The 57,134-nt window shown below is 70.9% G+C and carries 49 protein-coding genes, 1 tRNA gene and 1 pseudogene (1 of these 51 only partly in view); 26 read left to right on the forward strand and 25 right to left on the reverse strand.

The genetic code is table 11. The features are described 5' to 3' along the window. A protein-coding gene (locus ACFYW8_RS32185; RefSeq protein WP_389085318.1) for an NlpC/P60 family protein crosses the window boundary here: on the reverse strand, positions 1-38 show its start. It extends 1,726 nt beyond the left edge of the window; 38 of the gene's 1,764 nt are visible here — the first part of the coding sequence; its start codon is at positions 36-38; its stop codon lies beyond the left edge, outside the window. Between the two features lie 516 nt (positions 39-554). Here ACFYW8_RS32185 and ACFYW8_RS32190 point away from each other — a divergent pair. After that, positions 555-1,043 carry a DUF485 domain-containing protein gene (locus ACFYW8_RS32190; protein ID WP_389085323.1) on the forward strand — a complete coding sequence of 163 codons (489 nt, stop codon included), beginning with the start codon at positions 555-557 and terminating at the stop codon, positions 1,041-1,043. Then, positions 1,040-2,683, forward strand: coding sequence for a cation acetate symporter (locus ACFYW8_RS32195; protein WP_365876513.1), 1,644 nt, complete (start codon positions 1,040-1,042; stop codon positions 2,681-2,683). Before ACFYW8_RS32190 ends, ACFYW8_RS32195 begins: the two co-directional genes overlap by 4 nt. Positions 2,684-2,699: 16 nt before the next feature. Here the strand turns inward: ACFYW8_RS32195 and ACFYW8_RS32200 are convergent, their stop codons facing one another. From ACFYW8_RS32200 to ACFYW8_RS32210, 3 genes are all read right to left on the reverse strand, one after another. Next, complete coding sequence (locus ACFYW8_RS32200; protein WP_389085332.1) at positions 2,700-3,587, reverse strand: cellulose-binding protein; 888 nt, start codon at positions 3,585-3,587, stop codon at positions 2,700-2,702. Between the two features lie 384 nt (positions 3,588-3,971). After that, positions 3,972-6,860: an SUKH-4 family immunity protein gene (locus ACFYW8_RS32205; protein ID WP_389085337.1), complete on the reverse strand. Its 2,889-nt coding sequence runs from the start codon at positions 6,858-6,860 to the stop codon at positions 3,972-3,974. A gap of 7 nt (positions 6,861-6,867) precedes the next feature. Further along, entirely contained in the window at positions 6,868-7,902 is a 1,035-nt protein-coding gene (locus tag ACFYW8_RS32210; protein ID WP_389085342.1) for an SMI1/KNR4 family protein, read from the reverse strand. Positions 7,903-8,131: 229 nt separating this feature from the next. Between ACFYW8_RS32210 and ACFYW8_RS32215 the strand changes: the two genes are divergently transcribed. Both ACFYW8_RS32215 and ACFYW8_RS32220 read left to right on the forward strand, forming a co-directional pair. After that, a complete protein-coding gene (locus tag ACFYW8_RS32215; RefSeq protein WP_365876521.1) occupies positions 8,132-8,635 on the forward strand; it encodes a YwqJ-related putative deaminase in 504 nt (167 codons plus the stop codon). 78 nt (positions 8,636-8,713) lie between these two features. Continuing rightward, the gene (locus ACFYW8_RS32220; protein ID WP_389085350.1) at positions 8,714-9,244 is read left to right on the forward strand and encodes an SUKH-3 domain-containing protein; all 531 of its coding nucleotides are present in this window, start codon (positions 8,714-8,716) and stop codon (positions 9,242-9,244) included. Between the two features lie 355 nt (positions 9,245-9,599). Here the strand turns inward: ACFYW8_RS32220 and ACFYW8_RS32225 are convergent, their stop codons facing one another. Further along, a complete protein-coding gene (locus ACFYW8_RS32225) occupies positions 9,600-10,910 on the reverse strand; it encodes a histidine kinase (protein ID WP_365876525.1) in 1,311 nt (436 codons plus the stop codon). A gap of 167 nt (positions 10,911-11,077) precedes the next feature. Between ACFYW8_RS32225 and ACFYW8_RS32230 the strand changes: the two genes are divergently transcribed. The 7 genes from ACFYW8_RS32230 to ACFYW8_RS32260 all read left to right on the forward strand — a co-directional run bounded on the left by ACFYW8_RS32230 (position 11,078) and on the right by ACFYW8_RS32260 (position 16,842). Then, a complete protein-coding gene (locus tag ACFYW8_RS32230) occupies positions 11,078-11,953 on the forward strand; it encodes a hypothetical protein (protein WP_389085357.1) in 876 nt (291 codons plus the stop codon). An 11-nt stretch (positions 11,954-11,964) separates the two neighbouring features. Further along, positions 11,965-12,035 (forward strand) — tRNA-Gln (locus tag ACFYW8_RS32235). Between the two features lie 116 nt (positions 12,036-12,151). Next, entirely contained in the window at positions 12,152-13,600 is a 1,449-nt protein-coding gene (gene glmU / locus ACFYW8_RS32240; RefSeq protein WP_365876529.1) for a bifunctional UDP-N-acetylglucosamine diphosphorylase/glucosamine-1-phosphate N-acetyltransferase GlmU, read from the forward strand. 125 nt (positions 13,601-13,725) lie between these two features. Continuing rightward, a complete protein-coding gene (locus tag ACFYW8_RS32245; protein WP_389085365.1) occupies positions 13,726-14,700 on the forward strand; it encodes a ribose-phosphate diphosphokinase in 975 nt (324 codons plus the stop codon). 183 nt (positions 14,701-14,883) lie between these two features. Further along, a complete protein-coding gene (locus tag ACFYW8_RS32250; protein ID WP_389085371.1) occupies positions 14,884-15,468 on the forward strand; it encodes a 50S ribosomal protein L25/general stress protein Ctc in 585 nt (194 codons plus the stop codon). A 73-nt stretch (positions 15,469-15,541) separates the two neighbouring features. Then, positions 15,542-16,153 (forward strand): aminoacyl-tRNA hydrolase, encoded by a 612-nt coding sequence (gene pth, locus ACFYW8_RS32255; RefSeq protein ID WP_365876535.1) that lies wholly within the window; start codon positions 15,542-15,544, stop codon positions 16,151-16,153. 191 nt (positions 16,154-16,344) lie between these two features. Then, a complete protein-coding gene (locus ACFYW8_RS32260; RefSeq protein ID WP_365876537.1) occupies positions 16,345-16,842 on the forward strand; it encodes a hypothetical protein in 498 nt (165 codons plus the stop codon). 129 nt (positions 16,843-16,971) lie between these two features. On the opposite strand, the gene ppc is transcribed toward ACFYW8_RS32260, so the two are convergent. Further along, positions 16,972-19,704: a phosphoenolpyruvate carboxylase gene (gene ppc, locus ACFYW8_RS32265; RefSeq protein WP_389085380.1), complete on the reverse strand. Its 2,733-nt coding sequence runs from the start codon at positions 19,702-19,704 to the stop codon at positions 16,972-16,974. A gap of 352 nt (positions 19,705-20,056) precedes the next feature. Between ppc and ACFYW8_RS32270 the strand changes: the two genes are divergently transcribed. Then, complete coding sequence (locus ACFYW8_RS32270; RefSeq protein WP_365876541.1) at positions 20,057-21,070, forward strand: fatty acid desaturase; 1,014 nt, start codon at positions 20,057-20,059, stop codon at positions 21,068-21,070. Further along, positions 21,067-21,747: a TetR/AcrR family transcriptional regulator gene (locus ACFYW8_RS32275; protein ID WP_361683917.1), complete on the forward strand. Its 681-nt coding sequence runs from the start codon at positions 21,067-21,069 to the stop codon at positions 21,745-21,747. Before ACFYW8_RS32270 ends, ACFYW8_RS32275 begins: the two co-directional genes overlap by 4 nt. Positions 21,748-21,862: 115 nt before the next feature. Here the strand turns inward: ACFYW8_RS32275 and ACFYW8_RS32280 are convergent, their stop codons facing one another. Together ACFYW8_RS32280 and ACFYW8_RS32285 are read right to left on the reverse strand one after the other, a co-directional pair. Further along, positions 21,863-22,231, reverse strand: coding sequence for a VOC family protein (locus ACFYW8_RS32280; protein ID WP_389085389.1), 369 nt, complete (start codon positions 22,229-22,231; stop codon positions 21,863-21,865). After that, a complete protein-coding gene (locus tag ACFYW8_RS32285; protein ID WP_365876562.1) occupies positions 22,231-23,049 on the reverse strand; it encodes a trans-aconitate 2-methyltransferase in 819 nt (272 codons plus the stop codon). The genes ACFYW8_RS32280 and ACFYW8_RS32285 overlap by 1 nt, the downstream gene beginning before the upstream one ends. Positions 23,050-23,238: 189 nt before the next feature. Here ACFYW8_RS32285 and ACFYW8_RS32290 point away from each other — a divergent pair, with 189 nt between their 5' ends. Continuing rightward, a complete protein-coding gene (locus ACFYW8_RS32290) occupies positions 23,239-23,736 on the forward strand; it encodes a MarR family winged helix-turn-helix transcriptional regulator (protein ID WP_261703948.1) in 498 nt (165 codons plus the stop codon). Here ACFYW8_RS32290 and ACFYW8_RS32295 read toward each other — a convergent pair. After that, positions 23,695-24,462, reverse strand: coding sequence for a LuxR C-terminal-related transcriptional regulator (locus ACFYW8_RS32295; protein ID WP_389085400.1), 768 nt, complete (start codon positions 24,460-24,462; stop codon positions 23,695-23,697). The two genes, ACFYW8_RS32290 and ACFYW8_RS32295, sit on opposite strands and share 42 nt — an antisense overlap. A gap of 255 nt (positions 24,463-24,717) precedes the next feature. Between ACFYW8_RS32295 and ACFYW8_RS32300 the strand changes: the two genes are divergently transcribed. Continuing rightward, positions 24,718-25,170 (forward strand): GNAT family N-acetyltransferase, encoded by a 453-nt coding sequence (locus ACFYW8_RS32300; RefSeq protein WP_389085404.1) that lies wholly within the window; start codon positions 24,718-24,720, stop codon positions 25,168-25,170. A gap of 86 nt (positions 25,171-25,256) precedes the next feature. Here the strand turns inward: ACFYW8_RS32300 and galK are convergent, their stop codons facing one another. Genes galK through galT form a run of 3 tightly spaced genes read right to left on the reverse strand, consistent with a single transcriptional unit; the run spans position 25,257 to position 28,461 of the window. Further along, the gene (gene galK / locus ACFYW8_RS32305) at positions 25,257-26,399 is read right to left on the reverse strand and encodes a galactokinase (protein WP_389085698.1); all 1,143 of its coding nucleotides are present in this window, start codon (positions 26,397-26,399) and stop codon (positions 25,257-25,259) included. An 11-nt stretch (positions 26,400-26,410) separates the two neighbouring features. After that, positions 26,411-27,376, reverse strand: a complete 966-nt coding sequence (galE, locus tag ACFYW8_RS32310) for a UDP-glucose 4-epimerase GalE (RefSeq protein WP_389085408.1) — start codon at positions 27,374-27,376, stop codon at positions 26,411-26,413. Next, a complete protein-coding gene (gene galT, locus ACFYW8_RS32315; protein WP_389085412.1) occupies positions 27,373-28,461 on the reverse strand; it encodes a galactose-1-phosphate uridylyltransferase in 1,089 nt (362 codons plus the stop codon). Before galT ends, galE begins: the two co-directional genes overlap by 4 nt. A 179-nt stretch (positions 28,462-28,640) precedes the next feature. Between galT and ACFYW8_RS32320 the strand changes: the two genes are divergently transcribed. Both ACFYW8_RS32320 and ACFYW8_RS32325 read left to right on the forward strand, forming a co-directional pair. Continuing rightward, positions 28,641-30,347 (forward strand): sodium:solute symporter family protein, encoded by a 1,707-nt coding sequence (locus tag ACFYW8_RS32320; RefSeq protein ID WP_389085417.1) that lies wholly within the window; start codon positions 28,641-28,643, stop codon positions 30,345-30,347. Positions 30,348-30,387: 40 nt separating this feature from the next. Next, complete coding sequence (locus tag ACFYW8_RS32325) at positions 30,388-30,699, forward strand: hypothetical protein (protein WP_365876574.1); 312 nt, start codon at positions 30,388-30,390, stop codon at positions 30,697-30,699. Positions 30,700-30,747: 48 nt separating this feature from the next. Here the strand turns inward: ACFYW8_RS32325 and ACFYW8_RS32330 are convergent. Together ACFYW8_RS32330 and ACFYW8_RS32335 are read right to left on the reverse strand one after the other, a co-directional pair. Further along, a pseudogene (locus ACFYW8_RS32330) lies at positions 30,748-31,628 on the reverse strand (hypothetical protein). 32 nt (positions 31,629-31,660) lie between these two features. Next, positions 31,661-32,062 (reverse strand): ATP-binding protein, encoded by a 402-nt coding sequence (locus ACFYW8_RS32335; protein ID WP_389085426.1) that lies wholly within the window; start codon positions 32,060-32,062, stop codon positions 31,661-31,663. Positions 32,063-32,296: 234 nt separating this feature from the next. Here ACFYW8_RS32335 and ACFYW8_RS32340 point away from each other — a divergent pair, with 234 nt between their 5' ends. The 5 genes from ACFYW8_RS32340 to ACFYW8_RS32360 all read left to right on the forward strand — a co-directional run bounded on the left by ACFYW8_RS32340 (position 32,297) and on the right by ACFYW8_RS32360 (position 37,029). Beyond that, on the forward strand, positions 32,297-33,148 hold the full coding sequence (locus ACFYW8_RS32340) for a helix-turn-helix domain-containing protein (protein WP_389085431.1): 852 nt from the start codon (positions 32,297-32,299) through the stop codon (positions 33,146-33,148). 8 nt (positions 33,149-33,156) lie between these two features. Continuing rightward, positions 33,157-33,360, forward strand: coding sequence for a DUF397 domain-containing protein (locus tag ACFYW8_RS32345; protein ID WP_389085436.1), 204 nt, complete (start codon positions 33,157-33,159; stop codon positions 33,358-33,360). A 123-nt stretch (positions 33,361-33,483) separates the two neighbouring features. Continuing rightward, positions 33,484-34,707, forward strand: coding sequence for a M48 family metallopeptidase (locus tag ACFYW8_RS32350; RefSeq protein ID WP_389085443.1), 1,224 nt, complete (start codon positions 33,484-33,486; stop codon positions 34,705-34,707). Positions 34,708-34,815: 108 nt separating this feature from the next. After that, a complete protein-coding gene (locus tag ACFYW8_RS32355) occupies positions 34,816-36,093 on the forward strand; it encodes an ATP-binding protein (RefSeq protein WP_389085448.1) in 1,278 nt (425 codons plus the stop codon). A gap of 39 nt (positions 36,094-36,132) precedes the next feature. Next, on the forward strand, positions 36,133-37,029 hold the full coding sequence (locus tag ACFYW8_RS32360) for an NAD(P)-dependent oxidoreductase (RefSeq protein WP_389085453.1): 897 nt from the start codon (positions 36,133-36,135) through the stop codon (positions 37,027-37,029). Positions 37,030-37,089: 60 nt separating this feature from the next. On the opposite strand, the gene ACFYW8_RS32365 is transcribed toward ACFYW8_RS32360, so the two are convergent. The 10 genes from ACFYW8_RS32365 to rsmI all read right to left on the reverse strand — a co-directional run bounded on the left by ACFYW8_RS32365 (position 37,090) and on the right by rsmI (position 50,964). After that, positions 37,090-37,791: a LuxR C-terminal-related transcriptional regulator gene (locus ACFYW8_RS32365; RefSeq protein WP_365876589.1), complete on the reverse strand. Its 702-nt coding sequence runs from the start codon at positions 37,789-37,791 to the stop codon at positions 37,090-37,092. Positions 37,792-38,066: 275 nt separating this feature from the next. After that, the gene (locus ACFYW8_RS32370; protein ID WP_389085461.1) at positions 38,067-40,037 is read right to left on the reverse strand and encodes a PQQ-binding-like beta-propeller repeat protein; all 1,971 of its coding nucleotides are present in this window, start codon (positions 40,035-40,037) and stop codon (positions 38,067-38,069) included. A 79-nt stretch (positions 40,038-40,116) separates the two neighbouring features. Next, positions 40,117-42,051 carry a PQQ-binding-like beta-propeller repeat protein gene (locus ACFYW8_RS32375; protein WP_389085465.1) on the reverse strand — a complete coding sequence of 645 codons (1,935 nt, stop codon included), beginning with the start codon at positions 42,049-42,051 and terminating at the stop codon, positions 40,117-40,119. Between the two features lie 434 nt (positions 42,052-42,485). Next, entirely contained in the window at positions 42,486-44,291 is a 1,806-nt protein-coding gene (locus ACFYW8_RS32380; protein WP_365876595.1) for an ABC-F family ATP-binding cassette domain-containing protein, read from the reverse strand. A gap of 302 nt (positions 44,292-44,593) precedes the next feature. Then, positions 44,594-45,493 (reverse strand): 4-(cytidine 5'-diphospho)-2-C-methyl-D-erythritol kinase, encoded by a 900-nt coding sequence (locus tag ACFYW8_RS32385; protein WP_365876597.1) that lies wholly within the window; start codon positions 45,491-45,493, stop codon positions 44,594-44,596. Next, positions 45,490-46,437: a 16S rRNA (adenine(1518)-N(6)/adenine(1519)-N(6))-dimethyltransferase RsmA gene (rsmA, locus tag ACFYW8_RS32390; RefSeq protein WP_389085474.1), complete on the reverse strand. Its 948-nt coding sequence runs from the start codon at positions 46,435-46,437 to the stop codon at positions 45,490-45,492. The genes ACFYW8_RS32385 and rsmA overlap by 4 nt, the downstream gene beginning before the upstream one ends. Before the next feature lie 26 nt (positions 46,438-46,463). Continuing rightward, complete coding sequence (locus tag ACFYW8_RS32395) at positions 46,464-47,873, reverse strand: ubiquitin-like domain-containing protein (protein ID WP_389085704.1); 1,410 nt, start codon at positions 47,871-47,873, stop codon at positions 46,464-46,466. 525 nt (positions 47,874-48,398) lie between these two features. Continuing rightward, positions 48,399-49,319 carry a TatD family hydrolase gene (locus tag ACFYW8_RS32400; protein ID WP_389085479.1) on the reverse strand — a complete coding sequence of 307 codons (921 nt, stop codon included), beginning with the start codon at positions 49,317-49,319 and terminating at the stop codon, positions 48,399-48,401. Positions 49,320-49,401: 82 nt separating this feature from the next. Then, positions 49,402-49,878 carry a hypothetical protein gene (locus ACFYW8_RS32405; RefSeq protein WP_365876603.1) on the reverse strand — a complete coding sequence of 159 codons (477 nt, stop codon included), beginning with the start codon at positions 49,876-49,878 and terminating at the stop codon, positions 49,402-49,404. 228 nt (positions 49,879-50,106) lie between these two features. Then, the gene (rsmI, locus tag ACFYW8_RS32410) at positions 50,107-50,964 is read right to left on the reverse strand and encodes a 16S rRNA (cytidine(1402)-2'-O)-methyltransferase (RefSeq protein WP_261703927.1); all 858 of its coding nucleotides are present in this window, start codon (positions 50,962-50,964) and stop codon (positions 50,107-50,109) included. 96 nt (positions 50,965-51,060) lie between these two features. Between rsmI and ACFYW8_RS32415 the strand changes: the two genes are divergently transcribed. Beyond that, positions 51,061-52,797 carry a dolichyl-phosphate-mannose--protein mannosyltransferase gene (locus ACFYW8_RS32415; protein WP_389085488.1) on the forward strand — a complete coding sequence of 579 codons (1,737 nt, stop codon included), beginning with the start codon at positions 51,061-51,063 and terminating at the stop codon, positions 52,795-52,797. Positions 52,798-53,122: 325 nt separating this feature from the next. On the opposite strand, the gene ACFYW8_RS32420 is transcribed toward ACFYW8_RS32415, so the two are convergent. After that, positions 53,123-53,368 carry a hypothetical protein gene (locus tag ACFYW8_RS32420; RefSeq protein ID WP_389085494.1) on the reverse strand — a complete coding sequence of 82 codons (246 nt, stop codon included), beginning with the start codon at positions 53,366-53,368 and terminating at the stop codon, positions 53,123-53,125. A 10-nt stretch (positions 53,369-53,378) separates the two neighbouring features. On the opposite strand from ACFYW8_RS32420, the gene ACFYW8_RS32425 reads away from it, so the two are divergent. The 3 genes from ACFYW8_RS32425 to ACFYW8_RS32435 all read left to right on the forward strand — a co-directional run bounded on the left by ACFYW8_RS32425 (position 53,379) and on the right by ACFYW8_RS32435 (position 57,118). After that, positions 53,379-53,492 carry an LPXTG cell wall anchor domain-containing protein gene (locus ACFYW8_RS32425; protein ID WP_389085499.1) on the forward strand — a complete coding sequence of 38 codons (114 nt, stop codon included), beginning with the start codon at positions 53,379-53,381 and terminating at the stop codon, positions 53,490-53,492. A 207-nt stretch (positions 53,493-53,699) separates the two neighbouring features. Continuing rightward, positions 53,700-55,337 carry a penicillin-binding transpeptidase domain-containing protein gene (locus ACFYW8_RS32430; RefSeq protein WP_389085503.1) on the forward strand — a complete coding sequence of 546 codons (1,638 nt, stop codon included), beginning with the start codon at positions 53,700-53,702 and terminating at the stop codon, positions 55,335-55,337. A 104-nt stretch (positions 55,338-55,441) separates the two neighbouring features. Further along, a complete protein-coding gene (locus ACFYW8_RS32435) occupies positions 55,442-57,118 on the forward strand; it encodes a penicillin-binding transpeptidase domain-containing protein (protein ID WP_389085508.1) in 1,677 nt (558 codons plus the stop codon). The last annotated feature ends 16 nt before the right edge of the window (positions 57,119-57,134 follow it).

The raw sequence follows: 57,134 nt of genomic DNA on the forward strand, positions 1-57,134 counted from the left end.
AGAACGGCGAGAAGTCTTCTTCGAGAGGTGTGAGGCATGAAAATCATGATCCCGGACAGGCCGAACACATGAACAGCAATGCTCTGATCGGGTTCGGATCCCGATGGAACGGATACGGTCCCCGCCGGAGCCTCCGCCGGGGCGTTTTGCCCTGACGGTCCGCGCCGGCCTCGCCGCGCCCCCGTGTCACGGCTTCCGCAGACGGCGCCATGCCTCGTAGTGCCCCGGCAGCGTCTCCTCGATCGGCCGGTAGGAGATGCCCGGTTTCGGACCACTTCGGCGGACGCGGCCGCGGTAAGCGCATACCGACCGACCAGTTCGGCGAAACGGTCGCGCGCTCCCGCTACCTGCGAGTAGCGTGCGCTGCTCACCCCCCAGCTCCCTGCGGTCCCGCACCGGACCCGAGCCACGCAAGGAGAACCGGGATGCCAGACGCGTTCTCGTCCCCCGAGCACCCAAGGCCACGTCACCAGCGTCCGCGCCAACGCCAGTACCCGCCGCCGCAGCCTCCCCGGAACCCCCCGCACCAGCCCTACCCGCCGGATTCGCCCCATTTGACGCATCCGCCGTATCCGACGCATCCGCCGTACGACGAGCAACCGCAGCGGCCCCGGCACTCCGGACATCCGGCGCCCGACCCCGCTCCCGCTCCCGCTCCCGCCCAGCTGACCTACCCCTGGCAACCACAGCCCCGGCCTCCCGAGCCCCCTCCACGGCGGAGGCCGCGCCACCAGCCGCTCGGACAGCACAGCGACATCAGGCTCCTGCGCGGCGCCTACCGTCGGCAGCGGCGCGTCGCGACCCTCACCGCACTCGGCTACTTCACCCTCTTCCTCCTCCTGTCGGCCTTCGCGCCGTCGCTGATGACGAGCACGGTGTCCGGCGGAATGCCGACCGGCCTGCTGCTCGGCCTGCTCCAGGTCCCCGTCACCTGCCTGGCCATCTGGCTGTACGAGCACTCCGCGCGCCGGCGCCTGGACCCGATCGCGGACCGGATCCGCAGGCAGACAGATCTGGACGCGAAGCGGGAGGCGGCACGATGACGGGGTTCACCAGTTCCGCGCAGGCCATGTCGCTCGTGGCGTTCACGGCCGTCGCCACGATCACCCTGCTGCTGTGCGTGATGACCGGCCCCGACCGCGATGACCTGGACGAGTTCTACACCGGCTACGGATCGCTCTCACCGATGCGCAACGGCCTCGCCATCGCCGGGGACTACATCTCGGCGGCGAGCGTGCTCGGCACCGGTGGCGTCATCGCGCTGGCCGGCTACGACGGGGTCGTCCTCGCCCTGAGCACGGCCCTCTCCCTGATGCTGCTGATGTTCCTGCTGGCCGAACCGCTGCGCAACGCGGGCCGGTTCACCATGGGCGACGCGCTCGCGCGCCGGACGCCGGGCCGGGCCGTCCGCAACACGGCCTGCGCGGTGACCATCGTGGCACTGCTGCCGCTGATGCTGGTCCAACTGGCGGGCGCGGGCGACCTACTGGCGTTCATCCTCGGTTTCTCCGGCGACTCCCTCAAGACCGGCTGCGTCATCGGCCTCGGCGTGCTGATGATCAGCTACGCGGCGATCGGGGGCATGAAGGGCACCGCCCTCATCCAGATCCTGAAGATCGTGATGCTGCTCGGCTCGGGCGCTGTCGTCGCCGTACTCGTCCTGCGGCGCTTCGACTGGAACCCCGGCACGCTGCTGGCCGCCGCCGCCGGGAACAGCGGCGTGGGCGACGCCTTCCTGCGCTCCGGCCTCCAGTTCGCGGGCGGCGCCAGCCCCCGCCTGGACATGATCACCTCGGAGCTGACGGTCGTCCTCGGCGGCGCCTGCCTCCCCCACATCACCATGCGCATGTACACGGCGGACAGTGCCCGTCAGGTGCGCAGGTCGCTGTCCTGGGCGGTTCCGTGCGTGGCCCTGTTCGTGCTGATCGTCAGCGTCATCGGCTTCGGCGCCACGGCCATGATCGGCCGCGGTGAGATAGCGGCAGCCGATCCGCAGGGCAACACGGCCTACCTGCTGGGCTCCAGGGCCGTGTTCGGCACATCCGTCTCCACCACCGAGACGCTCCTGTTCACCTCCGTGACGACAGCGATCTTCCTGACGCTGCTCGCGTCCGTCGCCGGGATGATCCTGGCCTGCGCCAACTCCCTCGCCCACGACGTGTTCGCGCACAGCAGGCTGTTCCGGGGCCGTCGCCACGACGACGAACTCTCCCCGCGCCGCGAGATGCTCCTCGCCCGTATCTCGGCACTGGCGGTGGGGGCACCGGCCATCCTGCTCGCCACCCTCGCCCAGCACCGCAGCCTGCAGCCGCTGGTCACCCTGTCCTTCTGCATCGGCGCCTCCGCGATCGCGCCCGCGCTGGTCTACAGCCTCTTCTGGCGCCGCTACACCCGCACCGGGCTCCTCGCCACGCTCATCGGCGGCACCCTTACCGTCCTCGTCCTCATGCCCGGCACCAACCTCGTCTCCGGCTCCCCCACCGCGGCGTTCCCGGACGCCGACTTCAACTGGTTCCCGTTCACCACGACCGGCCTCGTGTCGATCCCGCTGGGCTTCGCCTACGGGTGGATCGGGACCGTGGTCTCGGGGCGCCGGAAGGCGGAGGAGCAGCGGAGGCAGTACGAGGCGGTGGAGGGATGGATTCTGGCGGGGGCGATACGAAGGGGCGGTGAACGGGGGTGAGGGCGGGGTGAGGTGACTACTCCGCCGGGGCCCGCCCCATGAGAGACGTGAGACTGCTCTGTACGTGGTCCATATGGGCCCGTACGTGATCCCATCGTTCCGCGTGCTCGCGCAGCACCCGGTCGGTCTCCCGGGCGATCCGTTCCTCGCTGACCCGGGCCTCGGCGAGCAGCTCGGCGGCCCGCGCCGCCGCGTCCTCCTGCTGATGCCGGTCCGAATCCTCCGCCTCGGCGAGGGCCCGCGTGGCCCGGGCGAGCGACTCCTCGGCGCGCGCCGCGCGTTCGACGTGGTGAGCCTCGAACGCGGCCTCGCGCTCGGCCTCCGCCCGCTCGGCCTCCGCACTCCGCGCGGTGTGCTCCGCGTCCTGCCCCGTGACCAGCGCCTCCGCCCGCCGACGCACCTCGCGCAGCACGGTCAGCACCTCCCCCCGGTTCTCCTTGACGTCCCGCCGGGCGCAGATCCGTACCTCGTCGGCCTCGGCACGCGCGTCGAGGAGCCTCCGCAGGGCCCACTCCTCCGCGCGGACGCGCACGTCGTCGGCGTACGCCTGGGCGGCCTCCCGCACCTCGCGCCCCGCGGCCTCGGCCTCCTCGGCCTCCGACCGGGCCTCGCCCCGCGCCTCCTCCCGCAGGGCCTCGGCCTGCTCCTGTCCGAGCTGGAAGATCCGCCCTGCCCGCTCGCCGAGCTCCTCGTACGTCTGCGGGGCGAGCCGGGTCACGGCCTCCCGCAACCGCTCCGCCTCGGCCTCCATGTCCTTCGCCAGCACGGTGAGCCGGGCGGCCCGTTCCCACGCGGCGTCGCGGCCCCGGGAGAGCGCCGCGGCGTACGCGTCGACCTGCTCGGGACGGTACCCACGTCCCCGTACGGCCACGAAGCCGTGCGGCGACACCGATGTGCTGCTCATCCTTGGACCCCTCTCCGCCCGACACACACGAAAAGACGATTTCGCGCACATCTTGATGGATCACGCGGAAGTGTTCATAACGCGACACTCCGCGCGCCCATTCGGCCCGAGACGGGTCATACCCGTGTCATTTGAGGTCAGCGGCCCGAGGGGCGCCACCGGCACGGCACCCGAAGAGAAGCGGTTCGGCCCTTCGCACGGTCCCACGCGCCGGGCCTTCCACCCGTGTACGGACCCGGCGCACCACCTCGTACCAACGGATGAGGCGCCCGACCCGTCTCACAGGTCGAGCGCCTCGTCCGTACCGCCGTAACCGCCGTAACCGCCGCAACCGGCCGTAACCGCCGTTGCCCCGGTCGTCCCGCTCTCCTACCGGGCCGCGGCCTACAGCAATCCGTCCCACATCTCCTCCAGCAGGACCGACCACCAGCTCTCCGGGGAGGCGAGTGCCGCCGGGTCCAACGAGGCGAGCTGTGCCTGGAAGTCGACGGTCCAGCGGCCCGCCTGCTCCTGGTTGAGGCCGAACCGCAGCCGCCACATCCGGCCGAGCAGCGCGAGACAGCGCGCGAACTCGGGCAGCCCGGTGTTCACGAACTGCGGCGGCACCGGAGCGCCCCCGGGACCGGCCTCCACCGGCACCGCGACGATGTTCGCCGTGCCGTACTGGACACAGATCGCCTTGCCGAAGTCGCTGCCCATGACGAGGTACGAGCCCGCGTCCGGGGACGCCGCCACCCCGCGCTCCTGCGCCAGTTCGGCGAGCGTCGGCACCGGACGGCCCGGCTGGGCCTGCGCCCAGAAGAACGGCCCCATGTCGACCGGCAGCCCGGCCACGACCAGGGTGTGCGCCACGATGTCGGGCACACCCTGCCGCGACACGGCCGCCTGGTCGAACCGGAACATCCCCGGCCCGAACGCCGCCGCCAGTTCCTGCCCGATCGCCTCCGGCGGGATCGGCGGCGCGGGCTGCACCGGCGGAATCGGCGCCCGTACCGGCGCCGGCCGCGCCGGCCCGTCCGCCACCTGGTGCAACTCACCCTGATGTGCGAGGAGTTGATGCATGCCCTGCTGACGGCTCGCGTGGTCCGTGCCGTACGGCGCGATGCTCGTGATCCGCGCCTGCGGGAAGGTCTCCCTGATCATCCGCGCGCAGTACGCGCCCGGCAGCTCACAGGACTCCAGCTCCGTGTGCAGCTCCAGCACTTGCTGCGGCGGCACGTTCATGGCGCGCAGCTCGTGCAGGATCTGCCACTCCGGATGCGGTGTACCCGGCGCGGACCGCCGGATCAGCTGCTGCTCCGACCCGTCGTGCGCCCGATACCGCAGCACGGCCTGATAGCCGGGCCCGACGGTCGGCTGCGCCGGCTGCGGATAGCCGTACGCGGGCGGCTGCTGCCCCGGCATGGGCTGTCCGGGCACGGGCTGCCCCGGCATGGGCTGCCCCGGCATGGGCTGAGGGACACCCGGCGGCATACCGGGGGCCTGCGGCGGCGGCGCACCCGGGCCCCCGACGGGAGGCGGGGCGAACATGGTCGCGGCATGGTGCACCCCACCGGGAGGCGTGCCCCCATGAGGCTGCGGCGCGCCAGGGGCGCCGGGCGGCTGCGGCGCACCGGGACCGGCCTGCTGCCAGGGTGCGCCCGGAACCCCCGGCGCACCAGGGACGCCGGGCGGCTGCGGCGCACCCGGTCCGCCCACCGCGGGCCCCGCCAGCATCGTCGCGGCGTGGTGGACTCCGCCGCCCGGAGGCGTGGCGCCGGGCGGCCGGGGCGCACCGGGCACCCCTGGGACCCCCTCGGGCCCGTCCGGCCCGAGCTGCGAGACGAGCTGTGTCGGCACGTACCCGCCCGCGGGCGTTCCCGGAGCGCCCGGCCCGGACGGCTGAGGCGTGCCGCCCGGCCGCCCACCCGGGACCCCCGGGGCGCTCGGCGGATGCGGGGCGCTCGCCCCGCCACCGCGCGCCCCGCGGGGCGGCGCCTGCGCCTTGCTGGTCGCGGCGTCGGCGATGTCACCGGCGTGCGGAGGAAGCGGCCGCGACGGCGCGCCGGGCGGCGATGTGCCGACGGCACCCGGAGCGGGCGGCGCGCCGGGCGGCGGTGTGCCCGGCCCCTGGGGGAACCCGGACGCGGGCGCACCCGGCGGCGGCGTCCCCTGCGGACCACCGGGGACCGGGGCGCCGGGCGGCGGTGTGCCCCGGCCGGCGCCCGGACCCTGCGGATAGCCGTACGCGGAGGCTCCGGGCGGCGGACCCTGCGCGCCGGGCCCCTGCGGATACCCGTACGAAGACACCCCGGGCGGCGGACCGCCGGGCAGCCCGTGCCCCGGTGAAGAACCTGACGGCGCCGGGGAGTTCGGCTCCCCGGCCACCGGTGCCAGTGTCGTATGCGGGAGTTGGCTGCCCCCGGACATCATCGCGGTCCGGTCGTACGCCGCGGCGGGCGGCGGGGTCCGGGAGTCGTCGACGTCGGAGAGCTGCGGCGCGAACACGGTCGCCGGCAACGGTACGGAACGGTCGTCCCCGGGATCGGCGTTCGTGTCCGTCCCCGCCCACGGGGTCGCGTCGGCGGGAACGTCCGGCATCGCGTCCCGCGGAGCGGGAACCTCCTCGTCGCCGGTCGCGGCGGCCGGCCAGGGCGTACCCCCGCCGGCAACCGGCGGCACACCGGGCGTGGTGGCGGGAACCGAGTAGGACGAGGACCGCGCACCCGGCGCCCCGGCCGGGGAAGCGGCATGCTCCCCCGGCGCGGACGGCAACCCGTGCGCCCCGGAGTCTCCCGGCGCACCCGACAGCGAACCTCCGCCCCCCGAAGCCCCGTTCACGGACCCGTCCGCCGCGGCGGCCGCACGCGACCCCGCCCCGTCGGAGCCCGAAGATCCCGACCCCGCGCGCCGGTCCGGAATCCCCATCCTGTCCGCGGCCTCCTGCAGCCACTCCGGGGGACTCAGCAGGAACGACGTCTGATTCAGGTCGACCCGGGCCGCGGGCGCCGGCGCCGGTTCGGGGGACGCGTCCGGCGCCCCGTACTCCTCCTCGTACCGGCGGATGACCTCACCCACCGGCAGCGCGGGCCACAGCGTGGCCTCCCCGCTGTCCCGCGCGATGACGAGCCGCTGCGCGCCCCCGTCGGAACGCGGACCCTCGGCACGGTCCTCCGCCCATACGACAAAACCGAGTTCGAACTCGCGTACCCGCACCTCGCGGTGCTGGTATCCGGGCACGTCCCCGTTGATCCACTCTTCCGCACGCTCCTGCGCCTGCGCAAAGGTCACCATCGCAACGTCACTCCCCCACAGAAGACGCCGAAGACGCCGAAGACACGGGCACGGCGTAGGCGAACCCGCCGTCCACCATCAGATTCGCCACCGTCTCCAACTCCGGCGGATCGCCGGCCAGCCGGGACAGGAACTGGTCGAAGTCGTCACCGCACGGCAGCAGCAGCCGCTCCACCCGCTCGGCCGCCTGCCAGGCATCCTGGTCCCGGGCGTCGTCGAACGCGCAGAACCAGACCGAACCGATCCGGTCGCCCTTCACCTTCACGGCCAGCAGACCGCCCTGCACGAACCCGACACCCAGGTAATCCTTGGTCAGATGGTCGCGCAGACACTTGTTGACATACACGAGGTCATTGACGGCGGCCTCGTCGCGAACCGTGAAGAACGGCTGGTCCACCAGCAGTCCGAGCTCGGCGTCGAGCGCCGCGCCGACCGGCGCGCACCCGCCCGCCGCCTTCAGGAACGACCGGTAGGCGCCCGGCAGCCGGTAGCCGAGGTCCTCCTCGACCCCCAGCACCTGCTGCTCGGTCACCGCGACCGACGACTTCGGCAGCCCGAAGTGCGCGGGCCGCGTCTCCTGCAACGGCCGCGTCCCCCGCTTGGAATGGTCGACGGCCGCGGTCGCGACACCACCGTGATGCCGCAGCAGCGCCTTCACCTCGACAGGCACCAACTCCAGCCGCCGGGTGCCCGCCACGTGATGCCACGTCCAGCCGTGCGGCGTCGCCACCGACGGGATCGTGTCCCACAGATCGTGACCCGACGCGGCGAGAGCGGCGTTCGCGGAGACGTAGTCCGTCAGCCTCAACTCGTCGACGCCGAAACCCTCCGGGGGCTCGGCGATCTCCGCCGCGCCGCGCGCGTAGAACGAGAAGTCGGGATAACCGCGCTCGTCGATCCGTACACCTCCGGGATGGCGTGCGGCCCGGACCGGATCCGGGAAGTGCACGACTTGCCCGGCGTAGGCCGCGTTCGGCGGCGCGGCTTGTCCCGCAGCCTGGCGGCTGGGAGGTGCCCCCAGCCCGAGCCGACCTGTCGTCATGGCGGTTGCCCCCTGCGGCGTTCTCAATAGCTGGATGGAGCGCGGATGTCGACAGCCTATTCGGTTGTACGACACCGGTCACCGGGCCTCCCGTTCCGTGACCAGCCGTCACCCCGCAGTGACCGTAAGCCGAAGACCTGGCGTGTCGCGGCGCCCCAGCTACCGCTCCCGCCACCGCATTTGGCAGTCTGTCTCCGCACCGGGGGATGCACGGGAGGGAAAAACGATCATGAATGCGACGCATACGGGCACGTCCGGGGACCCCCGGGTCGGCTGGAGCAGCGCCGAGGCGCTGCACGCCCCGACTTTGCTGTACCGCCGCGACGGCATACTCCCCACCGTCGCCGCCGCCCTCTCCGTCCGCGGCGCCACCCTCACCGGCACGGCCGCCCGCGGCGACCAGCCACCCGCTCTTCACCCGCTGGTCCAGGACTTCCTCGACACCCTCACGAACGCCCAACGCGACCGCTTCACCGGCCGCTGCGCCGAGGCCATCCTGATCTCCCGGCACATCGCGTCCGCCGACACCGAACGCAGCAAGCGGGCCACCCGCAAGCCGATGACCAACGGCGAGGCCCGCAAGGCCCTCAAGGGGGCCAAGCTCACCGCGCGCCGCATCCGCGAGGACGGCGACCCGCTGCACGGCAGTTTCGCCGCGCCCTGCCGCTCCTGCACGGCGCTCAGCGACCACTTCGGCGTACGCGTCGTCGACCCGGCGGCACCGGACGCCTGAACTCCCCTTCTCCCGCATACGTACTTGTGACGGCGTCCCGCGACGCCGATGTCCCATCCCTCGACGAACGAAGGGCAGATGCACTCCGACCGCGCCGCCTCCAGCCTCTTCCCCCCTGCCGGACAGGGGGGACCCGCCTCCCGTTTCCCCGAACCCGTCGACGCCGCACTGCGCTCGGCGGGATGGCAGCCGGGACGCTGGGACATAAAGCAGGCCGAGTACTGGGCCGACGAGCTGCGCGGACACGCGTCGCCTGCCGGGCACCGGCACGCCGTGTTTCCCGCCGCGGTCGAGGCGTGGGCGGAGTTCGGAGGTCTGCGCGTCGGCGCCAAGGGGCCCGGGCGCCAGCTCTCCCCCGCCCTGCTCCATCTCGACCCCCTGCACGGGCTGCACATGGCCCGCACCCTCGGCGACCTCGGCCGCGCGCTCGACACCGAGGTCTGCCCCATCGGCGAGGAGTCCGACTCCCACGCCCTGCTCGCCATAGACGCCGAGGGCCGGGTCTACACCCTCGACCACACCGGCGACTGGTATCTCGGCCCCCACATCGACGCCGCCCTCACCACCCTCCTCACCGGCACGGCCCCAGCCCGCCTCACCGCAACCTGACCACCCACCCGGCTCACGCCGGCCCGAGGCCCCAGGGCCGTTTCCGCCCCCTCCGCCCCTACCCGTCCCGACCCTGGGGTTCCGCCCCGGACCCCGCTCCTCAAACAGCGGAGGGGCTGAATTTTCACGCGCGTGAGGGTGGGGTTGCACCCAAGCCACCGCGCACCCGCAGCCGGGTACGCGCGGCAGGGGACGCGCGGCAGGGGACGCCGGTACATCGAATGCCCGCAGGCCGGACGGATCAGCACCCACCCCCACCTCGAAACGCCGGTGGGATCCGTCCGGATGCGGGCGGATGTACCGGCACGGCCCCGACCCACCCGCCGCACCCGAACCGCGAAACGCCAGAGGCGAGCTACGCCGGGATCACCGCCGACACCCGGAACCCGCCCGCGTCCGTGGGCCCCGACACGAACACGCCCCCCAGAGCGGCCACCCGCTCCTTCATGCCCAGCAACCCGTTCCCCCCGCTCGGCAACCGCACGGACGACCCCACCCCCACCTCCGGCGGACACTCGTTCTCCACCTGCATCGCGATCTCGGACACCCGATGCGCCAGCCGGACGTACGTCTTCGCCCCCGCCGCGTGCTTGTGGACGTTCGTCAACGCCTCCTGCACCACCCGGTAGGCGGTCTGCTCGATCTCCCGGGCGTACGCGCGCAGGTCCCCCTCGACCGACAGCGCCACGACCATCCCCGCCGCCGCCGACTGCCCGATCAGCTCGTCGATCTCGGCCAGGCTCGGCCCCTCACCGGCCCCGGTGTCGTCCGCCGCCCGCGACGCCGCGGCGGCCGCGGCCGCCCCCACCGCCGCCAGCGGGACCGACGGAACCCGCGCGTCCACCCCGTTCCCCGTACGCAGCACGCCCAGCATCTCCCGCAGCTCCGTGAGCGCCTGACGCCCCATGTCCCCCACCAGGGCGGCGTTCTTCACGGCCTTCTCGGGATCCTTCCGCGCGACCGCCTGAAGGGCCGCCGCGTGCACCACCATCAGCGAGACCCGATGCGCGACCACGTCGTGCATCTCCCGCGCGATCCGGGTGCGCTCCTCGTTGCGCGCCCACTCGGCCCGCTCCTCGGCCCGCTCCGCGAGCAGCTGCAGCTCCCGCTCCAGCGAGTCCGCCCGCTCCCACAGGCTCTCCATCAGCCGCCGCCTGGCCCCCATGTACAGCCCGAGCAGCACGGGTGGCGCGGTCATCCCGATCGCCGTCGTGAGGGAGGCGAACGGGACGAACCAGTCCCCCATCGCCACATCCCCGCGCACCACGCCCTGGTGCGCCCGGACGAACGTGACGATCAGCATGCCGGCGAAGGACATCCCCGCCAGCGCCGCGATGATGCGCCGCGGCAGTTCGGACGCGGCGAGCGTGTACAGCCCGACGAGTCCCATCACATAGCCCATCTGGGCGGGCGTGATCGCGATGGACACCAGGACGACCGCGATCGGCCACTTCCGCCGCACCAGCAGCACGGACCCGGCGATCACCCCGAAGACGACGCCCACCGGAGCGGGCAGTCCCGCGTCGTGCGCGAAGCGGACCCCCTCGCCCCCGCACTCGACCGCGGACGCCAGAGCGAGCCCCGCGTCCAACACCGCACTACGCCATCCGACCCACCACCACGGGCCGGTCCCGGCCGCGGTGCGCTCTTCCCCCGTCGTGGTCATGCCTCCAGCCTACGGTCGCCCCCCGGCCCATTTCCGGTGAGTTTTGCCTACCGGCCTACACCACACCCCACCATCGAACAGAAGCGAAACCAACCGATATCCCTCGAACTGCTGAATCGATCATCGTTCGACCCCGGAAGTTCACATTCCGGCCGGACGGTACGCCTATGGCAAATTCCCCGAGCAAGTACGCGGATTTCGAGACCATGCGGGAACAAGCGATCACGCTTCGACGAGCGGGACTCAGCCGCCGTCAGATCCGTGACCGACTGCACATCTACAACAACGACATCCTCAACCGCCTTCTCCAGGGCGAGCCACCACCGGACTGGACCAAGCGCCCGCGGGCGAAGGACGACCTCCGCGACAGGGCCCGCGAGCTACGCGTCCAGGGCTGGACGTACGACCGGATCCAGGTGGAACTGGGCTGCTCGAAGAGTTCGATCTCGCTTTGGGTACGGGATCTGCCGCAGCCGGAGCGGCGGACGCGGACCCGCGAGGAGGCTTCGGCGATCGCCAAGAGCGGCTGGGAGGCCACGCTCCGGAAGCGGGAGGAGGAACGCCGGCGGACCAAGCGCGCGGCGGCCGAGGAAATCGGCGCCATGACCGACCGAGAACTCTTCCTCGTGGGTGTGGGCCTTTATTGGGCCGAGGGATCCAAGAGCAAGCCCTACCGCCGACAAGAGCGCATCGTCTTCGTGAACAGCGATCCGGACATGATCACCGTCTTCCTGGCGTGGCTGCACCTGCTCGGGGTCGAGCGGGAACATCTCCGGTTCGCGGTGCACATCCATGAGACCGCCGACACTGCAGCCGCCGAGAAGTTCTGGGCGGAGCACGTCGACATCGAGACGGCCGATCTCCTCAAGACCTCTATCAAGAAGCACAATCCGCGCACGAACCGCAAGAACACCAACGAGCGTTACCACGGCTGCCTTCGAGTCGGCGTGCGCGGTGGCGCCGACTTGTACCGTCGCATCGAAGGCTGGTGGTACGGCATAGTGTTGTCCGCACGCGAAGCCGATGAATCGAATCGGACATAGCGTGCATACCATCCCGGGTCGTCTAATGGCAGGACAAATGGTTTTGGTCCATTGAATGAGGGTTCGATTCCTTCCCCGGGAGCCTGCGGAGAGGGCCCTGACAAGCTCCGTCAGGGCCCTCTCCCACATCCCTCCTGATTCGCCCCGGTATCCTGCGGATGTCCACACCCCAGTCATCCGAAGCCGAAGGGCAACCCCGTGAGCGCCAATCGCCCGGCAGCCGTCGTCGTTCTCGCAGCGGGTGAGGGCACCCGTATGAAATCGGCCACACCCAAGGTCCTGCACGACATCTGCGGACGCTCCCTCGTCGGCCATGTGCTCGCCGCCGCACGCGACTTGGATCCCGAGAACCTCGTCGTCGTCGTGGGGCACGCCCGCGAGAAGGTCGTCGCGCACCTCGCGGAGATCGACCCGGGCGTCCGGACCGCGGTGCAGGCCCAGCAGAACGGCACCGGGCACGCCGTACGGATGGCCCTCGAAGAGCTCGGCGAGGGCGTGGACGGCACCGTCGTCGTGGTCTGCGGCGACACCCCCCTGCTCAGCGGCGAGACCCTGCTCGCACTCGCCTCGACCCACAGCGCCGACGGCAACGCCGTCACCGTGCTGACCGCCGAGGTCCCCGACGCCACCGGCTACGGCCGCATCGTGCGGGACGGCGCCAGCGGCGCGGTCACCGCGATCGTCGAGCACAAGGACGCGAGCGACTCGCAGCGCGCGATCCGTGAGATCAACTCGGGTGTCTTCGCGTTCGACGGACAGCTGCTCGCCGACGCGCTCGGCAAGGTCCGGACGGACAACAGCCAGGGCGAGGAGTACCTGACGGACGTCCTCGGGATCCTGCGCGAGGCCGGGCACCGCGTCGGCGCGGCCGTCGCCGCCGACCACCGCGAGATCGCCGGCATCAACAACCGCGTGCAGCTCGCCGAGGCGCGCCGCACCCTGAACGACCGGCTGCTCACCGGGGCCATGCTGGCCGGCGTCAGCGTCATCGACCCCGCGACGACCTGGGTCGACGTGACGGTCACCTTCGAGCAGGACGCGATCGTGCACCCCGGGACACAGCTCCTGGGCGCCACGCATGTCGCCGAGGGTGCCGAGGTGGGGCCCAACTGCCGCCTGAAGGACACCCGGGTGGGTGCCGGTGCCCGTGTCGACAACACCGTGGCCGTCAGCGCCGAGGTGGGTCCGCAGGCGAGCGTGGGACCGTTCGCGTATCTCCGTCCGGGGACGCGGATCGGTCTGAAGGCCAAGGTCGGTACGTACGTCGAGACGAAGAACGCGACGATCGGCGAGGGCACGAAGATCCCGCACCTGTCGTACGTGGGCGACGCGACGATCGGCGAGTACTCGAACATCGGTGCCGCGAGCGTGTTCGTGAACTACGACGGGCAGGACAAACACCACACGACGATCGGCTCGCACTGCCGTACGGGTTCGGACAACATGTTTGTGGCTCCTGTCACGGTCGGGGACGGCGCGTACACCGCGGCGGGCTCGGTCATCACCAAGGACGTGCCGCCCGGCTCGCTGGCCGTGGCCCGTGGCCAGCAGCGGAATATCGAGGGCTGGGTGGCCCGCAAGCGTCCGGGAAGCGCGGCGGCGAAGGCCGCGGAGACCGCCTCCCGGGAGACGGCCGGCGAAGGCTGACCGGAAAGCGGTGCGTCCGGGACGGCGTACCGTGATAAGTGCACACCCGCACCCCAGCTGAGAAGCCCTCTCGCAACCCAGCTGAGAAGACCTCTCATGCAGAAGACCTCTGAGGAGACAGTGCTGTGACCGGGTTCAAGACGACCGGCGAGAAGAAGATGATGTTCTTCTCCGGCCGCGCCCACCCCGAGCTTGCCGAGGAGGTCGCCCACCAGCTGGGTGTCGGGGTTGTCCCGACGAAGGCCTTCGACTTCGCCAACGGTGAGATCTACATCCGCTACCAGGAGTCCGCGCGCGGCGCCGACTGCTTCCTGATGCAGAGCCACACGGCTCCGATCAACAAGTGGATCATGGAGCAGTTGATCATGATCGACGCTCTGAAGCGGGCCTCCGCCCGGAGCATCACGGTGATCGTGCCCTTCTACGGTTACGCCCGTCAGGACAAGAAGCACCGCGGACGTGAACCGATCTCGGCGCGTCTGGTCGCGGACCTGATGGCGACGGCCGGTGCGGACCGCATCCTCACGGTCGATCTGCACACGGACCAGATCCAGGGCTTCTTCGACGGCCCGGTGGACCACCTGTTCGCGCTGCCGATCCTCGCGGACTACGTGGGCGCCAAGGTCGACAAGTCCAAGCTCACCGTCGTCTCCCCGGACGCCGGCCGCGTGCGGGTCGCCGACCGCTGGTGCGACCGTCTCGACGCTCCGCTGGCCATCGTGCACAAGCGCCGCGACAAGGACGTCGCCAACCAGGTCACCGTCCACGAGGTGGTCGGTGATGTGAAGGGCCGCGTCTGCGTGCTCGTCGACGACATGATCGACACGGGTGGCACCATCTGCGCCGCGGCGGACGCGCTGTTCGCGCACGGCGCGGAGGACGTCATCGTGACGGCCACGCACGGCGTGCTCTCCGGTCCGGCGGCCGACCGTCTGAAGAACTCCAAGGTCAGCGAGTTCATCTTCACGGACACCCTGCCGACCCCGGGCGAGCTGGAGCTCGACAAGATCACGGTGCTGTCGATCGCGCCGACGATCGCGAACGCGGTGCGTGAGGTCTTCGAGGACGGCTCGGTGACGAGCCTGTTCGAGGAGCACTGACCCTCGGCTCCGCCGGTCGCCTAGATCGATTTCATGTACGGCCTCCCCGCCCCGTAAGCTGTCACAGTTGCTCGGCGAGGGAGGCCGCACTTCTGTGCGGCAATCCGTTATCGACGCGCTCTTCGTAGCAGGCCGATGGTTCGGCCGGGTGACCTCTTTCCCCAGGATCTACGAGGAGTGAACATGTCCGAGGTCAAGCTCGCCGCCGAGACCCGCACCGAGTTCGGCAAGGGCGCCGCCCGCCGCATCCGCCGCGAGGCCAAGGTCCCCGCCGTCGTCTACGGTCACGGCACCGAGCCGCTCCACATCACGCTCCCGGGCCACGAGCTGCAGCTCGCCCTGCGTACCGCGAACGTCCTGCTCACCCTGGAGCTCGAGGGCAAGACCCAGCTCGCGATCCCGAAGGCCGTCCAGCGTGACGCCATCAAGGGCAGCCTCGACCACGTCGACCTGCTCCTCGTGAAGAGCGGCGAGAAGGTCACCGTCGAGGTCTTCGTGCACACCGAGGGCGAGCTGGCCCCGGGCAGCTTCCTCGTCGAGAACGTGCTGAACACCCTGACGGTCGAGGCCGAGGCCACCCACATCCCGGAGTCGGTCACCGTCTCCATCGCGGGCCTGGAGGCCGGTGCCTCCATCCACGCCAAGGACATCAAGCTCCCCAAGGGCACCACGCTGGCGATCGACGAGGACGCGGTCGTCATCCAGGTCCTGTCGGCGCAGGCCGAGGAGCCGGCCGCCGAGGGCGAGACCGCGGCCGCCGAGGCCTGATCCCCCCGGGAATCTTCATCTGTGTCAGCCGCCGCTCCTGTCGGGAGCGGCGGCTGCCGCGTATCAAGGACACATGGGAGACACGGACGTGACGACCGACGCCAACGCGCCCTGGCTGATCGTGGGCCTCGGCAACCCGGGCCCCGAGTACGCCATGAACCGGCACAACGTGGGCTTCATGGTGGCCGATCTGCTGGCGGGCCGGGTCGGCGGGAAGTTCAAGCGGGCCGGCAAGGCGCAGGCCCAGGTGATCGAGGGCCGGATCGGGCCGCCCGGTCCGGCGAACCGCCGGGTGATCCTGGCCAAGCCGATGTCGTACATGAACCTGTCGGGTGGTCCGGTGACCGCGCTGCGGGACTTCTACAAGGTGCCGACGGCGAACATCGTGGCGGTCCATGACGAGCTGGACATCGACTACGGCATGCTGCGGCTGAAGCTGGGCGGCGGGGACAACGGCCACAACGGCCTGAAGTCCATGACGAAGGCGATGGGCGCGGACTATCACCGGGTGCGGTTCGGCATCGGGCGCCCTCCGGGCCGTATGCAGGTCGCGGACTTCGTGCTGAAGGACTTCGCGTCGGCCGAGCGCAAGGAGCTGGACTACTTCGTGGACCGTGCGGCGGACGCGGTGGAGGCTCTGGTGATCGAGGGCCTGGAGCGGGCCCAGAGCACGTACAACTCCTGAGGTACGGCCGGGAAGGACCGCGGGGGCGGGCGGGAAGACCGCGCGGAACGGCCGGGAAGACCGCGCGGAACGGCCGGGAAGATCGCGGGGGACGGCCGGGAAGATCGCGGGGGACGGCCGGGCGGTCGATGTACCCGTACAACTGCCGACTTGTCCCCCACCGGAGTTGACCGAGTGCGCGGCCATGGCCAATGATCCCCGCCATGCGTGCCGTCACCTCCAGTCAGAGCGCGTACGCGGCGCTGCGCTTCGGGCAGCTCGCGGTGATGGGCCTGGTCACCGGGCTCATCCTGATCGCGGGTGTCTGGGCCTCCTGGGGCACCGCACAGCACGTGATGCTGAGCAAGGGCCGGGAGCAGGGCACGATCGCCGTGCGGGCGTGCTCGGGCGAGGTGTGCTCGGGGCCGTACACGCCGGTGTCGCCGGGTTCACGGGCGCGGGCCCGCGTCGTCATCGACCAGTCGGTGGCGGTGCGGAAGGGCGGGACCTACACGGTCACGGTGAAGCCCGGCAGCGACGAGGTCGTACGCAGCGGTCCGGCCGGCCTGCTCTACGCCTGGGTGCCGCTGGCCGGCGCCCTGCTGCTCGCCTCGGTGGTGGTAGCGGGCGGTCTGGGGCGGACCCGCGCGGCCTGGCTGATGGCGGGGACGGGGATCGCGCTGCTGACGGCCACGTTCCTGGCCCTGTAGGCACACCCTTCGCCGCCCCGCCTGTGGGCATCCGCACGGACACACACGGACAGCGGAAGGCGCCCTCCGCGCTCGTACGGATACGAGTGCGGAGGGCGCCTTCTCTGGTCTTCGGCCGGTGTCGCCCGGTCAGCCGGTGTTGCGCAGTCCCGCCGCCACACCGTTGACCGTCAGCAGCAGGGCCCGCGAGAGCAGCGGGTCCGCGTGCTGCCCCGCCGCCGCCTCGTCGCGCTGGCGCTTGAGGAGGGCGACCTGGAGGTAGGAGATCGGGTCCAGGTAGGCGTCACGGATGGCGAAGGTCTGCTGGAGCACCGGGTGGGTGTCGAGCAGCTTCTCCCCGCCGGTGATGCGCAGTACCTCGCGGACGGTCAGCTCGTGCTCCGCCTCGATGGTGGCGAACACGTGCTTGAGCTCGTCCGGGACGAGGGTGTCGACGTAGTGGCGGGCGATCCGCAGATCGGTCTTCGCGAGGGTCATCTCGACGTTCGAGAGGAAGTTCCGGAAGAAGTGCCACTGCTCGTGCATCTCGTCGAGCACGGTGTCCAGGCCCGCTTCGCGCAGTGCCTTGAGACCGGAGCCGACGCCGAACCAGCCGGGCACGATCTGCCGCGACTGGGTCCAGCCGAAGACCCAAGGGATGGCGCGCAGTCCGTCGAGCGAGACGCCCGAGCCGGGGCGGCGGGAGGGCCGCGAGCCCAGGTGCAGGTCGGCGAGCTGGTCGACCGGCGTGGAGGCGAGGAAGTACGTCGGCAGGTCGGGGTCCTCGACGAGCCGCCGGTAGGCGGAGTGGGCGGCGTCGGAGACGACGTCCATCGCGGCGTCCCAGCGGGCCAGCGCCTCGTCGGACTGGCGGGGCGAGGTGTGCAGGGCGGACGCCTGGAGGGTGGCGGCGACCGTCAGTTCGAGGTTCTCGCGGGCCAGCGAGGGGACCAGGTACTTGTCGGAGATGACCTCGCCCTGCTCGGTCACCTTGATCTCGCCCTCCAGGGTGCCCCAGGGCTGCGCGAGGATCGCGTCGTGCGAGGGGCCGCCGCCGCGGCCGACGGTGCCGCCGCGGCCGTGGAAGAGCCGCAGGCGTACGCCGTAGCGGTGGGCGACGTCGCGCAGTCGGCGCTGGGCGCGGTGGATCTCCCACTGCGAGGTGGTGATGCCGCCGAACTTGGAGGAGTCGGAGTAGCCGAGCATGACCTCCTGGACGTCCCCGCGCAGTGCCACCAGACGGCGGTACGAGGGGTCGGAGAGCATGTCCTCCAGGATCGTGTCCGCGGCCTTGAGCTCGTCGGTGGTCTCCAGGAGCGGCACGATGCCGATCTTCGCCCAGCCGGCGTGCAGGTCGAGCAGTCCGGCCTCGCGGGCGAGGACGGCGGCGGCGAAGACGTCGTCGGCGCCCTGGCACATCGAGATGATGTACGACTCGATGACCTCGGGCCCGAAGATCTTCAGGGCCTTCTTGACGGTCTCGAACACACCGAGGGTCTTCTGGCCGGCGGCGTCGAGCGGCGCGGGGGTGGGGCCGAGCGGGCGCCGGGAGCGCAGTTCCTTGGCGAGGAGCTTGGCGCGGTAGTCGCGCGGCATGTCCACGTAGCGCCAGGACTCCTCGCCGAGGCGGTCGAAGAGCTGGCCGAGGGCGTGGTGGTGGGCGTCCGCGTGCTCGCGTACGTCCATGGTGGCGAGCTGGAGGCCGAAGGCGGCCAGCGTGCGGATGGTGCGGTTCATGCGGCCGTCGGCGATCAGGCCGCCGCGGTGCTCGCGCAGCGAGGTCTGGATGAGGGTGAGGTCGCGCAGCAGTTCGGCGGTGCCGAGGTAGTCGCGGCCGTCCTCGTGGGGCGTGCCCTTGGCGAGGCGGAGCTTGGTGTTCTCCAGCTTCTGCCGGACGCAGGTGGCCTTGAGGCGGTAGGGCTCCTCGGCGTTGAGGCGCTTGTAGCGGGGGCTGATCTCCGGCAGGCGCTCCAGGTCGGTCTGGAGGGATTCCAGCAGGTCCTCCGTCGCGCCGGTGTAGCGGATGGAGTTCGACAGGAAGCCCCGGAGCTCGTCGATGAGTTCCAGGGCGTCGTTGATGCCGTGTTCGTGCTGGAGGATCAGGACGTCCCAGGTGACGTCGGGGGTGACGTTCGGGTTGCCGTCGCGGTCGCCGCCGATCCAGGTGCCGAAGGTGAGGGGCCGGGTCTCGTCCGGGAGGACGACGCCGACGCGTTCCAGTTCGGCGGTGAGGTCCTCCAGGACGTCGCCGACGGCGCCGGCGTGCAGCTCGTCGAGGTAGTAGATGGCGTTGCGCGCCTCGTCGGCGGGCTCGGGGCGGACCACCCGGAGTTCGTCCGTCTGCCACACCAGGTCGATGTTCTCGGCGAGGCGGGTGTCGTGGCGGCGGCGGTCGGCCTCGATGACCGGGGTCTCAAGGAGCGCGGCGATGCGCCGCAGCTTGTTGAGGACCGAGCGCCGGGCCGCCTCGGTGGGGTGGGCGGTGAACACGGGGCGCACGTTGAGGTTCTTGACCGTCTGGCGCAGGTGCTCGGGGTCGGCGTCCTTGAGCCGGTCGGCCGTACGGGCGAGGAGGCCGCCCTCGGCGGCGCGCTTGGCGCGCAGTTCGCGGCCGCGGTGCACCTGCTCGGTGACGTTGGCGAGGTGGAAGTAGGTCGAGAAGGCGCGGACCAGCTTGGCGGCGGTCTCCAGTTCGGTGCCGCGCAGCAGTTCGGCGGCGGCCTCGCCGTCCTCGCGGGTCAGGCGGCGGACCTTCTCGACCAGTTCCAGGAGCTCGGGGCCCTCCTGCCGTACGAGGGTCTCACCGAGCAGATCGCCCAGGCGGCGGATGTCGGCGCGCAGTGCGCTGCTGGTCGTCGTGGTCTGGTCGTCGGCACTGCTCACAGGTGCGGCTCCTTGCAGTGTTGAAGCTCGTCTGAAGAGTGGGGGAATCTCGTCTGAAGCTCGTCTGGGAGGGAACCCGGGTGGCGACCGCGCGCGGCGGGTGCCGCTTAGGGAGGTGGCATCCGGGAAGAAATCAGAACGGACCGCGCTGTCCGACCGATACCAAGGATAGGTGTCCCCTCGGACGTGCAGGCTCACGGGCTCTTGCCGCCGGGCTACGCGCTGACATACTTACGACGCCGTAGGTTACGGACCCGTAGGTATTCCCGTCGGACGACGGGGGGACCCTGGGTTTCGCACCCGGACACCCTTCCCCGCCGCTCCTCACCCTCGAACCCCACAGGGGACGCCCATGACCACGAGTTCCGATGTGATCGACGACGCCCCGCGGGCGGACGACGACGACACCTCGCTCCCCGCCGCCACCCTCGGCGGCGAGAAGAAGGGGTCACTCGAACAGCTCACCCTTCTCCTCTTCATCACCGTCCCGTTCCTCGCGCTGCTCGCGGCGGTGCCGCTGGTCTGGGGCTGGGGGGTGAGCTGGCTGGATCTCGGCCTGATGGTCTTCTTCTATTACCTGGGTTGCCACGGCGTCACGATCGGCTATCACCGCTACTTCACGCATGGCTCCTTCAAGGCGAAGCGCCCCTTGCGGATCGCGGTCGCGATCGCGGGGTCCATGGCGGTCGAGGGCCCGCTCGTGCGCTGGGTCGCCGACCACCGCAAGCACCACAAGTTCTCCGACGCGGAAGGTGACCCGCACTCGCCGTGGCGTTACGGCGAGACGGTTCCGGCGCTGATGAAGGGCCTGTGGTGGGCACACATCGGATGGATGTTCGACGAGGAGCGGACGTCTCAGGAGAAGTACGCGCCGGATCTGGTCAAGGACCCGGTGATCCGGGCGATCTCGCGTCAGTTCATCCTCTGGACGCTGCTCTCGCTCGCTCTGCCGGCGCTGATCGGCGGTCTGGCGACGATGTCGTGGTGGGGCGCGTTCACCGGGTTCTTCTGGGGCTCCCTCGTCCGGGTGGCGCTGCTGCACCACGTCACCTGGTCGATCAACTCGATCTGCCACGCGGTCGGCAAGCGCCCCTTCAAGTCGCGTGACCGCTCGGGCAACGTGTGGTGGCTGGCGGTGCTCTCGTGCGGCGAGTCCTGGCACAACCTGCACCACGCCGACCCGACGTCGGCCCGGCACGGTGTGGACCGCGGCCAGATCGACTCCTCGGCCCGGATCATCCGCTGGTGCGAGCAGCTCGGCTGGGCGTACGACGTGCGCTGGCCGTCACGCTCGCGTATCGATTCGCGCCGCAGCGACGACGGGAACAGCTCCCGACGCAAGACGGAAACCGCTGAAGCGGCATGATTGACGGCGTGGCGACCGACTCCAGCAGCACCCCGAGCAGCAGTGAAAAGCCGCGGCGTGCGCGCCGCACCCGCATGACCGGCGCCGAGCGCCGTCAGCAGCTGCTGGAGATCGGCCGCACCCTGTTCGCGGCCAAGGGCTTCGAGGGCACGTCGGTGGAGGAGATCGCGGCGAAGGCCGGTGTCTCCAAGCCGGTGGTCTATGAGCACTTCGGCGGCAAGGAGGGTCTGTACGCGGTGGTGGTGGACCGCGAGATGCGCCGGCTCCTTGACATGGTGACCAGTTCGCTGACGGCGGGCCATCCGCGCGAGCTGTGCGAGCAGGCCGCGTTCGCCCTCCTGGACTACATCGAGGAGTACACGGACGGCTTCCGCATCCTCGTCCGTGACTCCCCCATCCCCCAGTCGACGGGTTCGTTCGCGTCGCTGATCTCGGACATCGCCACCCAGGTGGAGGACATCCTGGGCCGCGAGTTCAAGAGCCGCGGCTTCGACTCGAAGCTGGCGCCGCTGTACGCCCAGGCCCTGGTGGGCATGGTCGCGCTGACGGGCCAGTGGTGGCTGGACGTCCGCAAGCCGCGCAAGGCGGAGGTGGCCGCGCATCTGGTGAATCTGGCGTGGCACGGCCTGGACGGCCTGGAGCCGAAGCCGCGGTTGATAGGGCATCGGAAGGCCTAGAGCGCGAGGGCGGAGAGCGCGAGGGCGGCAGCATTCTCCCGGCCTCGCGTTCCGGGCGGCCGGCGCGAGGGCGACGGAGAGCCCCCGGGGAGCCGAGCTCCCCGGGGGCTTCTCGTCATGCGCGGACGAGCGGCTCCAGGAATTCGAGGCGGTTGCCGACCGGGTCCTCGGAGAAGAAGCGCCGGTGGCCGGGCAGGTCCTCGTCCCAGGTGACGGGGGCGCCCGTGGCCGCGATCCGCGCGGCGTGGGCGTCGATGCCGGTGACGCGCAGTCCGGGGTGGGCCTTCTTGGCGGGACGGAAGGAGGTCTCGATCCCGAGGTGCAGCTGGACGGCTCCCGCCTGGAACCAGCAGCCCCCGCGGGCGGCGAGGACGGGCGGTTTGGGGATCTCGGTCATGCCGAGCGCGTCGGCGTAGTACGCGCGCAGCCGGTCCTCGGAACCCGGCGGGGCGGCGAGCTGGACATGGTCGAGGGCGGCGAGCATCAGGCGTCCTTCCGGGCCACGGCGAACAGCCGGCGGAACGGCAGCACCGTGCCGTACGGCCGCGCCGGGTAGGCGTCGCGCAGCAGGTCCCGGTATGCGGCGACGAACGCGTCCAGGGCCTCGGGATCGTCCGCGAGGACGGTCAGCACCGGTCGCAGCGCGGTCCCCTTCGCCCAGTCGAGCACCGGGTCCGGCCCGGTCAGCAGTTGCATGTACGTCGTCTCCCAGACGTCCGTCCGACAGCCGAGGGCTTCCAGGCGGTCCAGGTAGACGAGCGGGTCGTGGACCGAGTCCGCGGGACGCAGGGTGTCGCCGAGACGGCCCTTCCAGCGGGGGGAGGAGGCCAGTTCGCGCAGCAGGACGTGCAGCGGGGCGTCGGTGTTGTGGGGCATCTGGAAGGCCAGGACGCCACCGGGCGCGAGCGCGTCGAGCCAGCCGGGGAACGACTCCAGGTGGCCCGGCACCCACTGGAGCGCGGCGTTCGAGGTGATCAGGCCGTACGTCTCGGTGGGCGCCCAGTCGGTGAGGTCGGCGTGGGCGAAGTCGAGGCGTCCGCCGCCGGTGACGGGGCCGGCGTACTCCTCGGCCCTCGCGAGCATCTCGGCCGAGTTGTCGTACCCGGTGATGTGGGCGGTGGGCCAGCGGTCGGCGAGCTGGACGGTGACGTTGCCGGGGCCGCAGCCGAGGTCGGCGACGCGTGCCGGGTCGCCGGGGATCTCCGGGACCTGGGCGAGAAGGTCCGCGAAGGGGCGGGCTCGGTGCCGCGAGTGGCGCAGATACTGGCCGGGGTCCCAGCCGGGGGTGGTGGCGGCAGTCATGGGTGGCCTCCTCGGAAGTCGCCGCAGAGGTCGCGGACCGCGGAAGGGGACAGCGGTTGCCGGACCGTTCGGGCTCCAGCCTCCCAGAAAAAATCTCTCGACGTCAAGAGAGTTCATATCGAGATACTTTATATCGAGAGACTCCATATCAAGAGACTTCATGTCGACACAACCACTACACTGATCGTCATGGAGGACGAGGTCGATCGGCTGGTGGCTGCGTGGCGCCGGGAGCGCCCGGACCTCGACGTGGAACCGCTCGAGGTGCTCAGCCGGGTGAGCAGACTGGCCCGGCATCTGGACCGTGCGCGCCGGCTGGCGTTCGCCGAGCACAGCCTGGAGCCCTGGGAGTTCGACGTCCTGACGGCGCTGCGGCGCGCGGGGTCCCCGTATCAGCTCTCCCCCGGGCAACTGCTCACACAGACGCTCGTCACCTCGGGCACGATGACGAACCGCATCGACCGTCTCACCAAGAAGGGTCTCGTGGAGCGCCTCCCGGACCCGAGCGACCGCAGGGGCGTGCTCGTCCGCCTCACGGACGAGGGGTGCGACCGCGCCGACCAGGCGCTGGCGGGTCTGCTCGACCAGGAGCGGGCGATCCTCGCCGAGCTGAGCAGGGCACAGCGCGGTGAACTGGCCGGACTGCTACGCCAGTTGACCGCCCCGTTCGACAATATCCCCGGTTAGGTCGACGGGTCCGACCCCGGCGCGCCTGGCCAGGGCCACGGCGGCGAGGGTGGAGTGCACGCCGAGCTTCCCGAGAACGTTCTGCATATGCGTGCGGACGGTGTGGGGGGAGAGGAAGAGCCGCTCCGCCACCGCCTTGCGCCCGAGCCCCGCGACCATGCACCGCAGCACCTCGCGCTCCCGCGGCGTCAGCGACTCGACGAGCCGCTCGCTCTCGGTCCGGTGCTTGCGCGCGGCGGTGAGCTCCCGGAGCACCCCGGTGAGCAGGGCGGGCGGCAGATGGGTCTCGTCGCGCAGCACACCCCGTATGACGGTGAGCAGCCGCGACAGCGAACAGTCCTTGGCGACCCACCCCGAGGCCCCGGCCTGCAGGGCGAGCGCGGCCCGGCGCGGATCGTCCTTCTCGGCCAGCACGACGGTCCGCACGCTCGGCTGCCCGGAGCGCACCCCGGCGACGAGCGAGATGCCGTCCACCAGACCGTCCTCGTTGCTCTCCTGGACGGGCACCGCCGGACGCATGCCGGGCAGATTGCCGCCCAGGTCCGCGTCGACGAGCAGCACGTCGAAACGGCGGCCCTCCGCCGCCGCGCGCTCGAGGCAGCGCAGCGCGGCGGGACCGCTGCCCGCGGCGGACACGTCCACGTCGGGCTCGGCCGCGAGAGCGGCGGCGAGCGACTCGGCGAAGATGCGGTGGTCGTCGACGACCAGTACTCGGATGCGAACCACAGAAACCCCCACTGTCGGGGGACGGTCCGTACGGGTACGGCGCCCGAAGAGATTCCGAGCCCGCTTGCGACCCGAAAACGAGGTGCCGCCGCCGCACGGCCGCCGCCGTGCTGGAAGTGCTACCCCCACTTCGGGCGTCGTACCCGACTGTCTCGCCCCCTGATCAGCACCGGCCCCCACCGGCACTGTTCATCAGAGTACGGCTGGGGGCCGGGAGCGGAAGGCAATTTGCAGAACTGGTTGGACGGCCCGTTTATGGTGAGCCGTATGTTTCGTATCGAGACAGGAGACGACAAAGACCGTCGGGATCTGCTCCGCAGGCGACTGCTGGACACGAACACGGCGGCGTCCCCTGTGCTGCGCGCGCTGCGTGGAACCCCGGATGAGCGTGAACTCCCGATCCAGGTCTGGGCCATGGACGAGGCCGGCGAGCTGGCCGGCGGTCTGGCCGGTCACACCTGGACGACCTGGCTGCACGTCACCTACCTGTGGGTCGACGACCGGCACCGGGGCGCGGGCCTCGGCGGCCGGCTCCTCGCGGAGGCCGAGGCCGCCGCCGCGGAACGCGGCTGCCGCGCCGCCCGCCTGGAGACCTGGGACTTCCAGGCCCCGGACTTCTACCGCAAGCAGGGGTACGACGTGGTGTGCGTGATCCCCGGCTATCCGCCGGGGATCACGGAGTACACGCTGACGAAGCGCTGGGGCTGACGGCAGAGCGCTTCTCACCCCCACCGGCGTCGGGTTCAGCCCCTCCGGCATTTTGAGGAGCGGGGGTCCAGGGCAGCGGCCCCGGGTCAGCCGATACGCCGGGCCCCCGCCGAAGGAACCGCCGGGAACACCCGGGGAGCGGTGAAGCCCGCCGCGGCGAACGCCTCCGTGACCGCCTTGGTGACGGTGTCGACGTCGGCCGACTCCACCAGCACGACCGCGGAACCACCGAAACCGCCGCCCGTCATCCGCGCCCCGAGGGCTCCCGCGGCGTTCGCCGCCGAAACCGCAAGATCCAGCTCGGCGCAGGAGATCCGCAGATCGTCGCGCAGCGAGGCGTGACCGTCCGTCAGGACCGGTCCGATCGCCCGGACGTCGCCCGCGTCGAGCAGGGCGATGACCCGGTCCACCCGGTGGTCGTCGGAGACGACGTGGCGGACGTAGCGGCGGACTCGTTCGTCGGAGAGCCGGGCGAGGGCCGCGTCGAGCTCCTCGTACGCGACATCGCGCAGATGGGAGACGCCCAGCTGCCGTGCCCCCTCCTCGCAGCCCGCGCGCCGTTCGGCGTACGCCCCGTCCCCGAGAGCGTGCTTCACCCGGGTGTCGACGACCAGGAGTTCGAGGCCCTGGGAGGCGAGGTCGAAGGGGACCTGGCGGATCGACAGGTCACGGCAGTCGAGGTGCAGGGCGTGGCCCTCGACGCAGCACGCCGACGCCGTCTGGTCCATGACCCCGCACGGCACGCCGACGAAGTCGTTCTCCGCGCGCTGTGCGAGCAGTGCCAGCTCGGGGCGGCTGAGCCCGAGTCCGTACAACTCGTCCAGGGCGAGGGCCGTGACGACCTCCAGGGCCGCCGAGGAGGACAGGCCCGCGCCGGTGGGGACCGTGGAGGCCAGGTGGATGTCCGCGCCGCCGACGGCGTGGCCCGCCTCGCGCAGCGCCCACACCACCCCCGCCGGATACGCGGCCCAGCCGGTGTCCGAGCGGGGCACCAGCTCGTCGACGCGCAGTTCGACGACCGGTCCGTCGATGTCCGCCGAGTGCAGCCGCAGCACCCCGTCGGACCGGCGGGACACCGCCGCGACCGCCGTGTGCGGCAGCGCGAGCGGCATCACGAACCCCTCGTTGAAGTCCGTGTACTCGCCGATCAGATTGACGCGGCCCGGCGCCGCCCAGACGCCCTCGGGCGCGGCACCGTACAGCTCCTCGAAGCCCTCACGTACCCCCACCTGGTCCACTGCTACCCCTTCGCTACGTTCTGTGCGAACTCCCACGCGTCCGCGACGATCCCCGCGAGATCCGCGCGGGACGGGTTCCAGCCGAGCCGCTCCCGGGCGGTCTCGGCCGAGGCGACCAGGACCGCCGGGTCTCCGCCGCGGCGCGGTGCCATGACCTCCGGGATCGGGTGCCCGGTCACCTGGCGCACGGTCTCGATGACCTCGCGGACGGAGAAGCCGTTGCCGTTGCCGAGGTTGCAGATCAGGTGCTCGCCCGGGGACGCGGCCTCGACCGCCAGCAGGTGCGCCTCGGCGAGGTCCGCGACATGGATGTAGTCGCGGACGCAGGTGCCGTCCGGCGTCGGGTAGTCGTCGCCGTAGACGGAGATCGCGTCGCGGCGGCCCTGCGCGACCTGGAGGACCAGCGGGATGAGGTGCGACTCGGGGTCGTGCCGCTCGCCGCTCTCGCCGTAGGCGCCGGCCACGTTGAAGTACCGCAGGGAGACGGCGCCGAGTCCGTGCGCCGCGGCCTCGCCGGTGATCATGTGGTCGACGGCGAGCTTGGAGGCGCCGTAGGGGTTGGTGGGCCGGGTCGGCGCGGACTCGACGATCGGGGTGGTCTCGGGCTCGCCGTAGGTCGCGGCCGTGGAGGAGAAGACCAGCTTGCGCACGCCCGCCTCGCGCATCGCGGCGAGCAGCGCCATGGTGCCGCCGACGTTGTTGTCCCAGTACTTCTCGGGCTTCACCACGGACTCGCCGACCTGCGAGAACGCGGCGAAGTGCAGGACGGCGTCGTACGAGTGGTCCAGCCACTTGGCGGCGTCGCGGATGTCGCCCTCGACGAAGGCGGCACCGGCGGGCACGCCGTCGCGGAATCCGGTCGAGAGGTTGTCGAGGACGGTGACCTCGTGGCCCGCCTCGATCAGGTGGCGCGCGACCACGCTGCCCACGTAACCGGCTCCGCCCGTGACCAGGTACTTCCCACTCATGAACTCGCTACCTCTCGCAGTCGCTGAGCCGCGGTCTCCGGCGGCACGTCGTTGATGAACACGTTCATGCCGGACTCGGATCCCGCGAGGAACTTCAGCTTGCCGGAAGTGCGGCGAATGGTGAAAAGCTCCAGGTGGAGAGCGAAGTCGTCGCGGTTGACGCCTTCGAACTCCTCCAGCGGGCCGAAGGGAGCCTGGTGCCACGCCGCGATGTACGGCGTCTGCGGCTCGCCCGTCCCTTCCTTCCCACCGTCCGGCCCGTCGAAGATCCGGTCGAAGCGCCTCAAGAGTTCCAGATAGACCTGGGGGAATTCTGTGCGCGCGTCCTCGTCGAGGCCGAGCAGGTCCGGCACACGGCGGCGCGGGTAGAGGTGGACCTCGTACGGCCAGTGGGCGGCGTACGGGACGAAGGCGACCCAGTGCTCGCTCGACAGGACGACTCGTGAGCCGTCGGCCAGTTCCCGTGCGAGGACCTCGTCGAACAGGTTCGCGCCGCCGGTCGCCTCCTTGTGCGCGGCGAGGGAACGCAACATCAGTGCGGTACGGGGGGTGGTGAAGGGGTAGCCGTAGATCTGCCCGTGCGGGTGACCGAGTGTCACACCGATCTCGGCGCCACGGTTCTCGAAGCAGAAGACCTGTTCGACGGAGGGCAGATGCGACAGTTCGGCGGTGCGGTCCGTCCACGCCTCCAGGACGAGACCGGCCTGCGCCTCCGTCAGATCCGCGAAGGACGCGTCGTGGTCGGAGGTGAAACAGACGACCTCGCAGCGGCCGGAGTCGCCGGCCAGCGAGGGGAAGCGGTTCTCGAACACCACGACGTCGTACGAGGATTCGGGGATCTCGCTCAGCCGGTCACCGGAGGACGGGCACAGCGGGCACTCGTTCGCCGGCGGGTGGTAGATGCGCCCCTGGCGGTGCGAGGCGATGGCCACCGAGTCCCCGAGCAGCGGGTCGCGGCGCACCTCCGAGGTGGTGACGGTCGGGTCGAGCGGGCGCCGGTCCACCGCGTCGCGCACCTTGTCGTCGCCCGCGTCGTAATAGATGAGCTCACGACCGTCGGCGAGCCGGGTCGAGGTCTTCTTCACAGTCGGACTCCCCATCAACACCCGATCAAACCTTCAAACATAACCGAACACAACAAACCACAAGTCACCACCACAGTCAACGTCACAATCAAACAAAGGACACCACTCGAATGGTGCATTTCCTGCATGCGGAGGCATAGATTCCGGTCCGATAGGTTCATGCGACGAAGCGAGTCCTGATGCAGTCCCCCACACATCCGCCCCAACCGGGCGCCCTGCTCGCCGCCGAGCTGCGACTCCCCACGAACGCACTCGACTACACAATCCTCGGCATCTACTTCGTGGTCGTCCTGGGCATCGGCTTCGCGGCCCGCCGCTCGGTGAGGACGAGCCTCGACTTCTTCCTGTCCGGGCGCTCACTGCCCGCCTGGATCACCGGCCTGGCCTTCATCTCGGCCAACCTGGGCGCCACCGAGATCCTCGGCATGGCCGCCAACAGCGCGCAGTACGGCGTCTACACCGTGCACTGGTACTGGATCGGCGCCATCCCGGCGATGGTCTTCCTGGGCCTGGTGATGATGCCGTTCTACTACGGCTCCAAGGTCCGCTCGGTGCCCGAGTTCCTGCTGCTGCGCTTCGACAAATGGGCGCACCTGCTGAGTTCGGTCCTGTTCGCCTTCGCCGCCGTCCTCATCGCGGGCGTCAACCTCTACTCGCTCGCGATCGTCGTCGAGGCACTGCTCGGCTGGCCGCAGTGGGTGGCGATCGTGGTCGCGGGCTTCTTCGTCCTCGCCTACATCACCCTCGGCGGCCTCTCCTCCGCGATCTACAACGAGGTGCTCCAGTTCTTCGTGATCCTGGCGGCACTGATCCCGATCACCGTGCTCGGCCTGAACCGGGTGGGCGGCTGGGGCGGTCTGACGGACTCCCTCGACAAGACCCACGGCGCCGACTTCACGACGGCCTGGGGCGGCACGGGCATCGGCAGCGCCAACCCGCTCGGCGCCAACTGGCTGACGATCGTGCTCGGTCTCGGCTTCGTGCTGTCCTTCGGCTACTGGACGACGAACTTCGCCGAGGTGCAGCGCGCGCTGTCGGCGAAGAACCTCTCCGCGGCCCAGCGCACCCCGCTCATCGCGGCCTACCCGAAGATCTTCATCGTCTTCCTGGTGATGATCCCCGGCCTGGTGGCGGCCGTCCTGGTCCCGAAGATCGGCACGGCCGGCTCGGATCTCCAGTACAACGACGCGATCCCTTACCTGATGCAGGAGTTGCTGCCGAACGGTGTCCTCGGCATCGCGGTGACCGGTCTGCTGGCCGCCTTCATGGCGGGCATGGCCGCCAACGTCTCGTCCTTCAACACGGTCTTCACGACCGACATCTGGGCGAGGTACGTGGTGAAGGACCGCGAGGACTCCTACTACGTGCGCTTCGGCCGCCTGATCACGGTCATCGGCGTCCTGGCGTCGATCGGCACGGCCTTCCTGGCCTCGTCCTTCTCCAACATCATGAGCTACCTCCAGACGCTCTTCTCCTTCTTCAACGTGCCGATGTTCGCGGTCTTCATCGTCGGCATGTTCTGGAAGCGGGCGTCGGTGAAGTCGGGCTTCTGGGGGCTGCTGGCCGGCACGACGGCGGCGATGGTGAACTACTTCGTCCTCTACAAGCAGGACGTCATCGGCTTCCCCTCCGACCAGGGCGCCAACTTCGTCTCCGCGATCGTCGCCTTCGTGGCCGGTGGCGTGGTGATGGTGGGGGTCTCGCTCTTCACCGCCCCGAAGCCGGCGGAGGAACTCCGGGGCCTGGTCTACGGCACCGTGTCCCCCGGCATGGCCGAGCCGCCGGCCGCCGGCGACGACGCCTGGTACCGCAGGCCCGCTCTGCTGGGCTGGGGCGCGATGATCCTGGCCGCCGCCTGCTACATCCCGTTCTCGATCTCGTTCTGACGAGTCCCGACCCGTTCCGACGAGGGAGAATCAAGAAACCATGTCCGACTATTCGGAAAGCGACGCGCAGCGCGAGGTCTCGGACCTTGAGAAGAAGTCCGCGACCGCTGCTCGCCTGTTCGACATCCGCCGCATCATCGGCGGCCTGTTCGTGATCTACGGCGTCATCGTCACCATCGCCGGCATCACGGCCTCCGACGCCGACCTCGACAAGGCGGGCGGCATCAACATCAACCTCTGGACCGGCCTCGGCATGCTCGCCCTCGGCCTGTTCTTCCTGGCGTGGCTGTGGCTGCGGCCGTTGCCGGTGACGGAGCCACCGGGGTCCGCGGACGAGGGGGTCGCGGAGTAACACCACTGGGCGGGGCCGGAGTTCTCAAGGAGCTGCGGCCCCGTAAGGCTATTCGGACCGCACGTCAGCGAACAGGCCCTCCGCGTCGGCCACGTGGACGGCCCGTTCCGACCAGGCCTTGAGCTGGTCCAGGTCGGAACACGCCTGTACGCGAAGCCGGACGGAGCCGGACACCTCGATGCCGCGCAACTCCAGGATCCTCAGGATCATCTCGATGCGATCTTCGATGCGCCCTTCGTCCCTCAGCTGATCCGCGACCGGATTCTGGAAGAAGTAGTTCACCGGAGCCATCAGGTCCCTCCAAATCTCCTTCGCCTGGGAATCCACCAGGCCGGACGTCACGAGCTGCGCCAACAGAGCCGCGCTTGCCGGGTCAATGGTCTCCAGAGCCACCGCGAGCGGTCCCAGTATCGCAGCGGCACGCGGCCCTTTACCATGCGTAATCGCCGAGAGCACCGCGAGCGACACGTCCTGCGCCGCCTCCTTCTCATCGGTGATCACAGGAACCTGGTCCGGCCCAAGAACCATCGGCCTCACGACGAGCGAGGACCAGCCGGGCAGACCGAACCGGATGGGCTGGGCGGCCCATCGCGCGGTCGAACTGCTCTGTGTCATGACGATCAGCACCGGCTCACAGCGGATTTCTCGTAGAGGTAGGACAGGTAGTACGGCCAACTTCCCCGCTTCCTCTCGTCCTTCTTGCCCTGCGACTCCAGCACCAGCAGGAAGTCACCGCTCTCGGTGTGCACCCGCACCAGGCTGTCCACGCGCCGCTCGACCGGCTCGATCTCGGTCAAGTCCGTGTTGAGAACCGTGAAACCGCACGGCTCGGGGAACGGCACATGGAACAGCTTCTGAAAATTGCGGATCAACCCCGCCGTGTCCTTCTGGCCGAAGTGATGCATCGCCTCGTGCGACGAACTGACCATCGGACCTCCTTTCTGTCCGACGCGATCAACGACTACGCCGCGGCCAGGTCACACCACACGTACTTGCCGATGTCGCCGCCCTGCTGCAGGGGATGCCAGCCCCAGTCGTCGGCGCAGGCCCGGACCAGGACGAGACCCCGACCCGCCTCCGCGTCGGGGGCCGCCGCCGGGTCGTACGGCGGTGGCACCGGGCTCGCGTCCCACGCACCGATCCGCAGCACCCCTGCCCGCCAGGCCAGCCGCAGGGCCGCAGGCCCCTTCGTATGCCGTACGGCATTGGAGACCAGCTCCGCCGCCAGCAGTTCGGCGACGTCCGCGAGGCGGATCAGGCCGTGCAGGGTCAGGATCAGGCGGACCGTGCGGCGGCAGACGGTCACCGCGCGGGTGTCGTGGGGGATGTGGAGGGCGTAGGTCCAGGGTTCGGTTGTGGGCATGCATGAACTCCGGTTCAGGTGTGGGGAGTCGAGAGTTCGCCTTGGTCACGGGCGGTGGCAGTGTCACAGCCGTCACGGCAGGACGGAGTGGTGCGCTTCCGGGATCCCGGTGCCGCAGCGTGTGCGTCGCGTCACCGACGGTATGGGTAAAATTTGGGCCCACGCAAGCCGCTGCCGTAATCTTCCCCTCGAACGAGTCACAGCCCCAATGCAGTTGGAGCGAGGGAGGAAGTCATGCCGCGCAGACGGCAGCCGACCGCACGCCAGGAACGCTTGGGTATTGAACTGCGGAAACTGCGTGAAGCCGCAGACCTCAAGGGACGCGAGGCTGCCGCACTGGTCGGGTCCGACTCCGCCCAGATAAGCCAGATGGAGTCCGGCATCGCGGGGGTGAGCGAAGAGCGGGTGCGAAGCCTTGCCGCTCATTACTCCTGCGCAGACGAGAAGTTGGTCGAGGCGCTGGTGGCGATGGCCACCGATCGGACACGCGGCTGGTGGGAGGAGTACCGGGGCCTGCTGCCCACGCCGTTCCTGGACCTCGCCGAGCTGGAGCACCATTCGACGTACCGGCTCGATGTGGAGTTCCTGCACGTCCCCGGCCTCTTCCAGACGGAGGACTACGCACGCGCCGTCTTCTCGTACCGGGTCCCCGAACTACCCAGCAGCGAACTTGAGTTGCGCGTCCGCCACCGAATGGAACGCAAGGCGGTCATCATGGACCCCGCCCCCACTCCATACGAAGTGGTGATACATGAGGCGGCCCTGCGCATCAGAGTCGGCGACCGGGCCGCAGCCCGGACCCAGCTCGCCCGCATTCTGGAACTCTCCGAAGAGGACCACATCTCCGTGCGCGTCATCCCCTTCGAGCTCGACGGTTTTGCCGGAGCCACGAACGCGATGATGTACGTGGGCGGTGCCGTACCCCAGCTGGACACAGCGGTACGCGACGCACCCCACGGCGCGGGCTTCATCGACTCCGAGGCTCAACTCGGCACCTTTCGAACGCTCTTCCATATGGTGGAAGCTGTATCGCTCGAACCCAGACGTTCGCGCGAATTCATCCACCAGCTGGCGAAGGAACTGTGAGGCCCGCCGTGACCACCCCCGACAACTGGCAGAAGTCGTCCTTCTCGGGAAGCGGCGATGGCAACAACTGCGTCGAGCTCGCCGCCACCCCTCGCACGATCCACCTCCGTGAGAGCGACGCCCCTGAGACCCTTCTCTCGACCGCTCCCGGCCCCCTCGCCCACTTCCTGCACCACATAAAGAACGGGCTTTACGAGGGCACCCCTGTGTGATCAGCTTCGCCCTGTCATGAACAGGCGGCCTCTGGGGAGGGGCCGCGGGGCAGGGAGATCCACGGTGAGCACCAGTGCGGAAAAACAATTCGAGCGTGCCCGGAATGCGGGTCCGAGATCCGCATGGACGGCCGGTTCACCGCTTGGTGCGCCGACTGCGACTGGAACGTCGATCCGGAACAGTCGCCGGAGAAGCTGAGCCGCCTGGCCAGGGCCCAGCGCGTACTGGCCAGGCGGCACGGCGAAAAGCTGCTGGCCGAGCTGACCGCGGGCGGAACCCTGCGCGCCCGGCGGGACGCCTCTTCGCTGCTCGCCTACGCGGTCTCTCTCACCGTGCATGCGCTGACCGTGGCCCTGACCGCGGGCGGGATCTGGTATCTGGTCCGGGGATGGGGCGGCTGGGGAATGGTGCCGGGCGGGTTCCTCCTCGGTCTGGCGTGGTCGCTCAGACCCCGGCTGTCCCGGCTGCCGGAGAACTCGCCGGTCCTGACGCGCGCCGACGCACCCGAACTGTTCTCCCTTGTCGACGAGGTCGCCCAGGTGGCCGGCACCCGTGGCGTCGACGCGATCGCGGTCGACGCGCAGATCAACGCGAGCGTGATGAGCTACGGCATACGCGGGCGCCGGCTGCTCACCCTGGGCCTGCCCCTGTGGGAGATCCTCACGCCGCAGCAGCGGATCGCCCTGCTGGGCCATGAGCTGGGCCACTACAGCAACGGGGACACCCGCCACGGGCGGGTCGTCGCCGGTGCCCTGCGTTCGCTGACCACCTGGCACTACTTCTTCCTGCCCGTCGCCAATCCCGAACCACTCGAAGTGGTCGTCAACGTGTTCTACATCGTGCCCCGTTGGCTTGTCGGCGGCGTGCTGATGGTCCTCGACCAGCTGACCCTGCGCGCCACTCAGCGGGCCGAGTACCTCGCCGACCGCGTGGCCGCCCGCGCCGGATCCACCCAGGCGGCGCTGGAGCTCATGGACCGGCTGCTGACCGCGGACTCGGCCGCCGTCACACTGCGCCGCGAGGTCAACACGGCCGCGATGAGCGGACGGCGCGGCTCCCGGAACGACCCCCTGACGGACGGACTGTGGGAGCGGCTCGCCGCGGACGTGACCTCGGTTCCGGAGCGCGAGCGCGAGCGTCGGCGCCGGGCCGGGACCCTGCGGGGCCACAGCGTCGACTCGACCCATCCGCCGACCCATCTGCGCCACGCGTGCCTGCTGATCGGAGCGCCCACACCCCCGGCGGTCGTGGCCGACGAGACCCGGGAGAGCGGAATCGCCGCGGAGCTCGCCGACGCCCGCGCGAAGGTGGCCCGGAGGATCATCCAGGACGGCTTCGACGGCTGAGCGTCTTCCCGAGGGCTCGGCTGCCGAGACAGCCGTCCCCGGAGCGCGTCGTGCGGTCGCCGAGGATCCGATGCGCGCGGAGAATGGGTACTCGGCGAGGTGGCGATGATGCCGACGTGGCGACTGCGGGACTTCCGCGACGACGATCTCGACCGTGCCATCCAGATCTGGGACCAGGACCGGCAGCGGGACGACGCGCCTCCCGTGTTCCCCGTGTCCGAGGTCATGGCCGCCGCCCGGACCGGCGGGCCCGCGGTGGTCGCGGTCGTCGGCGACGACCTGGTGGGCATGGCCGTGGCGCAGGCCCACGGCGACCGGGCCTGGATCACGCTGGTGGCGCTCGCGGGGAACTGGCGCAGCCGTGGCATCGGGAGCTCCCTGATCGCCGAGCTGGAGCGGCGGCTGCGCGAGCAGGGGATCCGCCGGATCGGCGCGCTGCTCGCCCCGGAGGCCACCGGTACCGCGGCCCTGGAGAACTCCGGCTACCGGACCCGCGAGGGTCTGGTCTTCTACGAGAAGGTCGAGCATCTCGGCGCGAGCGACGCCGGTCTCCTCGCGGAGCTCGGCGGGCGGGTCCAGCCCCAGGGACTCTGGAGTTCCCTCGCGGGGATGGAGCGGGAGAAGGAAGCCATCGAGCGGCGGATCGTGCTGCCGCTGGCCGAGCCCGCGCTGGCCGACCGGTACGGGGTGAGGCCGCCGAAGGCGGTCATCCTCTTCGGCCCGCCGGGCACCGGCAAGACCAGCTTCGCCAGGGCCGTGGCCTCCCGGCTGGAGTGGCCGTTCGTGGAACTCTTCCCCTCCAGGCTCGCCGCGGGAGACGGGAGCCTGGCCACCTCACTGCGGGAGACGTTCACCGATCTGGCCGGACTGGAGACCGTTCTCCTTTTCATCGACGAAGTCGAGGAGATCGCCGGTGTCCGGTCCGGCGTGGCCGTCGACCCGGGCCACGGAGTCACCAACGAACTGCTCAAGCTGATCCCCGGCTTCCGCGATCACGACGACCGCCTGCTGATCTGTGCCACCAACTCCGTCCGCTCCCTCGATCCGGCGTTCCTGCGCCCCGGCCGGTTCGACTACGTCATCCCGGTCGGTCCCCCCGATCCAGCCGCCAGGGAAGCGATCTGGCGGCGCTACCTCGGCCCCACCGCCGACGGGGTCGAGGTGCGCCGACTGGTGGCGGCCAGTGAGATGTTCACCCCCGCCGACATCGAGTTCGCCTCGCTCAAGGGCTCCCAGGCCGCCTTCGAACGCGAGGTCACCGACCGCCGGGGCGCACCGGCCGACACCGAGGACTACCTCACCGCCATCGCCGACACCCGTCCCTCCCTCACCGCCCAGGCGCTCGCCGAGTTCAGGGAGGACATCGAGCAGCACGTCCGCATGTGATGCCGGGTTCTCCCCACCGGGAAGGGGAAGCTGACCCCCATGACCGACAAACTCACCGTCAGCGTCCTCGGCACCGGAATCATGGGGGCCGGCATGGCCCGTAACCTCGCCCGCGCCAGGCACGGCGTCCGCGTCTGGAACCGCAGCCGTGCCAAGGCCGAGCCGCTGGCCGCCGACGGCGCGCACATCGCGGAGACCCCCGAAGAGGCCGTGCGGGGCGCCGATGTCGTCCTGACCATGCTGTACGACGGCCCCGCCGTCCTCGACGTCATGCGCCGGGCTGCACCCGGGCTGCGCGCCGGGGCCGTCTGGGTACAGTCCACGACCGTCGGGACCGAGGCACTCGGCGAGCTCGCCGAGTTCGCCCGCGCGCACGGGCTCGTCTTCTTCGACGCGCCCGTCCTCGGGACGCGCGCGCCCGCCGAGTCCGGGCAGTTGACGGTGCTCGCCGCCGGTCCGAGCGCGGCCCGGGACACCGTGACGCCCGTCTTCGACGCCGTCGGCGCCCGTACCGTGTGGACCGGCGAGGACGGCTCGGCGGGCAGCGCCACCCGGCTCAAGCTCGTCGCCAACAGCTGGGTCCTCGCCGCCACCGCCGCGACCGGCGAGGCACTCGCCCTGGCCAAGGGCCTCGGCGTGGACCCGCGGGGCTTCTTCGACCTCATCGCCGGCGGACCGCTCGACATGGGCTATCTGCACGCGAAGGCCGCCCTCGTCCTGGAGGACCGGCTGTCCCCGGCCAGCTTCGCCGTCACCACCGCCGAGAAGGACGCCCGCCTGATCGTGGAGGCGGGGCGGCGGCACGGCGTGCGTCTCGATGTCGCCGAGGCCACCGCCGAACGCCTCGGCCGTGCCGGTGCCCTCGGCCACGGGAACGAGGACATGGCCGCCGCGTACTTCGCGAGCTTCGAGGAGGGCGAGTCCCCCTCCTCGTAACGCTCCCCTCGTAACCCTCGCCTCGTAGCCGCAGCCGCAGACCCGCGAACCCGGTACGCCTCAGAGGGAGTCGTCCGGGTCCCCGTGCCGTACCGGAAGCGGGCCCGCCCGGTCCAGGAGTCCCGTGCGGGCCGCGAGTGCCGCCGCTTCGAGGCGGGAGCCCACGCCCAGTTTCATCAGGACCCGCTGGACATGCGTGCGGGCCGTGGACGGCGCGATGCCCATGCCCGCGGCGATGAGCCGGGTGTCCTCCCCGTCGGCGACCCGCACCAGGACCTCGACCTCGCGGGGGGTGAGCATCTGGAGCAGCCGCTGGCCCTCGTCGTCGGGCTGGGCGGCGGGGTTGAGCAGTTCGCTGAAGGCCCCCTGGAGCAGTTGCGGGGCCACGGCGGCCTCGCCCGCCCTCGCCTTCATGATCGCGCGCTCGACGCCCTCTATGCGTTCGTCATGGCGTACGTAGCCGGAGGCGCCGGCGGCGAACGCGGCGGCGATCCCGCGCGGGTTCGGTACCGGGCCGAGCACCAGGACCGCCACCTGGGGGCGCTCCCGCTTGATCCGCACCACCGGGTCGAAGATCCCCGGCTCGGCGGGTGTCGCCGTACCGATCAGGCACACCTCGGGTGCCCGTGTGATCACCAGCTCCGCCGCCCCCGCGGCGGGCGCGGCCGCGGCGAGCACCCGGTGCCCCCGCAGCTTCAAAGCCGAGGCCAACGCCTCCGCGAGCAGTCGGTGGTCGTCGACCACCATGAGCCGCACTCCCATCAGGCAACCCCCCAGTCCCCCCAAGCATCCCCACTGGTTCCCCGTGGATTAGGAGCCCCCCGGCTCTCCATCCCCCGGAAGCTACACGCTTGTTCGACGTTGCGCTTCCCCTACTGGAGAGAAGTGCCCCGGAATATCGAAATCCCTCCCAATAGGGAGTGATGAGGGGTACGCGTGCGGCCCCGCCCCTGAACAGGGACGGGGCCGCACGCGATGTTCAGGCCCGAACCATTTATTCGGAAGACGATCACCGGGTTCTTTCGAAGATGATCGTCCTACTTCGTTCCGAAGGCGATCGCCAGGTACGCCTTGTCGTTCGCGGAGGTCGGCTTGCCCGCGTAGACCTGGGACATGTACAGCCTGCCGTCGCCGTAGAGGATCTCCGCGTACTCCGGGAGCATGCCGGCCTCCGCGTCACGCGTCGCCTGGGTCGCCGGGTTCTCCATGAGCACGGTCTCCTTGAAGGAGGTCCCGTCGACCGAGACGATCTGACCGCCCTTGTCGTACGGCGGCCGCTTGTACGCGAGGAGGCTGGTGCCGTCCATGCGCAGCGGGGTGATGGTGTAGCCGTCGCCCGCGTCCGCGCGCTGTCCGGTCTGCTTCCCGGTGGCCAGGTCGAAGGCGACGATCTCGTTGGTCCGGCTGTAGTCGGCGGAGCCGTCGTGCTCCTCCGTCGGGACGTACAGCTTGTCGTTGCCGACGGCGAGCCCTGAGCAGTACTCGATCCTGGTGATGCCGTCGCAGCGGGCCGCGTACGTCTTGCCGGGCGCCGAGATCTTCGACCGCAGCTTGCCGGTCTTGTTGTCGACGGAGAAGAAGTCCGAGATACCGCTGCCGTCACCGGCGGAGTCGCCGACGTCGGCGGCCACGACCAGCGGGTCGGTGGAGACGACGCTGGCGTACTCGATGCCGGGCGACATCTTGTACTCGGAGATCATCTTCCCGGACTTCGGGTCGAGGGTCTGGATGTGCAGCTGGCGCGTACTGCCGTACTCGCCGCACTTGCGGACCGCGACCAGCTTCTCGCCGCCGCCGTAGCCGGAGTCGTAGCAGGTGTCGCCCGACTTCGGCGCCCACAGCGCCTTGCCGGTGGAGAGGTCGAACGCGCCGCCGCCGCCCGTGCTGCCCGCGGCGACCGTGTTCCCGCTGATCGTCACGTTGTCGAGACTGATCTGCTGGTCACCGGACTTGATCGTCCGGGTCCACAGTTTCACGCCCGCGTCGAGATCGAGGGCGCCGAGCTGTGTGCATCCGTGCGAGGGGTGCGTCTTGGTGGGCATGGCCGGCTCGTAGATGACCGCCGTACGGTCGGCGTCCGTGGTGTGCCGGCTGGCCTGGCACACCGGGCCGGGGAGCTTGATCGTCCAGGTCTTGGCGCCGGAGCCGGGGTCGTAGCCGTTGATCTCGGCGTCGCCGGTCTTGGCGTACACCTTGTCGGTGAGCCAGGAGCCGACCGTGGCCACGCTGTTGATGTCCTTCGCCACGGCCGGCGCCGGGAGCTGGAACAGCAGCCTGGAGGCGGTGTCGGCCGGCGCCTTCTCCTTGCCGTCGGAACCGCTGGTGTCACCACCCTTGCCGTCGGCGCCCTTGCCGCCGGTGCCGCCGCTCGATCCCCCGGCGTTGTTCTTGTCGCTCTTGGAGTGCTGGGAGTACAGGACACCGCCGCCGACGATCAGTGCGACGGCCACCACGGCCGCCACGATGATGATCACCTGGCTGTTGAACTTCCGCCCGCCGCCGCCTCCTTCCGGAAGGTGCGGCTGCATCGGCATCGTCTGGGGCTGCGGGTAGCCGTACGGCGGCTGTGGCTGGCCCGGGGCGCCGTACGGGGACTGAGACTGCGGCTGGCCCGGGTAGCCGTAGCCGGGCTGGCCCGGGTATCCGTAGCCCGACTGGGCCGGGTAGCCGTAGCCCGGCTGGCCCGGGGCCGGTGTCTGCGGGTAGCCGTACGCCTGCTGCGGCGGGGCCGCGGGCGGAGCCGTCTGCGGGGACGGCGGCGGGGGTGTCTGCGGATGGGCGTAGCCGGGGCCCGGGGCAGGCGGCGCGGGCGTGGGCGCGCCGAATCCGCCCGCGGGAGGATCCTGCGGGGCACCGAAACCGCCGGGCGGCGGATCCTTGGGGGCGCCGAAACCGTCGGGGTCGGGGTCTCCCCCGCCCGGACTCGGCTGAGAACTCGGGGAAGGGTCCTGCGGTGCGCCGAAGCCCTGCGGGGGCTCGTTCGGCGGTGGCGGGGGCGGCTGGCTCATGACGTGAGTACCTCGGGATGCGTCGGGACGGCGGGCCTGTGCGCGTACGGGGCGCGACGGAACGGATGGTGGGCGTCGGTCACTTGCCGTAGGCCAGCATCAGCTTCTCCTTCGCCTGGTCATTGCCCGTCAGCCGGGTGGTGGAGATGTAGAAGCGTCCGTCCACGTAGTCCACGGCCTTCGAGTAGAAGCCGTCCTCGATGTTCGCGGTGCCCTGCGGGTTCTGGAGCAGCTTGGTGAGGGGGTGACTGCCGCCGGTCGTCGGAACCGACACGATGCGGCCGCCGCCGTCGTACGACGCCTCGACGTAGGCGATGAGTCGGCCACCGTCCGTCTTCATCGGCATCATCGCCGCGTCCGCGGGGGACTTGACGCGCCACTTCTCCTTGCCGGTGGCGAGGCTGAACGCGACGACCTCGTTGGGGCCGCTCTTCGCCTCGGTCGGCAGATAGATCGTGTCGGCGTCGGCGACGGTGCCGAAGCAGCCGGTCAGCTCGCGGTCGAGGATCGCGAAGCCGCACTCGGGCGCGAACCCGTCGTCGCTCGTGAGCTGCGAACGCAGGACGCCGTTGTCCTTCAGCACGGTGATGTTCACCGTCTTCTTCGCGTCGTTGGTGAGGTAGAGCACCACCGGGTCGACGGAGTAGGCGCGTCGCACCCGCCACCCCTTGGGGATCTTCGTCGTCCACCGGGCCCTGCCGGTGGCCGGGTCCAGTTCCTGCACCTCGTCGTGTTCGGTGTCCCTGCCGGCCCCGCAGGACGAGACGGCGAGCAGCTTGGATCCGCCCGCGAATCCCGCCGGGTAGCAGGCGGCTCCGTACTTCTTCTTGTCCCACAGCTTCTTGCCGCCGGAGACGTCGTACGCCGTTCCCGACATCGAACGGCCGACCGTCAGCGTGTGGCCGGTGATGGCGAGTTCGACCGTGAGCGTGCTGTCGAAGAGAGCTCCGTCCGCGACCTTCCCGCTCCAGCCCTTGGCGCCGGTGTTCAGGTCGACCTGCTGGAGCTGGTTGCACTTGGCGCTGCTGGCGGTGCCGCTCATGTAGGCGATGACGACCTTGTCGTCGGCCGTCTTCTGCGGGGTGACCGCGCAGATCTTCTGCGGGAAGGTCAGCGCGGGCCAAGTGGGCTTGCCGTCGCCGACGTTGAACGCGAAGAGCTGCTTGTAGGCCGACTTCACCGCCGTCTTGCCGGTGATCCACATGCCTGAGGCGTCTGCGCCCGAACCGGGCGCGTCGGGTGCCGACTTGTACCAGAGGACCTTCGCCTCTCCCGCCTTGCGGCCCGCGTTCAGGTCCTCTTCGTCCTGGCCGCCGTCGCCGCTGCCGTCACCGGGGTTGACCGGGGCGTCCGACGCGGACGTGGTCGGGCTGTGGCTCGGGCTCTGCCGCGCGACGGGCTTCTTCCCGTCGTCGCCACCGCCGGTGACGGCCCATACGGTGCCGCCGACGACGAGCAGCCCGGCCACCGCGGCGGCGATGACGAGCGCGGGCCTGCCCTTGAACGGGTTCTTCGAGCCGCCGCCCGGACCACCGGGCGGGGGCGTGCCGGGCGCGCCCGGGTACGGCGCCTGGGGCGGATACCCGTACCCCGGCTGCTGTCCGTATCCGTAGGGGCCCGGCTGACCGTACGGACCCGGCTGCTGGGGCTGGCCGTACGGTCCCGGCTGGGCGTAGGCGCCGGGCTGCTGGGGATAGCCGTAGCCGGGCTGCGGTGGCCCGGCCGGCGGAGCGTACTGGGGCGCGGGCGCCTGGGGCGGCTGCGCGGGAGGCGGGGGCGTGCCCTGCGGCGCGGGGGGCGTGTTGGGGGGCGCGCCCTGCGAACGGGGGTCCTGCCCCGCACCCTGCGGTGCGCTGTGCGGCGCGCCCTGCGGTTCGCTCCGGGGTGCACCCTGGGGTGCGCCGAAACCACCCTGCGACCGCGGGTCCCGCGACGCGTCGGCATCGCCCTTGGGCGGCTGGTCCTGCGGTGCTCCGAAATCGCCCTGCGGCGGCTGACTCGGCGGCTGACTCATCAGCGCTTCCCCCTCTTCACTGATGTGGCGCCCCACCGGCGGCGCTGGATTCGCGCCTCGTCCGATGGTTCTCAGATTGTTCTCAGACCGCTCTTTCTATCACTTTGGGGGGCGCGGGCAGGGGGCCGGTGCGCGCCCTGTTCCCAAGGGAGGACCGGGCTGTGATGCCGTCGTTACGCGCCTTCACGTGCCCTTCACGCTGGGCGCGCAGGGCGAGTTCAACGACCGGGAGGGTTGCCGCGGGGAGGAACGGGGGTGCCGCGGAGAGGGCCCGGAGGCGCCGGGGCGAGGGGCGCGTACGGCAACTCGGGGGCGCCTGGCGGGAATTACGCGCCCACGGGCGGGCTGTGCGCGCCGGGCAAGGGGCGCCGCTCGCGGTGCCTCCGCGCCCCAGGAGGCACCACGAGCTCGGCGAGGGGCGGGCGCCCCCGGTGTCACGCGTCTTCGGCCAGCTCCAGCCAGCGCATTTCGAGCTCCTCGCGCTCCCCCGCCAACCCGCGCAACTCGGAGTCGAGTTGCGCGACCTTCCCGAAGTCGGTGGCGTTGTCTGCGATCTGGGCGTGCAGCTTGGTCTCCTTCTCCGAGATCTTGTCCAGCTGGCGCTCGATCCTCTGGAGTTCCTTCTTGGCGGCGCGGGCGTCGGCGGAGGAAGCGGCCTTGACCGGGGCCGGGGCGGCGGCGAGGACGGCGGCCGCGGCCACCTCCTCCATCTTCTTGCGCCGCTCCAGGTACTCGTCGATCCCGCGCGGGAGCATCCGCAGGGTGGCGTCGCCGAGGAGCGCGAACACGTTGTCCGTGGTGCGCTCGATGAAGAAGCGGTCGTGGGAGATCACGATCATGGAGCCGGGCCAGCCGTCGAGGAGGTCCTCCAGCTGGGTGAGGGTCTCGATGTCGAGGTCGTTCGTCGGCTCGTCGAGGAAGAGGACGTTGGGCTCGTCCATCAGCAGGCGCAGGATCTGGAGCCGCCGGCGCTCACCACCGCTGAGGTCGCCGACCGGCGTCCACTGCTTCTCCTTGTTGAAGCCGAACGTCTCGCAGAGCTGCCCGGCGGTCATCTCGCGCCCCTTGCCGAGGTCGACCCGGTCACGGACGGCCTGGACGGCCTGAAGCACTCGCCAGTTCGGGTCGAGTTCGCCGACCTCCTGGGAGAGGTAGGCGAGCTTGACGGTCTTGCCGGTGACGATGCGGCCGGCGGCGGGCTGCTGTTCGCCCTCGCTGCGGGCGGCCTCGGCCAGGGCGCGCAGGAGGGAGGTCTTGCCCGCGCCGTTCACACCGACGAGGCCGACCCGGTCGCCGGGGCCGAGCTGCCAGGTCAGGTGCTTGAGCAGCACCTTGGGCCCGGCCTGCACGGTCACGTCCTCCAGATCGAAGACGGTCCTGCCGAGCCGCGAGTTGGCGAACTTCATCAGTTCGCTCTTGTCGCGGGGCGGCGGCACATCGGCGATCAGCTCGTTGGCGGCCTCGACGCGGAAGCGCGGCTTGGAGGTACGGGCGGGCGCCCCGCGCCGCAGCCACGCCAGCTCCTTGCGGACCAGGTTCTGCCGCTTGACCTCTTCGGTCGCGGCGATGCGCTCGCGCTCGGCCCGGGCGAACACGTAGTCGGTGTAGCCGCCCTCGTACTCGTACACCGCGCCCTTCTGCACGTCCCACATCTGGGTGCAGACCTGGTCGAGGAACCACCGGTCGTGCGTCACGCAGACCAGCGCGGAACGGCGCTCGCGCAGGTGCCCGGCGAGCCAGGCGATGCCCTCGACGTCCAGGTGGTTGGTGGGCTCGTCGAGGACGATCAGGTCCTGCTCCTCGATGAGCAGCTTCGCCAGCGCGATACGGCGCCGCTCGCCACCGGAGAGCGGGGCGATCACCGTGTCGAGCCCCTGCGGGAACCCGGGCAGGTCGAGACCGCCGAACAGACCCGTCAGTACGTCCCTGATCTTGGCGTTGCCCGCCCACTCGTGGTCGGCCATGTCACGGATGACCTCGTGGCGGACGGTGGCCGTGGGGTCGAGCGAGTCGTGCTGGGTGAGCACGCCGACGTTCAGGCCGCCGGAGTGCGTGACACGGCCGGTGTCGGGCTCCTCCAGCTTGGCGAGCATGCGGATCAGGGTGGTCTTGCCGTCCCCGTTCCGGCCGACCACGCCGATCCGGTCGCCCTCGCTGACGCCGAGGGAGACTCCGTCGAGCAGTGCACGGGTGCCGTACACCTTGCTGACGGACTCGACATTGACCAGGTTGACGGCCATTTCTCTCCTGAACAAGGGGGACGATCGACCCTCAAGGGTAGTCCGCGCGATGCGGGCGCCGAGCCGTGCCGTACGCCGGGCCGTCCCTGCCCCGGCTCCCCGGGGGCGGGGCAGCAGTCCGTCGTACCCCGTACTGCGGGCCACGCGCGCGCCCTCGCCCCGCCGTACGGGCCGCCGGACGCGCCGTCGGATGCGCCGTCGGATGCGCCGTCGGACCTATGCCGCCGCACCGGCGCAGCGGCGTCCGGTCAGCTGTCGTAGCGCCGTGAGCCGGAACGACGGCGGGCGGCCCTCGGCCGGCGTCAGAGCACCGTGGCGCCGGGTGCGGGGCTCTGGGTGACGCGTGCCGAACGGCAGGTGCCCGACGCGAGCAGGGCCTCGGCGATCGTCTTCGCGGAGCCCGCGTCGGGGGCGAGGAACGCCGTGGTCGGGCCCGAGCCGGAGACGAGCGCTGCCAGGGCCCCGGCGGCGCGGCCCGCCGCGAGGGTGTCGGCGAGGGCCGGGAAGAGGGAGAGGGCCGCGGGCTGGAGGTCGTTGGAGACGGTGCGCGCGAGAGCGCCCGCGTCCCCCTTCGCCAGCGCGTCCAGCAGGTCCTGCGAGGCGACCGGCTCCGGAACGCGCAGGCCCTCGTGCATCCGGTCGAACTCCCGGAAGACCGCCGGGGTCGACAGCCCGCGCTCGGCCATCGCGAAGACCCAGTGGAAGGTCCCGCCGACCTCCAGGGCGCGCAGCTGCTCGCCCCGCCCGACGCCGAGGGCCGCCCCGCCCACCAAGGAGAACGGCACATCACTGCCCAACTCGGCGCAGATGTCCAGGAGTTCCTCGCGCGAGGCGTTCGTGCCCCACAGTGCGTCGCAGGCGAGCAGGGCGCCGGCTCCGTCCGCGCTGCCGCCGGCCATGCCGCCGGCGACGGGGATGTCCTTGGCGATGTGGAGATGGACGGCGGGGTCGATGCCGTACCGGCGGCCGAGTTCGAGGGCCGCGCGGGCCGCCAGGTTCGTGCGGTCCAGGGGCACCTGTGCGGCGTCCGGGCCCGCGCAGGTGACGCGCAGTTCGTCCGCGGCGGTGACCGTCACCTCGTCGTACAGGCCGACCGCGAGGAACACGTTGGCCAGGCCGTGGAAGCCGTCGGGGCGTGCGCCGCCGACCGCGAGCTGGACGTTGACCTTGGCAGGGACGCGTACCGTCACCGTCTCCGTCACGGCTGGGTCGACTCCTCGTTCTCGGCGTTCTCGGCGTTCTCGGGGCGGTAGCGGCGGGCGTTCCTGGTGCCCGCACCGCTCGCCTCGCCGCGGTTCTCCGCGATCCGGGCGAACTCCTCGACCGTCAGGGACTCGCCGCGGGCCTGCGGAGAGACACCGGCGGCGACGAGCGCGGCCTCGGCGGCCGGGGCCGAACCGGCCCATCCGGCGAGGGCGGCGCGCAGGGTCTTGCGTCGCTGCGCGAAGGCCGCGTCGACGGCCGCGAACACGTCGTTCTTCCGGGCGGTCGTGGAGATCGGCTCGGCGCGCCGGGTGAGCGACACGAGTCCGCTGTCGACGTTGGGCGCCGGCCAGAAGACATTGCGTCCGATGGAGCCGGCCCGCTTCACGTCGGCGTACCAGTTCGCCTTCACGGACGGCACGCCGTACACCTTCGAGCCGGGCGGGGCTGCGAGCCGGTCCGCGACCTCCGCCTGGACCATCACCAGGGTGCGCTCGATGGTCGGGAAGGTGTCGAGCATGTGCAGCAGGACGGGCACGGCGACGTTGTACGGGAGGTTCGCGACGAGCGCGGTCGGGGGCGGGCCCGGCAGTTCCCGGACCTGCATGGCGTCCGAGTGCACCAGGGCGAACCGGTCGGCGCGCGCCGGCATCCGGGCCGCGACGGTCGCGGGCAGCGCGCTCGCGAGGACGTCGTCGATCTCGACGGCGACGACCCGGTCCGCCGTCTCCAGCAGGCCGAGCGTCAGCGAGCCGAGGCCGGGACCCACCTCCACGACCACGTCGTCGGGCCGCACCTCGGCGGTCCGCACGATGCGGCGCACCGTGTTGGCGTCGATCACGAAGTTCTGGCCGCGCTGCTTGGTGGGCCGTACACCGAGGGCTGCCGCGAGTTCGCGGATCTCGGCGGGGCCCAGGAGGGCGTCGGAGGTGGGGCTGGTCACGAGCCAAGGGTACGGGGGCTCCGGCCTCAGCCGTGCAGCCGTGGCCCGCAGTGCGGCCAGGGACTCGTTCCCCGGCGCGCGTACAGCTTCTTCGCCCGGAAGGTCTGTTCCGCGGCGGGGGCGTCCTGGGGGCGCCCGCTGCCGCCGAGGGTGTGCCAGGTGTGGGTGTCGAACTGGTAGAGGCCGCCGTAGGTCCCGGACGGGTCCACGGCGCCGGGCCGGCCGCCCGACTCGCACGCGGCGAGGCCGGACCAGTTCAGGTGGTCGGCGCCGCCGGCGGACGGGGGATGCGGCTTCGTGCCGACCCTGACCAGCTGTCTCTGCGGCTGCCGCACCACCTCGGACCGGACGAGGCGCGGCCTCTGCTTGACGCCGTTGACGGTACGCAAGGTGTAGGTGACGCGCAGCGCTCCGAACCGGCCGGGGCGTTCGACGACCTCGACGCCCTTGAACAGTGAGGAGTCGTCCGCCCGTCGCACCTCGAACGGGATCGGCACCTCGCGGACCTCCTTGGCCCCGGTGACCCGCAGGACCGTGACGGTCTGCCCGTCCCGCGGGAAGCTCCCGGCCGGCACCGAGGTCATGTCCTGTCCGCGCAGGGTGATCCCGGCCTCCTGGACGGCCTCCCCCACGCTCGCGGCGTTCGTGCGGATCGTCCGCGCCCGGCCGTCGGCCATGATCGTGACCGCGCGCTCGGTCCGCACGTCGAGCGCGAGACCCTGGCGCCCGATGCGCCGGGAGCGCGAGGTCGACAGGTAGGCGCCCTCGGCGCGCACCCCCAGCTGGCTGAGCGCGCCGTCCACGGTGTGCGCGGTCGTCCACACCCGGCGCCGCTCCCCGTCGAGGGTGAGGTGCACAGGGCGCCCGTAGCGCACCGCGACCTCGTCCCCGTCGGTGAGGCCGGTGTCCGGGGCGGGCGCGACCACGTCGTGCGCGCCCACCTTCACTCCTTCGTCCGCCAGCAGTTCCGTCACCTCGTCCGCGAAGGTGTGCAGGTGGCGCGGTCGGCCGTCGACGCTGAGCTCGATCGCCTTGTCGCCGGCGACGAACGCGGAGGTGCCGCCGGCCAGGAAGGCCACCACCAGGGCCTGCGGGATCAGCCGGCGCAGGGATTCGGGGCGTTCGGGGACGCGCCTGCGCCGGGCCGCGCGGCGCGCCTCGGCCCGCCCACCCGCCGCGCGCGCCCCGTCCCGCCCGTCGGCGTCGTCCGTGCGCCCTGCGCCGCCCGCAGGCGCCACGAAAGACGCGAGCGTCACAGGAGACGCAGGCAGGGTGTCCGTCGGCAGGCGCGGAAGGCGGGGCTCGGTCGGCGCGTCGGGCGAGCCGGGCACGCCCCGTACACCGGGAACACCGGGAACACCGGGAACACCGGGTGCGCGGGGGACGCCGGGCCCTCCGGGCGTGCGGGACGCGTTCGGCGACGCGGGCTCGGGCACACGCGTCTCGTACGCCGGGCGGTAAGGGTCCGGGTAGCCCTGGCCGTACGGGCCGTGGTGCGGGTACGCCGCGTGGCCCGAGTGGTCCCCGTAGGCCGAGTACTCCCCGTAGCCCGAGTACCCCCCGTGGCCGGGACGGCCCGCACCGGCCGTACGGACCGCTCCGGGCCCCTCTGGCGCGTCACGCGCACCGAACCCGCCGGGCACACCAGCCGTGCCAGGCACACCGCGCGGGTCCACCGCGGCGGACGCACCTGCCACGGCTGCGACGCCGACGACGACGGTGGTGGCTTCATCGCCACCGGTCGGTCCATACGTGGTCGGTCCATACGTGGTCGGTCCATACGTCTCGTACTGCTCGTACCGCGAGCTGCTCACGACGACACGCTCCAGGGTCCGGATCGGGCGACCAGAACCTAGCGGAGCGGTCGTCACTCTCCCAAGCAACGCGGCTACGCTGTGTCGCGACACTCTCCCGCGGAAGACCCGTGTCCGGCCGGGGAAAACCCCGGGAACCGTTATGCGTCAGTAATCGAACGCGCGCGCGGTGTTGGCGGAGATCGAGGTCGCCAGCGTGTCTTCGTCGATCCCCCGCACCGCGGCCATGGCGCGCACCGTGACCGGAATGAGATACGGCGCGTTGGGCCGTCCGCGGTACGGCGCGGGAGTCAGGAAGGGTGCGTCGGTCTCGACCAGGACGAGTTCGAGCGGGGCCACGGCCAGCGCGTCGCGCAGCGGCTGGGCGTTCTTGAAGGTCATGTTGCCGGCGAAGGACATGAAGTATCCGGCGCGGGCGCAGACCGCGGCCATGTCGGCGTCGCCGGAGTAGCAGTGGAACACGGTCCTCTCCGGGGCGCCTTCCTCCTCCAGGATGCGCAGGACGTCGGCGTGGGCGTCGCGGTCGTGGATGACCAGGGCCTTGCCGTGCCGCTTGGCGATCTCGATGTGGGCGCGGAAGGAGCGCTCCTGCGCATCCTTGCCCTCGGGCCCGGTGCGGAAGTGGTCCAGGCCGGTCTCGCCGACGCCCTTGACGTGCGGGAGGGCCGCGAGAGCGTCGATCTCCGCGAGCGCCTCGTCCAGCGCGGCGTCGCCGCCCGGCCGCCGGGCCCCTTGCCGGGACCATCCTCCCCCAGCCCCAGGGGGCTGGGAGGTGCCCCCAGGGTCGCCGTGCACGATGCGGGGTGCCTCGTTGGGGTGCAGGGCGACGGTGGCGTGGACGGTGGCGTGCGCGGCCGCCGTCTCGGCCGCCCAGCGTGAGCCCTTCACGTCGCAGCCGACCTGGACGACCGTCGTCACACCGACCGCCGCGGCCTTGGCTAGGCCCTCCTCGACCGTGCCGGACTGCATGTCGAGGTGGGTGTGCGAGTCGGCCACGGGAACGCGCAGCGGTTCGGGAAGCGGGGGCGCGGCGTTCTTGTCGGGTGCACCGGAAACGGAGGAAGGCATGCCCCGATCCTACGAAGGGGGCATGCCCGGCCTCACCTCGCGGGGAGCCGGGAGGCCGTCCCGTGGGTCCCGCCCGGCGGGTTCAGCCGGCCCGGCGGTGCTGGAACGGGTGGAGCAGGTCCGACAGGTGCCAGTGGTGCGGCTCCTTCGGGACGCCGGAGGACTCGGCGGCCTCCCCTTCCAGGCCGTCCTCGGGCTGTCGCGGCACCGGACGGTCATGACGGCGGGCCATGGAGTGCGTGGAGTGCATGGAGTCGAGAACGGAGGACACCTGACCGGCGCGCATGATGCGCACCACGTGGCTGTCGCAGTTCAGGCAGGTGGGCCGGCTGAGGGGCGACGGCACGACATGGCCGTTCGCCACGTACACCACGTACTCGCCGCCTTCGGCGTCGCGGTGGTGCTCGATCTCGTACGACTGTTCCCAGCCGTGCCCGCAGCGCATGCAGGCGAAGGAATACGATTCGTGAACGACTGCCGTCGCCGTGCCGCGATGCCCGGTCTGTTCGGTGACCTGACCAGCGGCGATACCGCCGGTCCGTCCTGCCATCTCACTCATGCCAGCTCCTCTTGTCCGCTGGACAAGCACCTCCGTCGACGCAATTCCCCCTGAATTCCATCGATTCACCGAAGGCGAGGGACGGGTACGTCCCTGGGTCCAGTGGACGCCTCTCCCAGCACGAACGCATCCGCCCTGTCGAGTGTTGGAGGCGTTTTGGCCTTTCCTTGTCGCAAGGCTCCTTTTACGCGGCCTGATCTTTGCTTTTCACGATAGTCCTTTGCCCTTCTATGGGCCGCTTCGTGCGGCGTTCTTTGCCGCGACAACCGCGTCGAAGACGTCCCGCTTGGGAATTCCGGCCTCCGCGGCGACGGCGGCGATGGCCTCCTTGCGCCGCTCCCCCGCCTCCTCGCGCACCTGCACCCTGCGCACCAGTTCACCGGCGTCCAGTTCCTCGGCCCCCTTCTCGGGGGCACCCTCGACGACGACGGTGATCTCGCCGCGGACACCCTCGGCGGCCCAGGCGGCCAGCTCGCCCAGCGGGCCGCGCTTGACCTCCTCGTACGTCTTGGTCAGTTCGCGGCAGACGGCGGCGCGCCGCTGGGTGCCGAAGACCTCCGCCATGGCGGCGAGGGTGTCGTCCAGCCGGTGGGGCGCTTCGAAATAGACCAGCGTCCGGCGCTCCTCGGCGACCTCCCGCAGCCGGGACAGCCGCTCGCCCGCCTTCCTGGGCAGGAAGCCCTCGAAGCAGAAGCGGTCGACGGGCAGGCCGGACAGCGCGAGCGCGGTGAGCACGGCGGACGGGCCGGGTACGGCGGTGACCTTGATGTCCTTCTCGACCGCGGCCGCGACCAGCCGGTAGCCGGGGTCCGACACGGACGGCATCCCGGCGTCGGTCACGAGCAGGACCCGCGCCCCGCCGACCAGCGCCTCGACGAGTTCCGGGGTCCGGGCGGCCTCGTTCCCCTCGAAGTACGACACGACACGCCCCGTCGTCTGGACGCCGAGGGCCTGGGTGAGCCTGCGCAGCCTGCGGGTGTCCTCGGCGGCGACGACATCGGCACCGGTCAGTTCCGCGGCGAGCCGTGGCGGCGCGTCGGAGATGTCGCCGATGGGGGTACCTGCCAACACAAGGATTCCTGTCACGGTTCCATCCTCGCAGGGGCACCGCCCGACAAGCTCATCCGACCGGAAGGGGCCCATGCACGGGACTCCCACAGACCTGTTCCCTACGATGGCGCGGTGACCAGTACCGCGTCCTCCACGGACACCCGGCAGGGCCAGGCCGCAGCGCAGCGGCCGTCGTGGCAGCAGCGGCTGCGCCGATTCGGCTACACGACGCCGCCCAGAAGTGATGTGCGCGACCGGCTCGTACCGCCGTACGCCGAGCCCGGCCCCGGAATGTGGGCCGCTCTCGGACTGCGCCAGGAGGTCGCCGACCGTTTCAACCGCTGGTCGGGGTGGGTGGGCCCGCTCCTGGTGACCCTGCTCGCCGGGCTGCTGCGGTTCTGGAACCTGGGCAGCCCGAAGGCGGTGATATTCGATGAGACGTATTACGCGAAGGACGCCTGGGCGCTCTTCCACCGCGGCTACGAGGTCAACTGGTCCAAGGACGCCAACGACCTGATCCTCCAGAGCAACGGGCATGTGCGGGTCCCGAGCGACGCCGCGTATGTCGTGCACCCGCCGATCGGCAAGTACGTCATCGGGCTCGGCGAGTGGATGTTCGGGTTCAACCCCTTCGGCTGGCGGTTCATGACCGCGCTGCTCGGCACGCTGTCGGTGCTGCTGCTGTGCCGGATCGGCCGGCGGCTGTTCCGCTCGACGTTCCTCGGCTGCCTCGCCGGCACGCTGATGGCGGTGGACGGCCTGCACTTCGTGATGAGCCGCACCTCGCTGCTCGACGGTGTGCTGATGTTCTTCGTGCTGGCGGCCTTCGGCTGCCTGGTCGTCGACCGCGACAAGGCGCGGGCGAGACTGGCGGCGGCGCTGCCCGTCGACGCGGACGGCGTCGCCCACCCGGACGCGCACGCCGCCGAGACCACCCGGCTGGGGTGGCGGCCCTGGCGCTGGACGGCGGGCCTGATGCTGGGCCTGGCCATCGGCACCAAGTGGAACGGGCTGTACATCCTCGCCGCGTTCTGCGTGATGGCGGTCCTGTGGGACGCGGCCTCGCGCCGGGTCGCGGGCGCCCGGCAGCCCTACCTGGCGGCTCTCAAGCACGACACGGGGATCACCTTCCTCGCGACGGTCCCGGTCGCCCTGGCCGTGTACCTGGTCTCCTGGACCGGCTGGATCCTGTCGCCGGACAACGGCAAGGGCGGCTACTTCCGCAACTGGGCCGTGACCGACGGCAAGGGCGGCAACTGGACCCTCCTCCCGGACTGGCTGCGCAGCCTGTGGCACTACGAGCACGAGGTCTACAAGTTCCACGTCGGACTGTCGTCTCCGCACACCTACCAGTCCAACCCGTGGAGCTGGCTCATCGTCGGCCGCCCGGTCTCGTACTTCTACGAGTCCCCGCTGCCCGGCAAGGACGGCTGCCCCGCCGACGCGGCCGACAAGTGCGCCCGTGAGGTGCTGGCGCTCGGCACGCCTCTGCTCTGGTGGGCCGCCTGCTTCGCGATCCTCTACGTGCTGTGGCGCTGGGCCTTCCGCCGCGACTGGCGGGCCGGCGCCATCGCCTGCGGCGTCGCGGCCGGCTACCTCCCCTGGTTCCACTACCAGGAGCGCACGATCTTCTTCTTCTACGCCGTCGTCTTCGTCCCGTTCCTCTGCCTCGCCGTCGCGATGATGATCGGCGCGATCCTCGGCCCACCCGGCTCCGGGGAACGCCGCCGCGTCGTCGGCGCGGCGGGAGCGGGCGTCCTGGTCCTCCTGATCGTCTGGAACTTCATCTATTTCTGGCCCCTGTACACGGGCACGGCGATCCCGATCGACCAGTGGCGGTCGCGGATGTGGCTGGACACCTGGGTCTAGCCGGACGGACACGGCAAGGGGGCGTGGCGATCTGCCGCGCCCCCTTGGTCGTTGCGGGTCGACGTCGGTCGTCAGCGGTCGTCGTCGGCCGCCCTCGGACGGCCCGAGGACGGCCCCGCTCAGGCGTGGCGGACGGAGTCGCGCAGCGGCGATTCACCTCACGTTCCTACAACCGTTGGCCCACGTTGCCGGTCTGTGCCGGTGATCGGAACTCCGCCGGTCGTCGATCCGTCGAAGGAGTACCGTGCCGCGACCGTTGCCCCGCAATGCCCTCCGAGCGAGCGCCACCGCCGTCGCTGTGGGCCTGCTGGCCCTTGGCGCGCCTTCACCCGGCCAGGCCGCCGAGGCCGCGCCGTCGCTGGAGTTCACCCACGACCTGGGCGAGAAGCCGGTCGAGGCCAAGCCGTACGGGGACTACAGCGGCCCCGTCTACGTGCACGCGCGCAACACCGGCTCCCAGGAGCTGAGGGACTTCACGGTGACGATCGACGCCACAGCCCTCAAAGGCCAGATGGGGCGGCTCCGGCTCGCCCTCGGACGGCTCCGGTACCGCGGCCTCGGGCGGTACCACGCAGGGCTCCTTGCCCGACACCGGCGCGGGCTCCTCCCTGCCCTGGTTCGCAGCCGCCGCGGCCGTGGCGCTGGCCGCCGGCGCCACGCTGTTCACCGCCGTACGCCGCCGCAAGGCCCACTGAGACGCTCTGCCGGGGCCCTCTGGCACCGGCAGAGCCAGTTAGTCGTATTTGTGAACATTACTCACAGATGCGGCTCGTCGCCTGGGGCTAACAATTCGGCGAAGGTCCGCACCATGAGCCCCACCCGCGCCTAGAGTGCGAGGTGAACCGGCTTTTCTGAACGCGTTCAGAAGTTCGGAGGAGGGTTCACGGGGAGGGATTCGCGCGATGCGCAAGGGGGCAAGAGCTGCCGTCATCGGCGGCGTGTTCGCGGTAATGGTGGGCGGTGCCGGGTACGGCGCCTACAACGTGGTGACCTCGATCAGCGGGGACGGCGGGGGCGGCGCGGACGCGGCCGCCGGGCCCGCTCCGGTGAAGACCGGGCCGCCGAGCGGTGCCGAGGTCAAGGAGACCAGCCGCGCGTTCATCGCGGCCTGGGAGAAGGGCGACGCGGCGAAGGCCGCGTCGTACACGAACTACGCGTCGACGGCCGAAGTGCTGCTCGCCGGCTACCACGACGACGCTCATCTGACCGATGTGAAGATCACTCCGGGCGCGCCGTCCGGGGCGACCGTGCCGTTCTCCGTCAAGGCGACGGTGTCCTACGGCGGGAAGAGCAAGCCCTTCGCGTACGACTCCGAGCTGACCGTCGTACGCGGGGAGACCACCGGGAAGGCCCTGGTCGACTGGAAGCCGTCCGTCGTCCACCCGGACCTGAAGGACGGGGACACCCTGGTCACGGGCGAGTCGGCGAACCCGGCGATCGAGGCCGTGGACCGGAACAACGTTGTCCTGACGAAGGAGAAGTACCCGTCCCTGGGGCCGATCCTGGACGCGCTCCGCGAGAAGTACGGCGACACCGCGGGCGGCTCGCCCGGCATCGAGCTGTCGATCCGGCACGGCGGCGAGAGCGGCGGCGACACGACCCTGGTCACCCTCGCCAAGGGGCGGGCGGGCAAGGTCCGTACGACACTCAGCGCGAGCGCGCAGGCCGCCGCCGAGAAGGCGGTCACCCAGTACTCCGAGTCCTCCGTGGTGGCGCTGAAGCCGAGCACCGGCGAGGTGCTGGCCGTCGCCAACCACCGCGCGGACGGCTTCAACGCAGCCTTCCTCGGCAAGCTCGCGCCCGGTTCCACGATGAAGATCATCAGCGCGGCGACCCTCATAGACAACGGCATCACGACGGCGAACGGTCCCGCACCCTGCACGGACACCGCGGTCTGGCAGAGCCAGACCTTCCACAACCTCACGGGCATGCGGCCGCAGGAGAACGCCACGCTCTCCGACAGCTTCGCGCGCTCGTGCAACACGGCCTTCGTGAAGTACGCGGACGCGGTGAAGGTCGACTCGCTGACCGACGAGGCCCAGCAGCGCTTCGGAATCGGGCAGAACAACTGGAAGACCGGCATCGAGTCCTTCGACGGCTCGGTGCCCGCCTCCGGCGGTCCGGACACGGCGGCCAACATGATCGGCCAGGGCCAGGTCCAGATGAGCCCGCTGAACATGGCGTCGGTGACGGCGACCGCGATGACGGGCGTCTTCCGGCAGCCGGTCATCGTGCCGCGCGCCCTCGACGACCGTGAACTGGCCACCGCGAAGGGCCTGTCCGGCGGTACGGTCGCGCAGCTGCGCTCGATGATGAACCGCACGGCCGTCAGCGGCACCGCGGCCCGGGTGATGGCCGGGCTCGGCGGCAGCATCGGCGCCAAGACCGGCTCCGCCGAGGTCGACGGGCAGGCCAGGTCCAACAGCTGGTTCACCGGATACCGCAACGACATCGCGGCCGCCGCGATGACCCAGGAGGGCGGTCACGGCGGCGAGGCGGCCGGCCCGATCGTCGCAGCTGTGCTACGAACGGGCGGCTGAAGTCGCTCCTCACAGAACGGGACCCTAGGGTGGTGCTCCTCGTTGAGGAGCGAGAGGCGCGAGGGCATCACGGGGCATCAGGGGACGGCGGAGGACGGGAAGCTGTGGGCAAGAGAAGGCGCGTCGCCGAGCGACGGAAGACGAAGCAGCCCGCCGTACTCGGCGGGGTGATCGCCGTCGCCGTCGTCGGCGGGGCGTTCGGCGCCTACAGCCTCTACGGCAGCGGCGCGGCGGCCGACGACGGCACCACGGCCACCACCCGCAAGGCCGTCAGGACGGGCCCGTTGTCGGCGGCCGAGGTCAGCATGGCGTCCACCGCCTTCCTGACCGCCTGGCAGAGCGGCGACGTCACCCGGGCGGCCGCGGCGACCGACGACTCGGCCGCCGCCACGACCACGCTGACCGGCTTCGGCAAGGACGCCCACATCAGCGGCGTGACCCTGACGCGCGGCACGCCGTCGGGCGCCGACGTCCCGTTCACCGTCAAGGCCACCGTCACCTACAAGGGCAGGACCAAACCGCTGGCGTACACGTCGAAGATGACGGTCGTGCGCAGGGCCAAGGACGGCGTGGCCCTGGTCGGCTGGAAGTCCTCGGTCGTCCACCCGGACCTCCAGGACGGCGACCGGCTGGTGACCGGCGAGTCCGGGACGCCGCCCATCACCGCCCTCGACCGCCACGGCGGTGAGCTGACCGCCGCCAAGTACCCCTCCCTCGGCACGGTCCTCGACGGGCTGCGCGAGAAGTACGGCAAGACGGCAGGCGGCAAGGCGGGCATCGAACTGCGCGTGGTCCGCAAGGCCGCGGCGAAGGGGGCCCAGAAGACCCCCGACAAGACCCTGCTGACGCTCAGCGCGGGCACGCCCGGCACCGTGAAGACGACGCTCAGCCCGACCCTCCAGGCGGAGGCCGAGCGCCTGGTGGCCGCCAAGCCCAAGGCGTCGGTGGTCCTGATGCGCCCCTCGACGGGCGAGATCATCGCCGTCGCGAACACGGGCCACGGCTTCAACACCGCCTTCCAGGGCTCCCTCGCGCCCGGCTCCACGATGAAGGTCATCACGGCGTCGCTGCTCTTCGAAAAGGGCCTGGCCTCCCCCGACAAGCCGCACCCCTGCCCCAAGACGGCGACGTACGGCGGCTGGAAGTTCCACAACGACGACGACTTCGAGATCAAGAACGGCACGTTCAAGGCGAGCTTCGCGCGGTCCTGCAACACGGCCTTCATCACGCAGGCGAAGAAGCTGAAGAACGACGACCTGACCAAGCAGGCCCAGCAGGTCTTCGGCCTGAGCATGAACAACTGGGCCATCGGGGTGCCCTCGGCGGACGGCTCGGTGCCGGTGCAGAGCGCCGCGCAGATGGCCGCTTCGCTGATGGGCCAGGGCGGGGTCCGCATGAACCCGCTGAACATGGCGTCCGTCGCCTCCACGGTCCAGTCCGGCAGCTTCCACCAGCCGTACCTGGTCGACCCGTCGGTCGACCACCGCACGCTGGCCACGGCCTCCCGCACCCTGTCCGCGGCCACGCTCGCCCAGCTGCGCGAGGTCATGCAGTACACGGCATCCGCCGGCACCGCCGCCTCCGCCATGGCCGGCCTCGGCCCCGACTTCGGCGCAAAGACCGGCTCCGCCGAGGTCGACAACCAGGAGCAGCCCAACGGCTGGTTCACGGCCTGGAAGGGCGACCTGGCGGGAGCGGGCGTCGTCCAGGAGGGTGGCCACGGCGGCACCACGGCGGGCCCGATCGTGGCAGCGCTTCTGAAGGCCGGCTCCGGCGGCTGACACCCGCTCTCCGGCT

Source organism: Streptomyces sp. NPDC002742, assembly GCF_042888885.1.
GTDB lineage: Bacteria > Actinomycetota > Actinomycetes > Streptomycetales > Streptomycetaceae > Streptomyces.

Excerpts from the sequence above, each read along its gene's own strand:
- ACFYW8_RS32195 (WP_365876513.1), top strand. The coding sequence starts at position 1,040 with ATGACGGGGTTCACCAGTTCCGCGCAGGCCATGTCGCTCGTGGCGTTC.
- ACFYW8_RS32200 (WP_389085332.1), bottom strand. The coding sequence starts at position 3,587 with ATGAGCAGCACATCGGTGTCGCCGCACGGCTTCGTGGCCGTACGGGGA.
- ACFYW8_RS32205 (WP_389085337.1), bottom strand. The coding sequence starts at position 6,860 with ATGGTGACCTTTGCGCAGGCGCAGGAGCGTGCGGAAGAGTGGATCAAC.
- ACFYW8_RS32210 (WP_389085342.1), bottom strand. The coding sequence starts at position 7,902 with ATGACGACAGGTCGGCTCGGGCTGGGGGCACCTCCCAGCCGCCAGGCT.
- ACFYW8_RS32215 (WP_365876521.1), top strand. The coding sequence starts at position 8,132 with ATGAATGCGACGCATACGGGCACGTCCGGGGACCCCCGGGTCGGCTGG.
- ACFYW8_RS32220 (WP_389085350.1), top strand. The coding sequence starts at position 8,714 with ATGCACTCCGACCGCGCCGCCTCCAGCCTCTTCCCCCCTGCCGGACAG.
- ACFYW8_RS32225 (WP_365876525.1), bottom strand. The coding sequence starts at position 10,910 with ATGACCACGACGGGGGAAGAGCGCACCGCGGCCGGGACCGGCCCGTGG.
- ACFYW8_RS32230 (WP_389085357.1), top strand. The coding sequence starts at position 11,078 with ATGGCAAATTCCCCGAGCAAGTACGCGGATTTCGAGACCATGCGGGAA.
- ACFYW8_RS32250 (WP_389085371.1), top strand. The coding sequence starts at position 14,884 with ATGTCCGAGGTCAAGCTCGCCGCCGAGACCCGCACCGAGTTCGGCAAG.
- pth (WP_365876535.1), top strand. The coding sequence starts at position 15,542 with ATGGGAGACACGGACGTGACGACCGACGCCAACGCGCCCTGGCTGATC.
- ACFYW8_RS32260 (WP_365876537.1), top strand. The coding sequence starts at position 16,345 with ATGATCCCCGCCATGCGTGCCGTCACCTCCAGTCAGAGCGCGTACGCG.
- ACFYW8_RS32270 (WP_365876541.1), top strand. The coding sequence starts at position 20,057 with ATGACCACGAGTTCCGATGTGATCGACGACGCCCCGCGGGCGGACGAC.
- ACFYW8_RS32275 (WP_361683917.1), top strand. The coding sequence starts at position 21,067 with ATGATTGACGGCGTGGCGACCGACTCCAGCAGCACCCCGAGCAGCAGT.
- ACFYW8_RS32280 (WP_389085389.1), bottom strand. The coding sequence starts at position 22,231 with ATGCTCGCCGCCCTCGACCATGTCCAGCTCGCCGCCCCGCCGGGTTCC.
- ACFYW8_RS32285 (WP_365876562.1), bottom strand. The coding sequence starts at position 23,049 with ATGACTGCCGCCACCACCCCCGGCTGGGACCCCGGCCAGTATCTGCGC.
- ACFYW8_RS32290 (WP_261703948.1), top strand. The coding sequence starts at position 23,239 with ATGGAGGACGAGGTCGATCGGCTGGTGGCTGCGTGGCGCCGGGAGCGC.
- ACFYW8_RS32300 (WP_389085404.1), top strand. The coding sequence starts at position 24,718 with ATGGTGAGCCGTATGTTTCGTATCGAGACAGGAGACGACAAAGACCGT.
- galE (WP_389085408.1), bottom strand. The coding sequence starts at position 27,376 with ATGAGTGGGAAGTACCTGGTCACGGGCGGAGCCGGTTACGTGGGCAGC.
- ACFYW8_RS32320 (WP_389085417.1), top strand. The coding sequence starts at position 28,641 with ATGCAGTCCCCCACACATCCGCCCCAACCGGGCGCCCTGCTCGCCGCC.
- ACFYW8_RS32325 (WP_365876574.1), top strand. The coding sequence starts at position 30,388 with ATGTCCGACTATTCGGAAAGCGACGCGCAGCGCGAGGTCTCGGACCTT.
- ACFYW8_RS32335 (WP_389085426.1), bottom strand. The coding sequence starts at position 32,062 with ATGCCCACAACCGAACCCTGGACCTACGCCCTCCACATCCCCCACGAC.
- ACFYW8_RS32340 (WP_389085431.1), top strand. The coding sequence starts at position 32,297 with ATGCCGCGCAGACGGCAGCCGACCGCACGCCAGGAACGCTTGGGTATT.
- ACFYW8_RS32350 (WP_389085443.1), top strand. The coding sequence starts at position 33,484 with ATGGACGGCCGGTTCACCGCTTGGTGCGCCGACTGCGACTGGAACGTC.
- ACFYW8_RS32355 (WP_389085448.1), top strand. The coding sequence starts at position 34,816 with ATGCCGACGTGGCGACTGCGGGACTTCCGCGACGACGATCTCGACCGT.
- ACFYW8_RS32360 (WP_389085453.1), top strand. The coding sequence starts at position 36,133 with ATGACCGACAAACTCACCGTCAGCGTCCTCGGCACCGGAATCATGGGG.
- ACFYW8_RS32365 (WP_365876589.1), bottom strand. The coding sequence starts at position 37,791 with ATGGGAGTGCGGCTCATGGTGGTCGACGACCACCGACTGCTCGCGGAG.
- ACFYW8_RS32370 (WP_389085461.1), bottom strand. The coding sequence starts at position 40,037 with ATGAGCCAGCCGCCCCCGCCACCGCCGAACGAGCCCCCGCAGGGCTTC.
- ACFYW8_RS32375 (WP_389085465.1), bottom strand. The coding sequence starts at position 42,051 with ATGAGTCAGCCGCCGAGTCAGCCGCCGCAGGGCGATTTCGGAGCACCG.
- ACFYW8_RS32380 (WP_365876595.1), bottom strand. The coding sequence starts at position 44,291 with ATGGCCGTCAACCTGGTCAATGTCGAGTCCGTCAGCAAGGTGTACGGC.
- ACFYW8_RS32400 (WP_389085479.1), bottom strand. The coding sequence starts at position 49,319 with ATGCCTTCCTCCGTTTCCGGTGCACCCGACAAGAACGCCGCGCCCCCG.
- ACFYW8_RS32405 (WP_365876603.1), bottom strand. The coding sequence starts at position 49,878 with ATGAGTGAGATGGCAGGACGGACCGGCGGTATCGCCGCTGGTCAGGTC.
- ACFYW8_RS32430 (WP_389085503.1), top strand. The coding sequence starts at position 53,700 with ATGCGCAAGGGGGCAAGAGCTGCCGTCATCGGCGGCGTGTTCGCGGTA.